The 56110-nt window shown below is 60.8% G+C and carries 58 protein-coding genes and 6 pseudogenes (2 of these 64 running past the window's edge); 36 read left to right on the plus strand and 28 right to left on the minus strand.

Going from position 1 to position 56110, the window contains the following annotated elements; translation table 11 throughout:
- Window positions 1-562: the 3' portion of an AprI/Inh family metalloprotease inhibitor gene (locus tag AYK65_RS24455; protein WP_081161508.1), read on the plus strand. The gene continues 152 nt to the left of window position 1, outside the view; 562 of the gene's 714 nt are visible here — the last part of the coding sequence; the start codon falls outside the window, past its left edge; the stop codon is at window positions 560-562.
- Between the two features lie 236 nt (window positions 563-798).
- Here AYK65_RS24455 and AYK65_RS24460 read toward each other — a convergent pair whose 3' ends face one another.
- Complete coding sequence (locus AYK65_RS24460) at window positions 799-1431, minus strand: outer membrane protein (RefSeq protein WP_026617206.1); 633 nt, start codon at window positions 1429-1431, stop codon at window positions 799-801.
- Window positions 1432-2065: 634 nt separating this feature from the next.
- Window positions 2066-2956 carry an NAD(P)/FAD-dependent oxidoreductase gene (locus AYK65_RS24465; protein ID WP_081161511.1) on the minus strand — a complete coding sequence of 297 codons (891 nt, stop codon included), beginning with the start codon at window positions 2954-2956 and terminating at the stop codon, window positions 2066-2068.
- Between the two features lie 1623 nt (window positions 2957-4579).
- Here AYK65_RS24465 and AYK65_RS33750 point away from each other — a divergent pair.
- Together AYK65_RS33750 and AYK65_RS24485 are read left to right on the plus strand one after the other, a co-directional pair.
- Window positions 4580-4751: pseudogene (locus AYK65_RS33750) on the plus strand (DUF3606 domain-containing protein); the annotation flags it as partial.
- A 419-nt stretch (window positions 4752-5170) separates the two neighbouring features.
- Window positions 5171-5353 carry a DUF3606 domain-containing protein gene (locus AYK65_RS24485; RefSeq protein ID WP_026617204.1) on the plus strand — a complete coding sequence of 61 codons (183 nt, stop codon included), beginning with the start codon at window positions 5171-5173 and terminating at the stop codon, window positions 5351-5353.
- Window positions 5354-5591: 238 nt separating this feature from the next.
- Here the strand turns inward: AYK65_RS24485 and AYK65_RS24490 are convergent.
- From AYK65_RS24490 to AYK65_RS24525, 8 genes and pseudogenes are all read right to left on the minus strand, one after another.
- Window positions 5592-6210: pseudogene (locus AYK65_RS24490) on the minus strand (transcription termination/antitermination NusG family protein).
- A pseudogene (locus tag AYK65_RS33320) lies at window positions 6207-6651 on the minus strand (GcrA family cell cycle regulator). The pseudogenes AYK65_RS24490 and AYK65_RS33320 overlap by 4 nt, the downstream one beginning before the upstream one ends.
- Window positions 6648-7172, minus strand: a complete 525-nt coding sequence (locus AYK65_RS24500) for a VUT family protein (protein WP_026617202.1) — start codon at window positions 7170-7172, stop codon at window positions 6648-6650. The pseudogene AYK65_RS33320 and the gene AYK65_RS24500 overlap by 4 nt, the downstream one beginning before the upstream one ends.
- Window positions 7162-7554, minus strand: coding sequence for a hypothetical protein (locus tag AYK65_RS24505; RefSeq protein ID WP_172402066.1), 393 nt, complete (start codon window positions 7552-7554; stop codon window positions 7162-7164). Before AYK65_RS24505 ends, AYK65_RS24500 begins: the two co-directional genes overlap by 11 nt.
- Window positions 7482-7844 carry a hypothetical protein gene (locus AYK65_RS24510; RefSeq protein ID WP_081161520.1) on the minus strand — a complete coding sequence of 121 codons (363 nt, stop codon included), beginning with the start codon at window positions 7842-7844 and terminating at the stop codon, window positions 7482-7484. The genes AYK65_RS24505 and AYK65_RS24510 overlap by 73 nt, the downstream gene beginning before the upstream one ends.
- Window positions 7841-8325 (minus strand): annotated as a pseudogene (locus AYK65_RS24515) (hypothetical protein). The gene AYK65_RS24510 and the pseudogene AYK65_RS24515 overlap by 4 nt, the downstream one beginning before the upstream one ends.
- Window positions 8326-8377: 52 nt before the next feature.
- The gene (locus AYK65_RS33990) at window positions 8378-8572 is read right to left on the minus strand and encodes an HNH endonuclease (protein ID WP_081161523.1); all 195 of its coding nucleotides are present in this window, start codon (window positions 8570-8572) and stop codon (window positions 8378-8380) included.
- A 5-nt stretch (window positions 8573-8577) separates the two neighbouring features.
- On the minus strand, window positions 8578-8760 hold the full coding sequence (locus AYK65_RS24525) for a hypothetical protein (protein WP_034885916.1): 183 nt from the start codon (window positions 8758-8760) through the stop codon (window positions 8578-8580).
- A gap of 92 nt (window positions 8761-8852) precedes the next feature.
- On the opposite strand from AYK65_RS24525, the pseudogene AYK65_RS24530 reads away from it, so the two are divergent.
- Window positions 8853-9099 (plus strand): annotated as a pseudogene (locus AYK65_RS24530) (DUF982 domain-containing protein).
- 68 nt (window positions 9100-9167) lie between these two features.
- Here AYK65_RS24530 and AYK65_RS33325 read toward each other — a convergent pair.
- Window positions 9168-9326 (minus strand): RusA family crossover junction endodeoxyribonuclease, encoded by a 159-nt coding sequence (locus AYK65_RS33325; RefSeq protein ID WP_244560105.1) that lies wholly within the window; start codon window positions 9324-9326, stop codon window positions 9168-9170.
- Window positions 9327-9592: 266 nt separating this feature from the next.
- On the opposite strand from AYK65_RS33325, the gene AYK65_RS24540 reads away from it, so the two are divergent.
- Together AYK65_RS24540 and AYK65_RS24545 are read left to right on the plus strand one after the other, a co-directional pair.
- On the plus strand, window positions 9593-9895 hold the full coding sequence (locus tag AYK65_RS24540; protein ID WP_081161660.1) for a DUF982 domain-containing protein: 303 nt from the start codon (window positions 9593-9595) through the stop codon (window positions 9893-9895).
- Window positions 9896-10057: 162 nt separating this feature from the next.
- Entirely contained in the window at window positions 10058-10303 is a 246-nt protein-coding gene (locus AYK65_RS24545; protein ID WP_026617198.1) for a DUF982 domain-containing protein, read from the plus strand.
- 2 nt (window positions 10304-10305) lie between these two features.
- Here the strand turns inward: AYK65_RS24545 and AYK65_RS24550 are convergent.
- From AYK65_RS24550 to AYK65_RS32610, 9 genes and pseudogenes are all read right to left on the minus strand, one after another.
- Window positions 10306-10788, minus strand: a pseudogene (locus tag AYK65_RS24550) (MT-A70 family methyltransferase).
- A 120-nt stretch (window positions 10789-10908) separates the two neighbouring features.
- Entirely contained in the window at window positions 10909-11622 is a 714-nt protein-coding gene (locus AYK65_RS24555) for an SOS response-associated peptidase (protein WP_046120143.1), read from the minus strand.
- Between the two features lie 553 nt (window positions 11623-12175).
- A complete protein-coding gene (locus tag AYK65_RS32605) occupies window positions 12176-12346 on the minus strand; it encodes a hypothetical protein (protein ID WP_167549732.1) in 171 nt (56 codons plus the stop codon).
- The gene (locus AYK65_RS24565) at window positions 12346-12576 is read right to left on the minus strand and encodes a hypothetical protein (RefSeq protein WP_034885914.1); all 231 of its coding nucleotides are present in this window, start codon (window positions 12574-12576) and stop codon (window positions 12346-12348) included. The genes AYK65_RS32605 and AYK65_RS24565 overlap by 1 nt, the downstream gene beginning before the upstream one ends.
- A 180-nt stretch (window positions 12577-12756) precedes the next feature.
- A complete protein-coding gene (gene ku / locus AYK65_RS24570; protein WP_081161526.1) occupies window positions 12757-13575 on the minus strand; it encodes a non-homologous end joining protein Ku in 819 nt (272 codons plus the stop codon).
- Between the two features lie 12 nt (window positions 13576-13587).
- On the minus strand, window positions 13588-14502 hold the full coding sequence (gene ku, locus AYK65_RS24575) for a non-homologous end joining protein Ku (RefSeq protein ID WP_081161529.1): 915 nt from the start codon (window positions 14500-14502) through the stop codon (window positions 13588-13590).
- 105 nt (window positions 14503-14607) lie between these two features.
- Window positions 14608-16374, minus strand: a complete 1767-nt coding sequence (gene ligD, locus AYK65_RS24580) for a DNA ligase D (protein WP_244560111.1) — start codon at window positions 16372-16374, stop codon at window positions 14608-14610.
- Window positions 16375-17506: 1132 nt separating this feature from the next.
- Window positions 17507-18247 (minus strand): hypothetical protein, encoded by a 741-nt coding sequence (locus AYK65_RS24590; RefSeq protein ID WP_081161539.1) that lies wholly within the window; start codon window positions 18245-18247, stop codon window positions 17507-17509.
- Window positions 18248-18953: 706 nt separating this feature from the next.
- Window positions 18954-19313 (minus strand): hypothetical protein, encoded by a 360-nt coding sequence (locus AYK65_RS32610; protein WP_172402067.1) that lies wholly within the window; start codon window positions 19311-19313, stop codon window positions 18954-18956.
- Between the two features lie 119 nt (window positions 19314-19432).
- Between AYK65_RS32610 and AYK65_RS32615 the strand changes: the two genes are divergently transcribed.
- From AYK65_RS32615 to AYK65_RS24615, 4 genes are all read left to right on the plus strand, one after another.
- Window positions 19433-19777: a hypothetical protein gene (locus AYK65_RS32615; RefSeq protein WP_167549683.1), complete on the plus strand. Its 345-nt coding sequence runs from the start codon at window positions 19433-19435 to the stop codon at window positions 19775-19777.
- 561 nt (window positions 19778-20338) lie between these two features.
- Window positions 20339-21736, plus strand: coding sequence for an endo-1,3-1,4-beta-glycanase EglC (eglC, locus tag AYK65_RS24605; protein WP_026615198.1), 1398 nt, complete (start codon window positions 20339-20341; stop codon window positions 21734-21736).
- A gap of 371 nt (window positions 21737-22107) precedes the next feature.
- Window positions 22108-22470, plus strand: a complete 363-nt coding sequence (locus AYK65_RS33330; protein ID WP_244560106.1) for a hypothetical protein — start codon at window positions 22108-22110, stop codon at window positions 22468-22470.
- Between the two features lie 125 nt (window positions 22471-22595).
- Complete coding sequence (locus AYK65_RS24615) at window positions 22596-23594, plus strand: YihY/virulence factor BrkB family protein (protein WP_081161545.1); 999 nt, start codon at window positions 22596-22598, stop codon at window positions 23592-23594.
- Window positions 23595-23838: 244 nt separating this feature from the next.
- Here the strand turns inward: AYK65_RS24615 and AYK65_RS24620 are convergent, their stop codons facing one another.
- Both AYK65_RS24620 and AYK65_RS24625 read right to left on the minus strand, forming a co-directional pair.
- Complete coding sequence (locus AYK65_RS24620) at window positions 23839-24021, minus strand: DUF2934 domain-containing protein (RefSeq protein ID WP_081161662.1); 183 nt, start codon at window positions 24019-24021, stop codon at window positions 23839-23841.
- A 124-nt stretch (window positions 24022-24145) separates the two neighbouring features.
- Window positions 24146-24595, minus strand: a complete 450-nt coding sequence (locus AYK65_RS24625) for a hypothetical protein (RefSeq protein ID WP_244560107.1) — start codon at window positions 24593-24595, stop codon at window positions 24146-24148.
- Between the two features lie 255 nt (window positions 24596-24850).
- Here AYK65_RS24625 and AYK65_RS24630 point away from each other — a divergent pair, with 255 nt between their 5' ends.
- From AYK65_RS24630 to AYK65_RS24660, 7 genes are all read left to right on the plus strand, one after another.
- Entirely contained in the window at window positions 24851-25354 is a 504-nt protein-coding gene (locus AYK65_RS24630; protein ID WP_081161551.1) for a ferritin-like domain-containing protein, read from the plus strand.
- A gap of 29 nt (window positions 25355-25383) precedes the next feature.
- On the plus strand, window positions 25384-25674 hold the full coding sequence (locus AYK65_RS24635) for a hypothetical protein (RefSeq protein WP_046118711.1): 291 nt from the start codon (window positions 25384-25386) through the stop codon (window positions 25672-25674).
- Window positions 25675-25790: 116 nt separating this feature from the next.
- Window positions 25791-26090 carry a DUF982 domain-containing protein gene (locus tag AYK65_RS24640; RefSeq protein ID WP_081161553.1) on the plus strand — a complete coding sequence of 100 codons (300 nt, stop codon included), beginning with the start codon at window positions 25791-25793 and terminating at the stop codon, window positions 26088-26090.
- Between the two features lie 196 nt (window positions 26091-26286).
- Entirely contained in the window at window positions 26287-26778 is a 492-nt protein-coding gene (locus AYK65_RS24645; protein ID WP_081161555.1) for a DUF4142 domain-containing protein, read from the plus strand.
- A gap of 134 nt (window positions 26779-26912) precedes the next feature.
- Window positions 26913-27326 (plus strand): DUF6766 family protein, encoded by a 414-nt coding sequence (locus tag AYK65_RS24650; RefSeq protein ID WP_081161558.1) that lies wholly within the window; start codon window positions 26913-26915, stop codon window positions 27324-27326.
- A gap of 101 nt (window positions 27327-27427) precedes the next feature.
- The gene (locus AYK65_RS24655) at window positions 27428-27889 is read left to right on the plus strand and encodes a hypothetical protein (RefSeq protein WP_139793340.1); all 462 of its coding nucleotides are present in this window, start codon (window positions 27428-27430) and stop codon (window positions 27887-27889) included.
- A 381-nt stretch (window positions 27890-28270) separates the two neighbouring features.
- Window positions 28271-29035 carry a DUF2243 domain-containing protein gene (locus tag AYK65_RS24660; protein WP_244560108.1) on the plus strand — a complete coding sequence of 255 codons (765 nt, stop codon included), beginning with the start codon at window positions 28271-28273 and terminating at the stop codon, window positions 29033-29035.
- A 553-nt stretch (window positions 29036-29588) separates the two neighbouring features.
- Here AYK65_RS24660 and AYK65_RS24665 read toward each other — a convergent pair.
- Window positions 29589-30899, minus strand: coding sequence for an NRAMP family divalent metal transporter (locus AYK65_RS24665; RefSeq protein WP_081161566.1), 1311 nt, complete (start codon window positions 30897-30899; stop codon window positions 29589-29591).
- Between the two features lie 915 nt (window positions 30900-31814).
- On the opposite strand from AYK65_RS24665, the gene ligD (AYK65_RS24670) reads away from it, so the two are divergent.
- The gene (gene ligD, locus AYK65_RS24670; protein ID WP_476700518.1) at window positions 31815-32777 is read left to right on the plus strand and encodes a non-homologous end-joining DNA ligase; all 963 of its coding nucleotides are present in this window, start codon (window positions 31815-31817) and stop codon (window positions 32775-32777) included.
- Here ligD (AYK65_RS24670) and AYK65_RS24675 read toward each other — a convergent pair.
- On the minus strand, window positions 32746-32997 hold the full coding sequence (locus tag AYK65_RS24675) for a hypothetical protein (protein ID WP_026615187.1): 252 nt from the start codon (window positions 32995-32997) through the stop codon (window positions 32746-32748). The genes ligD (AYK65_RS24670) and AYK65_RS24675 overlap by 32 nt on opposite strands.
- Window positions 32998-33347: 350 nt before the next feature.
- Between AYK65_RS24675 and AYK65_RS24685 the strand changes: the two genes are divergently transcribed.
- The gene (locus tag AYK65_RS24685) at window positions 33348-34244 is read left to right on the plus strand and encodes a hypothetical protein (RefSeq protein WP_046118705.1); all 897 of its coding nucleotides are present in this window, start codon (window positions 33348-33350) and stop codon (window positions 34242-34244) included.
- Between the two features lie 665 nt (window positions 34245-34909).
- On the opposite strand, the gene AYK65_RS24695 is transcribed toward AYK65_RS24685, so the two are convergent.
- Complete coding sequence (locus tag AYK65_RS24695) at window positions 34910-35524, minus strand: TetR/AcrR family transcriptional regulator (RefSeq protein ID WP_046118704.1); 615 nt, start codon at window positions 35522-35524, stop codon at window positions 34910-34912.
- Window positions 35525-35625: 101 nt separating this feature from the next.
- On the opposite strand from AYK65_RS24695, the gene AYK65_RS24700 reads away from it, so the two are divergent.
- The gene (locus AYK65_RS24700; protein WP_081161665.1) at window positions 35626-36372 is read left to right on the plus strand and encodes an SDR family NAD(P)-dependent oxidoreductase; all 747 of its coding nucleotides are present in this window, start codon (window positions 35626-35628) and stop codon (window positions 36370-36372) included.
- Window positions 36373-37537: 1165 nt separating this feature from the next.
- Here AYK65_RS24700 and AYK65_RS24705 read toward each other — a convergent pair.
- Entirely contained in the window at window positions 37538-37786 is a 249-nt protein-coding gene (locus AYK65_RS24705; RefSeq protein WP_046118703.1) for a hypothetical protein, read from the minus strand.
- Between the two features lie 279 nt (window positions 37787-38065).
- A complete protein-coding gene (locus AYK65_RS24710) occupies window positions 38066-38434 on the minus strand; it encodes a helix-turn-helix domain-containing protein (RefSeq protein WP_026615182.1) in 369 nt (122 codons plus the stop codon).
- A gap of 94 nt (window positions 38435-38528) precedes the next feature.
- On the opposite strand from AYK65_RS24710, the gene AYK65_RS24715 reads away from it, so the two are divergent.
- The 15 genes from AYK65_RS24715 to AYK65_RS24785 all read left to right on the plus strand — a co-directional run bounded on the left by AYK65_RS24715 (window position 38529) and on the right by AYK65_RS24785 (window position 52178).
- A complete protein-coding gene (locus AYK65_RS24715) occupies window positions 38529-39053 on the plus strand; it encodes a hypothetical protein (RefSeq protein ID WP_081161572.1) in 525 nt (174 codons plus the stop codon).
- 1 nt (window position 39054) lies between these two features.
- Window positions 39055-39723, plus strand: coding sequence for a lysozyme family protein (locus AYK65_RS24720; RefSeq protein ID WP_081161575.1), 669 nt, complete (start codon window positions 39055-39057; stop codon window positions 39721-39723).
- On the plus strand, window positions 39720-40019 hold the full coding sequence (locus tag AYK65_RS24725; RefSeq protein WP_026615179.1) for a TrbC/VirB2 family protein: 300 nt from the start codon (window positions 39720-39722) through the stop codon (window positions 40017-40019). The genes AYK65_RS24720 and AYK65_RS24725 overlap by 4 nt, the downstream gene beginning before the upstream one ends.
- Window positions 40020-40023: 4 nt before the next feature.
- Window positions 40024-40365, plus strand: a complete 342-nt coding sequence (locus AYK65_RS24730; RefSeq protein WP_081161577.1) for a VirB3 family type IV secretion system protein — start codon at window positions 40024-40026, stop codon at window positions 40363-40365.
- Window positions 40358-42742: a VirB4 family type IV secretion/conjugal transfer ATPase gene (locus tag AYK65_RS24735; protein WP_081161667.1), complete on the plus strand. Its 2385-nt coding sequence runs from the start codon at window positions 40358-40360 to the stop codon at window positions 42740-42742. The genes AYK65_RS24730 and AYK65_RS24735 overlap by 8 nt, the downstream gene beginning before the upstream one ends.
- Window positions 42742-43440 (plus strand): P-type DNA transfer protein VirB5, encoded by a 699-nt coding sequence (virB5, locus tag AYK65_RS24740; RefSeq protein WP_081161580.1) that lies wholly within the window; start codon window positions 42742-42744, stop codon window positions 43438-43440. The genes AYK65_RS24735 and virB5 overlap by 1 nt, the downstream gene beginning before the upstream one ends.
- Window positions 43437-43652, plus strand: coding sequence for an EexN family lipoprotein (locus tag AYK65_RS24745; protein ID WP_081161583.1), 216 nt, complete (start codon window positions 43437-43439; stop codon window positions 43650-43652). The genes virB5 and AYK65_RS24745 overlap by 4 nt, the downstream gene beginning before the upstream one ends.
- A gap of 20 nt (window positions 43653-43672) precedes the next feature.
- On the plus strand, window positions 43673-44608 hold the full coding sequence (locus tag AYK65_RS24750; protein WP_081161586.1) for a TrbL/VirB6 family protein: 936 nt from the start codon (window positions 43673-43675) through the stop codon (window positions 44606-44608).
- A gap of 36 nt (window positions 44609-44644) precedes the next feature.
- Window positions 44645-44920, plus strand: a complete 276-nt coding sequence (locus AYK65_RS24755; RefSeq protein ID WP_081161589.1) for a hypothetical protein — start codon at window positions 44645-44647, stop codon at window positions 44918-44920.
- A gap of 4 nt (window positions 44921-44924) precedes the next feature.
- The gene (locus tag AYK65_RS24760; RefSeq protein WP_026615172.1) at window positions 44925-45596 is read left to right on the plus strand and encodes a VirB8 family type IV secretion system protein; all 672 of its coding nucleotides are present in this window, start codon (window positions 44925-44927) and stop codon (window positions 45594-45596) included.
- Window positions 45596-46450: a P-type conjugative transfer protein VirB9 gene (virB9, locus tag AYK65_RS24765; RefSeq protein ID WP_081161590.1), complete on the plus strand. Its 855-nt coding sequence runs from the start codon at window positions 45596-45598 to the stop codon at window positions 46448-46450. The genes AYK65_RS24760 and virB9 overlap by 1 nt, the downstream gene beginning before the upstream one ends.
- A gap of 9 nt (window positions 46451-46459) precedes the next feature.
- Window positions 46460-47629 carry a type IV secretion system protein VirB10 gene (gene virB10, locus AYK65_RS24770; RefSeq protein WP_081161593.1) on the plus strand — a complete coding sequence of 390 codons (1170 nt, stop codon included), beginning with the start codon at window positions 46460-46462 and terminating at the stop codon, window positions 47627-47629.
- A gap of 9 nt (window positions 47630-47638) precedes the next feature.
- Window positions 47639-48649 carry a P-type DNA transfer ATPase VirB11 gene (gene virB11, locus AYK65_RS24775; protein WP_081161596.1) on the plus strand — a complete coding sequence of 337 codons (1011 nt, stop codon included), beginning with the start codon at window positions 47639-47641 and terminating at the stop codon, window positions 48647-48649.
- A 299-nt stretch (window positions 48650-48948) separates the two neighbouring features.
- Window positions 48949-51147 (plus strand): putative bifunctional diguanylate cyclase/phosphodiesterase, encoded by a 2199-nt coding sequence (locus AYK65_RS24780; protein WP_081161599.1) that lies wholly within the window; start codon window positions 48949-48951, stop codon window positions 51145-51147.
- A 167-nt stretch (window positions 51148-51314) separates the two neighbouring features.
- The gene (locus tag AYK65_RS24785; protein WP_081161602.1) at window positions 51315-52178 is read left to right on the plus strand and encodes an NmrA family NAD(P)-binding protein; all 864 of its coding nucleotides are present in this window, start codon (window positions 51315-51317) and stop codon (window positions 52176-52178) included.
- A gap of 373 nt (window positions 52179-52551) precedes the next feature.
- Here the strand turns inward: AYK65_RS24785 and AYK65_RS24790 are convergent, their stop codons facing one another.
- Window positions 52552-54390, minus strand: coding sequence for a cation:proton antiporter domain-containing protein (locus AYK65_RS24790; protein ID WP_046118693.1), 1839 nt, complete (start codon window positions 54388-54390; stop codon window positions 52552-52554).
- Window positions 54391-54816: 426 nt separating this feature from the next.
- Here AYK65_RS24790 and AYK65_RS24795 point away from each other — a divergent pair, with 426 nt between their 5' ends.
- On the plus strand, window positions 54817-56110 hold the 5' portion of the coding sequence (locus tag AYK65_RS24795; protein WP_081161605.1) for an SLC13 family permease. Its footprint extends 188 nt past the window's final position; only the first 1294 of its 1482 coding nucleotides appear in the window; its start codon is at window positions 54817-54819; its stop codon lies beyond the right edge, outside the window.

Consider the following 56110-nt stretch of genomic DNA (forward strand, 5'->3'; position numbering starts at 1 on the left):
CTTCGCGGGAAAGCTCATGGCCCGCAGCATGATGTGCATGGGACCCTTAGGCTTCCTCGGCGGCTGGGCTCCGAGTGGCAACGGCGTCGCGCTTCTTGACCCGGTTGGCCGCACGGTAGGCAACTTCGAGCCGTCCCGGCGTGAGCTTGTCGGACGCCTTGCTGACGGCAGCATCATCACGATGAAGCCGACAAGCGGCCAACGCTTCGGAGGAAGGTGGGGCGACGACCGTCGCCACACCGATCGGGACGGCGGCGCGCAGGCCGACTGCTATCTGCGTGAGGACACCGACCGATGCGCAGACCCCGCCGATATCCCGCCGCCACGCGATCGACTGCTGGTTCGCTCCATCGGACCCCTCAATGTTCGTAGCCAGGAAGACATGAGCAGCCCGGTGGTCACGCAAACCGTGGCGGGGCAGTGCTTTACCGTCTACGGCTGCCGCGACACCCGATGGGGTCCTCGTTGCGAAGTGCGTTGGGGCAACAACCAGGTCGGTTACACCATCAAGTATTACGAGCGGAGAGGGAATAACTACATCGCTTTCCTCAACCGCTGCTGACGCAAAGGCAGCCTGCACGGGCTACGGAATTTCGCCGGCGTCCATTTATAGCGCAAAGGAGCGCCCTCGAAGCCGCTACTGCATCCCGTGGAGTAATGGCGGGAAGCTGCGGCATGAATCATCGAAACGGATCAGCAGAGGGCGGCACATCGTCTCAGACGCTTCCGTCAAGCTTGCCAAAAAAATGCCCCGCCGGAGGCGAGGCATAAGAAATCTACGCAATGGCGTAGAAGTTCTTAGAACTTCACACCCACGCCAACGTTGATGACATGCTGATCGAAATCAACATCCACGTCAGACAGCGAAACGCCACCAAAATCGTTGTAACGATATTCGGCGCGAACGAACATGTTGTCCACCACCGCCCAATCAACGCCGGCGCCAATTGTCCAACCGTGCGTCGTTTCATCGTCGCCAAACACCGGGTCATTGACGTAGGCATTGGCTGCCGTCCATCCGCCCGCTGCGTAGATCAGCGTCCGGTCAAGAGCATAACCGACTCGGCCGCGGACGGAGCCGGACCAATCGGTTCCAATTTCGTCAGCGTCGCCGACCGAACGATCGTTCCAATCGTAATTCACATCTCCTTCAACGCCGACAACAAGGCCGTTGCTGAGATCCCAGTTATAGCCGACGAAGCCGCCAAACCGGCCGCCATCAAATCCGCTAAGATCGATGACGCCGCCGACTTCTGCGTCAGCCCAGCCATAACCACCGTGCACACCGAAATAGGGGCCCGACCAACTGAACGCAGGTGCCGCTACTTCCGCCACGGGTGCGGTAGGCGCTTGATCCACCACGTCGGCCGCGCTGGCCGCAGAAGAAGCAGTAATAGCCGCGGTAAGCGCCAGAAATACAATTGTTTTCACGTTTTTGCCCCCACTAAAATTTGCAGGGTCAATTAGCACCGAATCGTATGATTGGCTGTATCGGAGTTGCAACAGCTTTCGACGTTTACAACCGAGTTTGCACATTTAACACCGCGGCCACAGTAACAAGGATGGAGGTGGAGCGGCTGGATGCAATGGCGCCGGCAACGGTTCGGCCACATCGAGCTCAACGCCCGTGTCGCCGACATGCGGCGATATTGCAAACGGTCGAGACCCGCCAGCGCGACGGAGAACGGCTTCAGCGGTGATCGAGGATTGATCTGCCTGGGTGGCAGCGCCCCCCGGAGGTGACAGGGGCGCTGCCGAGTTGGTCGGCTCGGCGAGTGGGGAGGGGATGACGAGCCGACTTCGCGTTGAGCGTCGCCTAGGATAGGCGACGGCGTCTAACGTCTCGCGTCTCGAATAGTTCCGAGAAGCTCAAGCGAGCTCCAGTGCTTTCTTTCCCGGCGCGGGCCCCGGACCCGAGGTCCGAAGACGTCGGCTATTCTCGCGAACCGCTTCCTGAACCGCGGGAATCGCTTTATCGGCTGCAAGCAATCACCGATTGCTTTGCCGTACGTTTTCGGCCGAAACTGCCGCCGGCGCTCCCGTCGGTTCTCCCCAGACCAGGCCCTCATGGAGCGGCGTCCGCCAGCAGGTCATTATGAACAGCAACGGCGGCAATCTCTCCTTGCGCCATGGCTACGCCGAGTTGATTAAGGCCGGTTACGACATCTCCGGCCGCGTAGAACCGCTCGACATTGGTGCGCTGATGAGGATCGGTGGGGATCCGCCCTTCGTCGTCAAGTCTTACTCCGACGCCGGCGGCAATGTTGGAGCGTGGCCTGCAACCGAGCGCGGAATAAACTGCCACGGACTCCAGCCGCCTACCCTCAGTCAGTTTCAGCGAAAGGCGATCGCCGGCCATCGGCTTGTGAGAAAGCAGTGGGGACGTGGCGAGGCGCAAGGGTTGGCGAACCTCGGCGGCGCTGAACCCCTGCAACTCGACACCCAAAGTCGCTAGCGTCACATCATCCGTAAACGACAGGAGGAATTCTGCTTCCTTCAATGCCCGGCGGGTGTGACCGATGACGACGACAGCAGCGCCGTTGATCTCGTACCCATCGCAGATGGGGCAAATCCGCAGATTACCTTTTCGCACCAGCTCCGTTGCATCCCGCCACGGCGGGAGGATGTCCACGAGACCGGTCGCGCAGATCATGGCGCGGCTGTCGAGCGTTCGTTCCGCGACAATGCATTGGAAGCCAGCGCCCAGCTGCTCGACCCGATCCGCACAGCCAGCGATGTGCTCGACGCCTAGCTTTTGGATTTGCGCATGCATTCTAGTGAGCAGGTCTCGTCCCGGAATGCCGTCCGGGAATGCCGGATGATTGAATGATCGCGGTATGAGGGAAGCGCGGCTTTGTCCGCCGTCGGTTATGATCACCCGTCGATTGAGCCGCGCGAGGTAGATGCCCGCGACGAGCCCGGCGGGGCCTCCGCCCAGAATGACGCAATCGTACATCGGCGCTTCCGCTTGCTGGCTTCTGCGTGGGAATTCGGCTCCGGACGCGTCCGGATGCGGCCAAACCGGCGAACCGGCGAGGTGTTCCCGATAACGCGCAGCGTCGTCTTCTGCCCCATTGAAGAGCTGGACGAGGTGCTTACCGCCTCGAACGCGGACGAGTTTCTACAAACCCTGCGAAATGCCAGCTTTGCGAATTCGAGGGATGGCCGTTCAACAACATACGGGAGCCTCCAGATTCTGATCGCTTGGAGCGTAGACCTTATCCCTTTGCAATCGACGGAGCGTTACCCTAATGGGACGCCATTAGGGGCGGCATATGAAGGTACGCGCCTGCCGGTTGGAGCATAAGCCAAGAACGTGGTTGCAACACTCACCTCACCAATCGCTGGCTGAATTATTTTCTCGGCCCGAGCGGTCCTGTATCGGTCCTGCCGTGGTCAAAGCCGAGAGAAAATCTCGGATTCGTTCGGCCGGCCGCTTCGCTTCGCGGCGAGGGTGGTCAAGGGTCGCTCGGAGCGGGTGGGACGGCAGCGCCCCCCCGGAGGAGACAGGGGCGCTGCCAAATTGGTCGGCTCGGCGAGTGGTGAGGGGATTGACGAGCCGGCCTGCTTTCAGCCGTCGCTTCGGATAAGCGACGGCGTTTAACGTCCTGCTCATTGAATGGTTCCCAATCAGGCTGGCTCACGCTCAACAGCCTAGCTGCCGACATGCGGGTGACGCGCGAGATATTGCAACGGGTCGAAGCCAGCCGGCGCAACGGCGCTCAATTGCGGCGTTGACCCTTCGATCTTATCTAAAAACCGAACCCGCCGGGGGCACCTTGAGAAACACTCGGCAACCAAAGGCCTTCGGCACCACGCCAGCCGACAACCGGTATATCGCACTTGCGATCGAATTTCCCGACTGGCGCCTTGCGCTCGCAATTTTTTGCGGTCTTGAACTTGTGACCCGGAATTTGGACTGCGCTGTCCTCCGCAAGGTAGAACGCTCCCAGCGACGTGGCGAGCGCCGTTAAGGCCCACACTGTTCCCCTGGACATAGACCCGCCTCCCTCTCATTTAAGGGAATGCTGATTTTACATCAGGCGGAGGACGTTGGCCTCTAGCCAATCGGAACTAGCTCGGACGGAGCACATCGGGTTTAGACGAGCCAATAGCCCTTGAACTCGCTTGCGCTCTCACTATCTCTAAAGTCATAGGCGACGTTCGAAGCGGTTCCCTTGGATGGAACAGGGCGAAAGCCCGAGCAGGATGTATACGTCGCGATCGGAGCTGCAGCGGACCTGGCCAATCCACCTGCAGCTCTGTTGTTGTCAGGGGGATAGTCGCGGCGCCGAGTTCACGCCGGCTCCAGCTCCGGTTTGGGCGCGGGGCTATCGCCCCCTCGTCATTATCTTCCGGCCACCACCCCTGCCAATCCTCGCCGAGTGCATCCTTCGCCTGCCGGCCGTCAAGGCGCCTGATCAGCCGCTGCAGCAGCTCGTAATCCATAATGCCGCTTTCCGGCGGCAGGTACGCCGCAGTGTCCTGGACAGGTCAACACCTCATCCGGCCCGAGGTTCCGCCCCTTGTCGCGTTCCTAGCGGCTCCTACCCCTCCATGTTTGGATCATGGGGGAATAATGGGCGACGATCCGAAGAAGAGAGATTGCGAACCGCCCCCTCGGTTCCGAACAGGAGCACGAACTCGCTTATCTCGTGAGCACGGCGAAGGTCACCCGGCAGAAGGCGCTCGAGGCGATCTGCGACGCGGGACCGAGCCGCGAGACGGTGATGGCGTACCTGCGGAAGAAATATTCCCGGCCCCGGTCGTGCGGAGCATGTCCCTATCGCGCATGCCAGACTGAAATATCGAAAATAGTCTCCGGGCTAACACTTCAGCGGCTTCGCAATCGCGGGGGAGCCCTTTCTCAGCCAGAATTTCGGTGAAAACCTCGTCCAGCAAGTTGATGCCAGCAGGTAAGATCGCATCCGAATGCTCGTGCAACATGGAGCCTCCGATTCAGGGCGAAAGCGTCTGATCTTTCGGCCACCGGCGCCCGTGTCATGAGCCGATGATCACCAAAGTGTACGCCTTTGCGACGCGATAGCGACTCATATGACGCGCGAGAGCTCGCTCGGTACGGTAACTGACATACAGCCAAGCCAACCTTGCCGCCATCACAAATGGTCCTAGTTCATCAATGAACATGGAAACGAAGATGGAAAAGCAAATGGTAGACGATCCGAAGCGCGATTTCGTTCTCAGCGAGGAGTATGAGGTCGCTTACATCATGAGGACGGAGAACGTCACTCGGCAGAGGGCAGTTGAGGCAGTACGCGAAGCCGGGCCGAGCCGAATGAACATAAGGGATCATCTCAAGCGCAAGTGGAAGTGGTCCAAGAGCGCGGATTGATGGCTATGTGGCTCGAGGAGGATGATCGGGTAACTGCGCGAAGGAGAAGTTGCGCAGCAGACCCGCAAGTGTGCTCTTGATGTAGATGCGTCCGCACGTTGTCCTTCCCTCCACGGCGGCGAGAGTATCGCGGCGACGGTGGCGCCAATGGCGCCTGCCGCAGCTTGGCGGCAGCGGTCCGGCGAGTGTTCCCCACTTGAGGTCCGCAACTGAACAACCGCAAATCACTGCAGGAAACCTATACAGCTTTGCGCAGATTTTCAACCTCCGCGTCAGCGGTGAGCGCGTTCAATTCACTGATGATTTTCTGCACACGCTCTTTGATTTGCGGACTTAGCGAATCTATAGCCCTCTCGGCCTGATCGACCATTGAGACTCGCACCTTCCGGCCCTTCGGCAGGATCTTCCGGAGCTGGCCGCGGAGGTGGTGGATCTGCTCGTGGCGCTCGTTTTCCTTCCGGCAGTGCTGCTCATAGAGGAAGGCCTGCCGGCGCTCGTGCTCGGCGAAGTACAGGTCCTCGATTATGCCATCGGGAAACTCGAGCGGCCCATAGCCGGCGCCGCCGCGCAGAAAGCACACGACGCCTCGATACGGCGCAGCTCCTCGAAGTTCAGCCTCGGCAGGTTCACGAAGGCATAGCCCACGAGGAACGGGAAACGCTTCTGGATGATCGGGTTGGTCCGGTGGTGCCTCAGCTCTCGGTAAAACGAAGGCATGAAGATGTCGAAGCCATCCTTGCGGCAATTCCGCTCGATGATCGACTCCATCCGTCGGCTTTCCGGCAGGCGATCGTCGGCAGCCGCCATGCGCTGATAGCCGGCGCAACCCTGATCGCATACCAACGTGATCTCTTCATACTCGTCCCCTCTTCGTAATGCGGTGGCTTGCTAATGCGCTGGATTGATGGTGCTGGCAGTATTTCCCGGTGGCCTCAGCTGCGCAGAAAAGGTATGGGCTGCCGTTGTTGACCGGCCACTTGCATTCGCCGGGGAGCAGATTCTCCAGGCGCTTGGCAAAGGGTAGCCGCTTCACATCATAATCCGACGGGGTGACGGGTTCTCTCTCGTGCGGATGGAACGGCCTACGCGCTTCGTCCTTCCTCGGAGCCGGTGTGTCCTTTTTAGGCTGGCTTCTCCTAAACTGCTGTTTCTCCGGGAAAAACGCGCGATTTCGAAATGCGATCCCGACGATGACGTTGCGGGACGCCGAAGCGCTTTGCGACCTGCGAAGCGGAGAGGTCATCCCTCCAGAGCTTCGATCCTGCCTCTATGTCGACGGTTCGGTGCTGGATGGTCATGCCGCGGACCTCATCCGACCGATTGCGAGCACGACAGCGGCGATGAGTGTCATCCAAAGCTTGCCGACGATCTGCCCAGCGATGAAGTCGAGCGATCCGAAAGCCACCCAGAGGAAAACAGCGCTATCGACTGCGGCTCCAACAATGCCGCTTAAGAGGACTGCCAACCAAAGCCGCTTAGCCCTCAGAGGAGCATACACGGCGAGGTCTGCCAGCTCGGCGATGACGAACGCAAGGACCGAGGCGAGCACCAGGGCTGGCGGAGCGAAGAGCCAAGACACGAGCCCACCGATGCCGATTGCGGCCAATGCGGCTTTGGCGCCTCCCGCCTCGTGCACCCAGTCACGCAGCACGAGGGCGAGACCGACCAGGAGAACGCCTGACGGCGCGTCGAGGCCAAAGCCAACCGGGATGAGACAAGGTCCCTGCGGGATGCATTCTCCGACATTGCCGATCATCCAGTTTGCGGCCGGAATGGTGGCTGCGAATGCGGCAATGAGCAGGATCGTCTTAAGCTGCATCGAACATGTTCCTCTGTTCTGGGCGTACAGCCCATCTGATCGGGCATTGAATCACATCAATGCGCCGGGCCATGCGCTCGGGGCATGTGTTGCCGTCCTTGAAGTTGCGGGCGACATTGACACCGTCGGCCGAGGCAAACGGCCATCGGTCGCCGGAGAGAGCGAGTCCGCGCAACATGTGGATCCACGGAAGCGGGCCACGTTTGGCGAGTTCGTTGAAGACCTCGTCGGCGCGGCGCTCCCAAGCAGGGGACCCGACCTGCCAGTGAACGCCAGAGCTCCCGAAGCACACGCGCGGCCATTCGTCGATCAGTTCAAGCAGGTAGTCGATCGGAAGGCCATGTGCCACACCGGTGCGCCTAAGTGTTTCGGGAATGGCCACTGCGCCACCAGCTCGCGCTGCCGCTCGAGCGGGCCGTCGATAACGTCCGGAACGACCGCCCAATGTGGGTGGCCAAGGCGAGCCTCTAGCCACGCATAGAGCTTGATATCGTCAACCGATTTGCCCTGTGTAAAGGCAGTGTATCTGCCGTTGTTCCACATGACCGACTGACCGTGCATGAGGCACCAGTCGGCGTCCCTCGCGTCGGCGAACGAGACGCAGAAGTTCTTGCCGGCCATTTTCATCAGCTCGGTACGCGGGGTCAGCGGTGTGCCGTGGTAGTGGATCACGCCGCGCGCTCCTCTTGGGCCGGCTCGGCTGCTTCAATCTCGGACTGCACCTTGCGCCGATAGGCCATCTGCTCGGCGGTAACTTCGCTGGCATCGGGAAGCGCCAGCATGCGGGCGAGCTCGTCGGCGCGCTCAGGCGAGATGGGCTCGGGCTGGACGTTCAGCCTGGTGTGGATCCTTCTTCGGTTGACGCGGACGGCGATCGGCGACCACGCCTCATCAATCGCCCAGAGATGGACAGACCGAGGCGGCAGTTCCCTAGATCGGGCGAGACCAGATGGTCGACGCCCTGGGCGACGAGGAAGAACCCTTGGGCCGCCAATTCGTTGGCGCGCTCGCGCTGCTCAACCCGAAGGTCCATGAGGCCGTCAGCGCTTGGCAGCGTCCTGCTGACGCTGTCTTCGATCGCCCGCAGTGTTTCCTGCTTGCGAATCCGGTCCTCGCGGATGATGCGGCATTCGGCGTTCGCCATGGCCGCCATTCCCGCCGGCAGGGGGATGAAAGCCAGGTTGATGGCTTAACCGCCACAGAGATCACAGACATGCTTTTGCCCTCCATTCGTCGGGCGTCAGCGCTGCCTTCTCGAGGTTGCACGAACTGCAGGAAACGGTCAGATTCGACAGGTGGTTCGTACCGCCCCTGGAGAGCGGAATGATGTGGTCAATGTGGACTGGGTCCGCGATATTGCCGCAGTAGGCGCACGAACATCCATCACGGTCTATGACCATGAACCTTATTCATGCCAATTATTCGGGAGCTTCCGCTTCCGTTCACGATCCCACTCGCGCCGCTTCTCCGCAGCAAGGTCGACGGCCGGCGCTATTTCGCGCTCCATCCCCGCGACGGCGGCGACAATGGCGTCGGGGTCCGTGCCGGCGGCAAGCATGTGCTTCAGGGCGGTGGCGATCACACTCATATCGCAATCGGCCCTTTCGACCGGGGTACAGCGCAGCAGGAACCAACGCAGGCATATGCGGTTAGGGCCATATCGAAAGCAGAGAAGGACCCATGCCGGACCTCTGGGAAGATTGCGTAATCATCCAATTGCCCGGTGCGAACGGCGTCGAAATCGTATGGACGCCAGCGCACGCCGCACGATTGCTCAGTGAACAATGACCCGTCGAAAACGGTGTCGGCTTACACAAAGGCTCTTAATGTCTGCACCGACGCAATGATGGGCACCTTTCCGCGGGAGCAGGCTCGCGATGCCTTCGTCGCTGCAGTCAACGAGGCTAAAATCAAGAAGCTGCGCTGAGGTCATGCCGCCAACCCCGCTTCGCATTCCTGGATGATGACGACGCACTCGGCCGGCAGGTCGCTGTCTCAGCACATGGTCAAGCGCTCATACAGATTGTCGTTCTTGATGACGCCGTAGTGCTGAAGGCAGTCGAGGATCGCCTTGCTACGGTTGTCGAGGTCCTGGCGCATGTTCTGGCGACGCAGGCGCGACGTGCAGAGCGAACGGCTTATCGATTGGCGCATGGGGCGCCTTGATGAAATAGCCGGCGTCGTTCCGCCATTTCTGGTACGTGGACGACAGACGACGGGTTTTGCCCCAGCCGTTATAGAGGTCCCAGCCGCTCGGAGGATACGGCAGGTGGAGCTTGATCATGATGCCCCCCGGTGAGGAGCGGCAAAGATCGAGCGCGCAACCCCTTGAATCCGCAAATCAAAGGCAACAAATCAACAACCGGCGCTGGCCCACAGCGCCTTCCTTGTTGAGCACCACCGTATTCAGTGAGGCTGAAATGAATTCGATGATGTTTACTCGACCCCTCTACCTGAAGGAGAAAAAGGACCTGATCAGAGAGATCACGAATCTGTACGATGCTATCGACTTTCTTGAGGAGTGGCCGGAGCGCGATCGAGACATAGTGCACGACGCCACCCTGAAGACTTGCTACATGGCGCATGACGGCCATAAGCCCATTCAGGTAGCGCGGGATGCGATCCGATCCTTCGGAAAGAAGAAGGGCATCCTTGTCAAAGCACCTGCAGTTCTTCCCTGGATGATCAACAACAGCTCCGGCAGCGGACGCGTCTCTGCGTAAGTCATCATTCGAGGTGGGGAGGCTGTTTTCGCAGCCTCTCTGTCCCAGGCCTGGTGTCGAGTATGGAAGGTGGGACGTAATCATGCCGGCACCCCTCACCTCGCGCTTGGAACAATCGCGCCACTCCCGCGTTCCCGCGGATTCACCCGAAGGAATTTTGTAATGGGTACCGCGTGGGACGAGTGCGTCATCATTGATCTGCCTGATCTCGACGGCGTACAGATCGTCTGGCACCCCGGCTACGCTGCGCGCTTGCTCAGCGACAGTTGGCCGGTGGATCATGGACGTGCTTACGGTGCTGCAATCAATGCGTGCGCGGACGCCTTGGTCGGCACATGTAAGGGCGAGGATGCGAGGGCCGCGTTTATTGCGGCGATCAACGAGGCGAAGATCGAGATGTTGGCTTGAAATCATGCCGCCACCTCGGGATTGAACTTGGTGACCTCGTTGCCGAAGGCGTGCCCGCCTGGCCGCTGCTCTCGAGCGAACACATCGGCGCGCCGCGCGTGCGGCATGACGCGGTCGCAGAGGTCGTAGAATTCGTCAGGCTTGCGGCTGTGCTCGCGCGCGATTCCGTCGAAGATGGTCGGTGGAGCGAACGCCTGCTTCGGGTTCCCCAGCGTTGCCACGATGACGATTTCACCGGTGGTGCGGACGCGCTACCCAGGGCCCATGCGAACTTTGCCGCTCCGCGTCGTCTTGCGCCACACGAGATAGGACTTGTACTGAAAGCCCCATCTCCGGGCGGCTTCAAGGGCACGGTCGAGGCGTGGTGCTGTAGACCATGCCAGCAACAGTGAGTCCATGGAGGCGAGCTGACCAACCGGCAGATGGCGAGTCATGTCTCGCCGAGACAGAGCCACAGAGAGCCTCGAAAATGCGAGTGCCCGCACAGTGGGGGGCTGAAGCGGGCACTCCTGACAGGTTGGGGGACCTGAATGCCGAATTGCTCGGCATCAAGTTAACTTGCGCCGCGCGTTTTTGGTTCCGCGCGACCGTCCGTTTGGCGATGCTCATGCAACAGGTCCGGTCGGATCGAGGATGTCAGCGGTGTCGTTCTTCGGCGAGCCGACCTTGCGGTCGATTGGCCACATGGTCATCAGCTCGGCTGGGAACGGCTTCATCAGAGTGTATGGGTCCGGCTCGGGCGAAAGCCAGCGCTCATAGTCCGCCCGGTGCAGGATGACCGGCATGCGGTCATGGATCGTCGCCATCATCTCGTTCGGCGGACAGGTGATGACGCAGAAGGTGCGGATGTCCTCGCCGGTTTCCGGATTTCGCCAGCTTTCCCAGACGCCGGCGAGCGCGAACGGCTCGCCGGACTTCATGGCGATTGCGTAGGGTTGCTTGTCCTTGCCTGTGCCGAAAATGTCCTTCCACTCGAAAAAGCCGTCGATCGGCACCAGGCAACGCCTGTTGGCGTAGGCTTTCTTGAACATGCCGTTGCTGGCGATGCCCTCGCATCGGGCGTTGACCGGAGGCGGTCGGCCGAGCTTCTGCTCCTTGATCCAGCCTGGGATCAAGCCCCATCGGGCACTGACGAAGGTGGGGCCGAAGACATCCGGATCACGGACCACGTCGCGGATGATTATCGGATAGTAGAGCGACGGCGCGCCGTTATAGCGCGGGAACTGGTTCGCCAGCCCCTCGGCGCGCTCGCGCTGCGCGAAAGAGAAGTTGCGCAGCAGATCCGCAAGCGTGGTCTTGATGTAGATGCGTCCGCACATCGGCTTTCCTCTCCAGGCGGCAAGGGGATAGTGGCTGCCCGCGGCGTAAACTCGCAGATCAGCGTGTAACCTTTCCGACCTTGATTACGTTGCCATCCTTGTTCCTGCACTTCGAGCAGCGCAACTTCCGGGCCAGAGGCAGGATTGGTTGCTTCACCCCGAATTTCTTCATTAAGGCGCGCCGATCCAATCTGCTTTCGCGGCCGCAGGCGCGGCACTCGCAAAAGAGCTCGTACCATTCCGGCAGATTTGCGAAGGTGATTTCTTCTGGAGAGCCGGCCGGCGCCGTCGCACCGTCGGCCGGCTGGCTCGAGAGGGCAATCCCTCCTTCGCGAGCATGGTGTTTCCGTAACTCAACTTGCAGCGGTCATAGAACTTGTTCGTCGTTCTCTTACAGCCGTTCGCCAAGGCAAGTTCCGTGAGCAACCCTGGCATGCTTCGCTCACCGATCCGCTCCAGCATCGCCTTTGCATCGTAAATTCTGCTGACGCCGCATTCGCATTCAATCCGGATCTTCTCACCGGCGAATTCAGAGAGCCACCAGGATCCCGATCTAGGCATGTCGTGGCTTCCATTCCGGGCGGTGCTCGAAGCAGAACCAGGTCGGCTCGGACTTGCCGACGGCAAAGCCGAAGCCGCCCCATTTCTCACAGCCGGGATGTTCGCAATAGTGCTCGTACAGTGCGGTGTCGTTGCGCCGATCGGCGCCACCTTCGTCGCTCATCATGAGCTCCTTGCCGTCTCTCTGTCGTGTGCCGGTTTCCAGCCACGGGTGAAACCCAGACTCATCGCTATTTCGGCGAGCGCGAGTTGTTCGCGGAGGTACTTGCAGTCGGCAAGGAGAGTGCGGATCGTCGCTTCGGCATCGCCGCCATGCCAAGCCAGTGCTGCGGCGACATCACCCAACCAGTCGTCGTACTTCTCGACGTCGGATCGATCCTCTACGGCAGGCATAGCTTTTCCTCCCCCGCAGACACGAGGTTGTGGCTGTTTAGGAAATTGTCAGATGGCGGCGCGAGCGCCGACGGAATGTTCCTATTATGTTCTCATTCTGGCGGGAGTCAATGCGCATTTGGGCTGCATTGGTCCTAGGAAATCCTAGGGTAGAGCCGGGGCGGGGAGGCGCACCAGCCTCTACGATTTCTTGCGGCCCGACTGCTTTTTCTCGAGACTCTCCTTGAGAGCCGACATGAGGTCGATGACATTGCCGGTGTAGGCCGGCTCGTCACCTTTGCCTATCGGCTTGGCGCCCTTCTTCGCCGACTTCCGCTTGCTCTCAATGATCTCCTTGAGCTTTTCCTGCACCGGGTCGCGCACCATGTTCGGATTCCACGGTTTGCTGCGCTCCTCGATCAGTGTCGTCACGAGGCTCATCAGTTTGGGATCGTTGTCGCCATCGCCGATTTCGTCGAAGTAGTGCTCCGGCTTCCTGACCTCGTCGCCATACCGCAGCGTCCAAACGACGATCCCCTTTCCGCATGGTTCCAGCATAACGGCGCGCTCTCGGCGGCCGATGACGAGCCTCGATATGCCGACGACCTTTTCGGCCTCCATTGCGTCCCGAATGACGCTGAACGCCTCGTGCCCGACTTCATCGGACGGCGTCAGGTAGTGCGGCTTCTCGAGCCAGACCCACTCGATCGTGTTACGCGGCACGAACATTTCAATGTCGATGGTCCTCGCACTTTCGAGGGCGACGCTCTCCAGTTCCTCATCCTCGATCACCAGGAAGTCGTTTTCGCCGCGCTCATAGCCCTTCGCTTCGTCTTCTTCCCTGACTTCCTTGCTAGTTTCCGCGTCGACATATCTGGAGACGACCCGATTGTTCGTCTTGCGGTTCAGGGTATGGAAGCGGACCTTTTCCGATTCGCTGGTCGCCGGCATCATTGATACGGGGCAGGTGACGAGCGAGAGCTTGAGGTAGCCTTTCCAGTATGGACGTGGGGGCGCCATCGTTCACCTCCCTTAGCTTGCCCGACGCCGCTCGGCGGGCGCGCTCTTGGCGGCCGTCTTTGTCTTCCCCTTTGCTGCCGTCGAGCGGGTTGCTTTTGCTCTGCCCTTGGCCGCGGCCTTGCCTTCACGCCTCTTCGACTCCGCTGCTGGCTTGAAGCCGGCGCTCTGGCGCAAGGCCTCAAGCAGCTCGTTGGGTTTCGACACCTTCGGAGGCGCGCGCTTCGGCAGGGTCTTGCCTTCAAGCTTGGCCTTGATCAATTCAGCGAGCGCGGCTTCGTAGCGGTCGTCGAATTCCTCGGCCGAGAAGGTTCCCTTCTTCATGCCGATGATATGCTTGGCGAGGTCGAGCATCTCGCCCTTGATCTTGATGTCGGGGATTTCCTTGAAAGCCCCCTTGGCGCTCCTGACCTCATAATCGAAGTTGAGGGTGGTGGCGATCAGCCCTTTGTCGTGCGTGCGGAGCAAGACGGTGCGCATTCGCCGGAAAAGGACCGTCTGGGCGATGGCGGCGACCTCCTTCTTGCGCATGCCGTCGCGCAGCAACGCATAGGCCTCCGTGCCCATCTTGTCGGGCGTCAGGTAATAGGGCCGGTCGAAATAGACCTTGTCGATGTCATCGCAGGAAATGAACGCCTGGACATGCAGGGTCTTGTCGCTCTCCGGCACCGCGGCGGCAACTTCCTCCGGCTCAAGCACGACGTATCTGTCGGTATCGATTTCGTAGCCCTTGACCTGGTCTTCCTTCTCCACCGGCTTGCCGGTAACGCCATCGACGAATTCGCGGCGGACTCGGTTTCCGGTCTTTCGGTTGACGGTGTGGAAGGAGATTCGTTCGGAGGTCGACGTGGCGGTGTAAAGCGCCACTGGTGCGGTCACCTCGCCGAACCGAATGTAGCCCTTCCATTGGGCGCGTGCCGCGACTGCCATTGTCTCGCTCCTGACCGCAACATGCGGGCTCGCGAGTCAACCGAATGGCTTTCTTATTTGTTCCGGCTCAAAAACAAATCTTTCCAGGGATTTTCGGGTTGAAGCTCACATTCCGCGACGTCGCTTTGGCGGACGGCTTATTGTGAATGCATCCGGTTTTATCTCACGCTCGATGTCTTTCCAGGTCACAGGTGCCGCGACGGGAAAGCCCGGACGAGCTCTTGGCGAATAGGTGCCGACTGCGGTGGTGCCGCGGCCATTCCTGAGGTAATCGAGGAAAAGCTTGCCCGGCCGGTGCGAAAGCTGGGCGGACGTGACATAGCGGTCGGGATCGCTGCTGGCGAACTGCTGCGCCAGCCGTTTGGCGTAGGCATGCACCGCATTGTGGGTCATCTTCTGCGTCAGCGGTGCCATCAGATGAAGGCCCTTGCCGCCGGTAAGCTTCGGCCAGGCCTTGAAGCCCTCGCTCGCGAGCAGGTCTCGCAGCCGAAAAGCAGCGTCGACGACGAACTCCCACTCGATGCCTTCGCCGGGATCCAGGTCGAATATCAGCGTGTCGGCGTGTTCGATATCATCGACCGTCGCCGCCCAGGGATGCAGTTCCACCGCGCCGATTTCGACAAGGCCCAACAATCCGGCGAGGTCGTCGACCCACAGCCGCACGCCTTCGCCGCCCTCGCGTTTCTCGATGCGCAATTGATGAACCTCCGGCGGGATCGGTGGCAGCGACCCCTTGTGGTAGAACGTGGTGCCATGGACGTGCCGCACGAGCTTTAGCGGACGGCCGCCGAGGAAATGGAGGGCGCGGTCGGCCACGCGCGTCCAATAGGCCGCAAGCTCCTCTTTCGAAGGCACAACCGCGTCCGGCAGCAACTGGAGTATGTTTTCGCGGGGAATCCGGCCGGAGCTCGGGGTGACGCTCGCTGCCTTTTTCGGAGTATCCGTGGAGACTCTCTGCAGGCCCTTGAAGACCGGCTCGCGCAGCAGGCCGTCATCGGTCACGCCGCCGTAGTCGACCTCAGCGCAGACCTGCGGTTCGACCCAGGTCGCCTTCGGCTTGTTGATCGGATGGGAGAGGGGGCTCTTGCCGATGATCAGCGGATCGAGCCGCTCCCGCACGGCGCGCGCCGCCGCAAGCGTGTAGCCTGTTTGAGCCTTGCCGGCATAGACGAGGCGGGCGCCCTCCCAACGCCCAAGATAGAGCGAGGCGATCCTGCGTGGATGCGCGCCGAGCTTTTCGACGAAGGCGATGATCGGAAACGCCGCGCGCTTCGTGCACTTCGTCTTTGTCCAGATCTCCTGCCGGCCCGACCGGTAGGGCGAGTCCTTGCGCTTGGAGACGACCCCTTCCAGGCCCATCCTGCAGGCGTGCTCGTAGACCTCGTCTCCTTCATGGATATCGAGATGGTCGACATAGACGATGGCGCCGGGGCGGTCGCCTATGAGCTCGCGCAGCACACGCTTGCGCTCGACCAGGGGCACGCGTCTGAGGTCGTATCCGTCCAAATAGAGCAGGTCGAACGCCTGGAACGTCAGGTGCGGCGATGAGGGTTTCGCAAGTTCTCGTCGAAGTGCTTGAAAATCGGGAAGCCCGGTCTTGCCGAAGACGGTGACCTCGCCGTCCATCACCAGATGGTGGTCGGTGAGCGCCTCCGCCGCCAGCGCGATTGGATTGAACTCCTTGGTCCAGTCGAGACCGGTTCGTGAGTAGACGATGGCCTTGCCGCCGTGCAGATGGAGTTGCGCGCGATAGCCATCGAACTTGATCTCATGCAGCCAGTCCGCCCCGTCCGGGGGTCTTTTCTTCAGCGTTGGATGACAGGGTTCGATGAAGTTCGGAAAGGCCGCTTTCTCTGCGCCGAGTTTGGCCAGCCGAAGCGCCTGGGGAGCTGACCCTCGCCCGGAGCGGCCTAGCGTCTGGCTTCGACTTTTGACGCGGAGGTTCAAGACATGCCTCCATTTTTCTGAACAGGTACTCAATCCGCGGCGCTGGGATTCGTTCCTAGGTAGGGCTTCGGTGGTTGCAGCCCACGCAAGCGCGGTCCGGAATCGTTACGTCGCGACAGGCTGGAGAGCGGAATTAGTTGGCCAAGGTGCTGCTTCTATTCTGAAATCGATTTTCAACGTCACCACCAACCGATCGCTTTGGGCCTGCCTGCGAGCGGCAGCAGTCGGCAAGCATCGGCAGTCCGGAGGTCGTCGAGCAACGCTTACGGTCGATTCAGGCCTTCGCATATTCCCGCGCCTCTGCGATCCGGCGTTAACCCTTCACGTACCCCGCCCCCCCGACGATCTTTCCATCGCGGACGCGCTTGATGTTGACGCCCCGGTTCCAGTCGTTTTCGCCTTCGCCCCAGCGAAGCTGCCAGCGATGATCCCGCGGTCCTCGCTTGCCTGCTTTGAAGTGCGTTGAGGAACTCTCTGCGTCGCCCTATCTCATGCGCGGAAGTTGGTTCCCCGATCGCTGCGCGGCATGGCTTTAATCGGCGATGCGCTGGCGTCGTGGCTCGCCCACGAGCAGCCGATGGCCCACGCGGGTCCGAGGTGCGCTGGTTTGGGGCGAGGGTGGAGAGGAGCGGCTAAAAGGAATTGCAGCGCCTACGGAGGAGAGCGCTGCCATCCGGTCGACTCCGAAAATCGGGGAGGGTGTGGAGCCGATCCGTCATAAGGAGAACATCGGCTCGGATAAGAGCGGTGACCCCAACGCACGACCCGTGGAATGGTTCCGAGAAGATCAAGCCAGCGCTCTGTTGGGGCTGCGCCTCGATATCGTTTGCGCCGACTCTATCTCGACAGTGTACGCGACTTCGAAGCGGTTCCCTTGGATAGAACAGGGCGAGTGAGCCCCAGCTAGCTGAAGAACACATCGCGATCGGAGCTGCAGCGGATCTGGCCAATCCATCTGCAGCTCTGTGTTGTTTGATGCGATCGCGCTTAGAAGGAATCCCGATGACCACTCCTCACTTCGACCAAGACCATCGTGATCAAGCCACGGGACCGCGATTTAGTCGGCAATATCCTCATCGGTCGTGATCGTGCCCGCTGCCCTCGCGTCGAGATAGTCGCGGATCTGGTCGATCTTGCCAACGGACGGGCCGACACCCAAGGTTTCCTTGACGTCCTCCAGCGTCTCGTCCGTCACTTCGCCGCCATTCGTGAAGCCTGCGATCGCTTCGCGCAGCGCCTCATCGCTGAGGGCCGGATCGGTCGGGATTGCGTCGGGACGGTTTTCCGCCTCGAACGTGGCGTAGGCCATGACATAGGCCGAGATCGCCGCCATGCGCGGGTCGTTCGAGTTCATGTAGGCATGAAAGTTCCTGCGGAGCGAGCTCAGCTTCGCGGCCCCGGCTTCCTCGGCCTTCGGCTTCGGCGTCGGGACGGCCGCCGTTTTCACCTTCACCGACTTCGCGGTCCCCTTGCCGGAGCTCTTGCCGTGCGTCGCCTTGTCGGACTTTTTGCCGTGCTGGAAGAGCCGGTCAAGGAAGCTCCGCGTGCCGCGTTGGGAAGCGTTCGATTTTCCTGACCTGGATTGAGCTTTGCCCTGGCCTGTGCCGTTGGCGTGGCTGCCTCCGCCGCCCTTGCCATGATTTCCACCGTTGCCGCCGCCATTGCCGCCACCGTTGCCACCACCGTTTCCGCCCTTGGCGAACGCCGCCTCCGGAACGCCGGTCGCCATGCCGGTCAGCGGCGCCCCCGCAAGAGCCAATGCGACGAGACCTCGTCCGATGATCTTGGAAATAGTCACGATTAGCGCCTCCTCAAAATCGCGCAGCCGTTTGGCTGAACCCAGCCCGTGTGGCTGCTTAAGAGCGTGAATAGCGCCGAGGGGTGGTAGCTTCCACCATGGTTGGACCAATGCGCGGGCTCATTGGACTTAGGTCCTATCGGGGCCGGCACCAAACGTCCAAACTTCGCCGGGCCAAGGGGTCGGATGCCGCTGGCGAGCAGGCCAGCCTAAGTACCCAGCGTGAGGTTTCCGACCCAGAGCGGTGCAGAAGGCGGCAATGCCACTTTGGGACCCTCGCACGTCCAGCGGCCGCAGGGGTGGGGTATTCATGGCCGTAGGCGCTCACCCGCCGCACTATGGATGGGGAGCAACGTTGCGCAAAGGTATTAAGACCTATGGCGCGCTCGATCGGACTAAAGTCTTATGTATTAGTATACCTTGGTCCCATGTAAAGGAGTATATTTCATTCTCTATAACCCGATCGTGCTAAAAGAAAAACCGTACAATCGTTAATCCGCTCGGCTTAGTTAATTCTAAGGTGTCACTTTTTTGAGTTAATTCGCCGTACTAAACTAACCGTGAGCGCAAAAAACTGAAGGTCGACAACTCAAACTGAAAACAACGCGATTAGATAGTCTCATTCGCGCTCAAGTGCCGTTGCGTTGTACAAGTTTCGGATCTAAGGGAGGTAGCAGTGGCTAAGCTCACACGCATTCTGACTCTGTCAACAGCAATTGCGCTTTTGGCGGCGTACTCCGTGCCCTTTGTTATCGACGTTGCGCAAGCGAGTTACGACGCCGGTGACGGCGACGGCGGCGGCGACGATGGTGACAGCGGCGGCGACGGCGACGGCGACGGCGATGGTGACGGCGACGGCGACGGCGATGGCGACGGCGACGGCGACGGCGATGGTGACGGCGACGGCGACGGCGGTGGCGGTGGCAAGCACCCGAATAACGGTTTCGGTAATGGCGGCGGTGACGGAGTTCCCGGAAAGTCCGGCAAGAGCGATGTAAACCGTTAACTCGCGCGATGCCCGGAGGGCGGCTGTCGCTTTGGCCTGCCGCCCTTCGGCATGAGCCACTCGTGCCTCGTGGCGCTACCCCCAACCCGGCCGATGCTCGAGGCAAAACCAGTTCGGCGCGCCTTTCCGACGGCGAAAGCGAAGGCGCCCCACTCCCTGCAGCCCGGGTGCTCGCGATAGTGGACATAGAGCGCCGTACCTGGCGCGGCCTGGCCGCGGCGCTGGCTTTGTCGCTCATCGGGATCGCCTTCCGCCCGACCACGCACCCGGATCGACATCTCGATTGCGAGGAAGCGATCGAGGGTATGTTTCAGGCCGTTGCAGCCACGGCGGAGACCGTCGGATGGACGCGGCACGAAACCGCTGCGACCCTCATCAGCCTCGCGGAAAATCATGCGTTGGCGATCGCAGTGAACGATGCGATTGCTGAGTTTGGTGCCGGCGTTTTTTTGAAGGCTCCCAAACTGTACCGGCCGCACGATGCAAAAAGACCCCGAGCCGGGAGGAGGCGTCGGGGTCCTTGAACTTGATCGGTTCTTGGGAGGAGGAGTGGAACCGATCGACGTCTTGCGCAGTGGGAGGAGATCCTGCGCGTTGACCGTTCAGAAGATAAACCATCCGCCATCGTTGAGTAGTACCCTGGGTTACAGGGCAGCATTGCGCAAGCGCAGAGGCCATGGAGAGGTGTCGCGCTTGCTGGCGGCAGCAATCCAGTAAAATGCTTGGGTTACGGTGTGCCTGCGCGGCAAGTATAAGGAGGCGGGCGATTCGTCGCCCCGGAGCGAAGGCCCGGCAGCCCCACAGCCCAACCCCGCCGGGCCTTCGATCGGTTCAACAGCCCCACGATCGCACTTTTGCAGCACGGGGGCGACTTCCCTTAGATCCTTGCGGGCAACTCACCTGAGACAGAGGGAACTTTTGCCGCCGTGCACGGTTGCATAGGCCCTGAACCTTGACCCGGAAACGTTGCATACGCCTCCGGTGGCGAGCTTCGCGCTCGGCAACATTTCCGGGATCAAGCATGCTGCCGTTACGCCGGCGCTGGGGCTTGCGGAGCCAATCGACCAATCACTGGAGACATTTCGATGAGCAGAAGCGTATTGAATGCCGTGGGGCAGCCGCTTTATTACAGCGGAACTTCGACAGCTTGGTTTTCCGCAACCGGCTCCGGGCCGACCCTCTACGGCACTCCCGGCAACGATTCCATGTATGGCGACAGTTCCGTCAACGTGACGATGATCGGCGGAAAGGGCGACGACATCTATTATCTTTATTCGTCGATCAACCGCGCCTACGAGGCGCCGAGCGAGGGCGTGGACACGATAAATACCTGGATGAGCTACACGCTGCCGGCGAATTTCGAGAATCTGACGGTTACGGGAAATGGCCGATATGCTTTCGGCAATAGCGCGGACAATATCATCAAGGGCGGCTCCGGCAGCCAGACCATCGACGGCCGCGCGGGCAACGACGTCCTGATCGGGGCAGGCGGGGCCGATACCTTCGTGTTTGCGCGCGGCAACGGCAGCGATTTGATCACCGATTTCAACTTCGACGACATTGTTCGCCTCGACGGCTATGGGTTCACTTCGTTCCAGCAGGTCCTTGCGAACTCGGCCCAGGAAGGGGTCAATCTCCGGCTTCATCTCGCCGACGGTGAAAGTCTGGTCTTCGCCAACACGACCGCCGACCAGTTGCAGGCGAGCCAATTCCGATTGACCCTCGATCGTTCCGCTTTCACCCAGACTTTCTCGGACGATTTCAACACCCTTCAGCTGCGCAGTGGCACGAGCGGTGTCTGGGATGCGAAATTCTGGTGGGCGCCTCAGAAGGGGGCAACACTAGCCGAAAACGGTGAGCTGCAATGGTATATCAATCCGAGCTATCAGCCGACCGCTTCGGCCAATCCGTTTTCGGTCAAGGACGGCGTGCTGACCATCACCGCCGCGCCGGCGTCGGAAGCTATCCAGGCTGAGATCAACGGCTACGACTACACCTCAGGGATGCTGACGACGCACTCGTCCTTCGCCCAGACCTACGGCTATTTCGAAATGCGGGCCGACATGCCCAACGATCAGGGTGTCTGGCCTGCCTTCTGGCTGCTCCCCGCCGACGGCTCCTGGCCGCCGGAGCTCGACGTCGTGGAAATGCGCGGGCAGGACACGAATACCGTCATCGCCTCGGTGCATTCCAACGAAACCGGCTCGCAGACCAGTATCATAAATTCCGTTAAGGTCGCCGATACGAACGGCTTTCATAAATACGGCGTGCTTTGGACGGAAGACGAGATCGTCTGGTACTTCGACGACGCCGCGATCGCGCGCGCGGATACGCCATCGGACATGCACGAGCCGATGTATATGCTCGCCAATCTCGCGGTCGGAGGCATCGCTGGCACGCCGAGCGACGGCCTCGTCGACGGATCGGAGATGAGGATCGATTATATCAAGGCCTATTCGCTCGACGCCGATTGGCAGATTTGAGATCGATCGCCGGCAGCGCTGAAGCTGCCCTGCCGGTTATGCCGTTCAAAGCCCAGCTTTGAGAACGAGATGAACCCCGGGCGAGTTGTCCGCCTCTCGACAGATCCGGCTGGTTTCCTTACAGGCGCCAACGGCTGTCCGGCTGGCGATCATCAGTGAAGGATGCATCTAAGATTGGATCCATTACACATCTGAACGACCGGCGCCGCTTCGCATAGCCTCCGACGAAGAGGTGCTTACAGCGGCTGGCGAGATAATCGCACACGGTACCGATGCTCCCGCAGCCTTCCAGGTCGAAGCATTGGTGCGTTCGGGCCTGCTTGCCAGATCCATTCCGAGTTTTGGCGCGCTACCGACTCGACGAGGCCCATGTGCCCGCGGATGCGGCGCTTGCTTTGCGTGAAGATGCGCTGCCCCTTTCGCAGTCACTGGGGACGATCCTGCATGCTTCAACCATCCTGGGTGAGAAACGCCAGCGCCTCGCCGCAGATCTGGCGCTCTGGCGGGGCGGCGTCCGTTCCGGCGACCGCCCTTGGGACGAGCGGATCGGCAAGCTCCAGGTGGATATCGAAGTGGCCGCGCTCATCGAGCGAGCTGCGACCGCGCTCGATTTGGCACAAGTCAACCCACGCCGGCTGGCGTGTCGGACGTGTGCCGCAGACGCCAAGGCACACATGGTTCAGCCGGAACAAGGCCGCAGCTGGCTCGTTAATCGTGGGTCGCTTCAAACTTAGACCTGACAGGCCCCACGACCACTGGAATACGACGCCAACGTCGACTTCTTACACTCGTCACACGTGCTCGCGACAGCCGACAACCCGCGCCCGCTTCCCGGACGCTTGCGCTCGCAGGTGCTAATATGGATCCTCACAATAGCAATAATAGAGAGGCAGAGACCGCTGCTCGAGGGGAAGCGGGGAGGGGCAGGAATGCCGCCAACCCGAATGACATTCCGACGCGCGGACTGCGAGACGTTTTCTGGCGAGTAGTTTCCCAGGTGAGCGAAGATCGGGTGACGCTCGTCGCAGCCGGCGTCACGTTCTACGTGCTGCTCGCCCTCTTTCCGGCGCTGACCTCGCTTGTATCGATCTACGGCCTGATTTCCGATCCGGGCGCGATTGCCGAGCAGATAAACTCCCTTGCTGTCGTGATACCGTCGGAATCGCTGCAGCTGGTGACGGACCAGTTGCGGGCGATCACCTCGCAAAAGAGCGCCAGCCTCAGCATCGGCTTCATTGGCGGCTTGGTCGTGACTCTCTGGAGTGCTCGTCAAGGGATAGCGGCTCTGATCGAGGCGATGAACATCGCCTATGACGAAGACGAAAGGCGTGGTTTCGTCCGGCTGACAATGCTGAGCCTTGGCTTTACCGTCGGCGGCCTCCTGGTCACGGCCGTGCTGATCGCGGCCATCGGGGTGCTCCCGGCCGCCCTTGCCTTTCTGTCACTCGACCGCTGGGTGGAAATCCTGGCCAAGCTCCTGCGCTGGCCAGTGCTGCTTCTGTTGATTGGCGCGGGCATGACTCTGCTGTACCGGTATGGACCCGACCGAGATCCGCCGAAGCTTAGGTGGCTCACCTGGGGTGCGGCGCTGAGTACACTTTGCTGGCTGCCGGCGTCCCTCTTGTTCTCGTTCTACATCGACAATTTTGCGAACTATAACGCTACGTACGGCGCGATGGGGACATTGATCGGCTTCATGCTTTGGATTTGGGTATCGACGATGATCATCATCGTTGGCGCGGAACTCAATGCGGAATTGGAGCGCCAGACGGCGCGGGACACCACAACCGGCCCCCCGAAGAAAATGGGTGAGCGCGACGCCTACGCGGCTGACACGATAGGCGAGACAAGCGATTGAGTGCCCACCGCGGACCGCTCAACTTGATCTGATGACCGGTATCCATTCATCAGCTCCGAATAGCCGCATCTGCACTGCGTGTGGTTGGCCAGCAACCGTGAGTCGGGATATCGGACCGCGCTTCAGCCGATTGCCCGAGTTGTCCGCGCGAGTGCGAGCAGATACGTTCCAGCCAGCAGCAGGCTTGCAAGACGCCTTGGACCGATCGCTGAGCGCGATGACAAGGCCGAACTGGCGCCCCAACCTAGTGCGGCGACCCTGCTTTCCGGCGGTTGCCTGTTGGCAGTTCGGCCTGCTCTTCGTCTTCAATTTCCTTGGTGGCCCTGTGCCAGTGGCCCTCGTGATTTCCATAAGTCCGGCCTTCGCGCTCCCAGATCTCATGGGCGCGCCGACGGATACGCTCTTCTAATTCCTCGAGAGTCATCATGGTAGCCTCCTCGGTCTCCCGCTGATCGGTGAAACCCGGCAAAGAGGAAGATGTTCCGGCTGGTCGAAGCAACTTGGGCCTTGAGTGATCGTCCCGCCGAGAGACTTTGCCGCGTTAGCGCAGCTTAGCCTCGTCGGATGCCCATTTCCCGGTCAGGGGATTGTCGCGCGAGGACGTCACGCGCCGGACCTCGGGTGAATATGTCGTTGCGAGAGAACTCCAGTTCGCGAAAACCAGCCGCGAGCGCTGTGCCCCACACGACGTGTGCGGCGAGCATCAGCAGATTGCGCGGCACGCGATGCTTTGTTGCGGGAGTAAGAATACCCGCGGCCGGGATCCATCCCAGGTAACTCGCGGCCCAAATCGCGAAGCCGTAACCTGCCCCCCCCAGCTTGTTTCGGACGAGTGGGTAGATCGCGCCGGAAAGACTCCCGTAGAGAAAGTGGGCCAAAACTGTCCGGCTCGTATGTGCTCTGTCGTTCGTCGAACCGCACACGCTTGCCAGGATTTCCGCAGGCGGAAGCGGATAGCGCTCGCCGGGGGGCAGCAGGGGGTATAGCCGGCGCATCGCCATTGTCATCGCCATTGTGGCGCAAAGGCCGGCGACTGCTCCAAAGATAATGCGCATCATAACTCTCGAGGATATGGAGTCGGCGCTCGATTCGCCATTCTAACAATCAGTTCATTCGGAAGTTCCTGTGCATCGGACGGCGTGCAACGGCTCACGTCCCGCTTCTGCTGCGGAGCCGACCTCATCATATACTACGGAACCTTTCCGGAAGCCTCAGGTTCTACGTTGAAGATAAGAACGAGACGAAAGGAAGGGACAATGGGCACACCGGCCGACCATCTGCATGCCTGGCTCAGGGATGCACACGCCATGGAAGAGCAGGCAATCACAATGCTCACCAGCCAGTCGGCAAGGCTGGAGAACTATCCTGAACTGAAAGCCCAGATCGACAAGCACCTTCAAGAAACCCGCGACCAGGTTGCGATGCTCGACCGTTGCCTCGAGCGCACCGGCGGTTCGTCCAACATCAAGGACATCACCGGCAAATTTGTAGCCTTCGGCCAGGGCTTAAGCGGGTTGTTCGTCAGTGACGAGGTCGTCAAGGGCTCGCTCGCCAGCTACACCTTCGAGCAGATGGAAATCGCCAGCTACAAGATCCTCATCGCCGCCGCAGAGTATGCCGGCGACCAGGAGACCAAACGCGTTTGCGAAGCGATCCTGCAGCAGGAGCTGGCTATGGCGCAATGGCTCGACGAACACGCTGCCACTATCACCCGGAAGTTTCTCGAACGCGATCAGCAAGGGATGACCGCCAAACACTAACGGAGCCGTTGGGCTCCTCGAAGAGCCGCATGGAAGGCGTTGTGCTCATAGTTGTCATGGCCCTGCCGCTGGAGGCGGCACTGGTTCTGCTGTGGTTCGGGCCCCTGCGAAGCGATCACGCCAGGCCGCCTCGACAATCCGGTTTTTGGGGCTTCACGCCGCAAATTTCCGTGCACGAAAGCCGCGTGGAGGAGGCCGAGCCGCATACTATGTATTCGCCTCCTGACACAAGGTCGAACGAAACAGCGGCAGCGTTGCAGTTCGGGAAACGTTTGCGGCTCTTCTATGTCATCCAGTCGCGGAAGTATTTTGGGCGATAAGCGCCACTTTCGCTTAGACACGCAGGTTACATTTTCAGACCATGCGAAATGCGACCCGGGAGACGGAACGACACGCTTGTCCGCCGGTTGGGTAGCAGGACATTTGGGAGGTGCCTATGAAGGAGATCCCATGGCGCATACCCCTCTCGGTAAAACTCCAAAACGGCATGCAACGACGCTTCTGCGGCCCGTATGACGCGCTCGACTTCCTCGAACACGAGTGGCCGAACCATGGAAGGCGTTTCCACCGCGCAGTCCAAGATTGCCGCGCGGCGTTATCGAGGCTTCAGACAGCCGAGGTGGCAAAGCTGTCTTTCATCGACGCCTGCATCGAGGCGTCCATGTCTTTCGCGGAGGCTCCTCGCGGTCACACGCCGGCTTTGACCAAGAGCGCTACTGTGCGTCGGCGCCATTGATGCATCTTCTGTGCAGTCGAGCGGAAAAGCGGCTGGCCGGCGGATACACGTTCTCTGCGGAAAGCGGATCTCGGAAAGCACCTGTTGGCGCAGGCGCAGCTCCAGTGAATTTAAAGGAGGATGTCGGATGTGGGGAACATCAGACCCTCCTCGAGGTTGGGAGCATTCTTCGCAAGCAACCCGCCCGGAGGTAACGATGCGAGTGATCAACATCGCCATCGCCGCTGCACTGATAGCCGGCGCATCACACGTCTACGCGCAACAGATGTCGTCGGAGGAGTTCGTAACCATGGCTGCGAGTTCCGACATGTTCGAGGTGCAATCCGGTCAACTCGCAGCCAAGAACAGCAAAGCGGCAAGTATTCAGCAATTCGCTGAAATGATGGTCGCCGATCATACCAAGGCAAGTCAGGAACTGAAGGCTGCCGCCGGCGAAGCAAAAGTCACTGTTCCGACGCAGATGATCGATAAGCACGCCACGCAATTGGGCAAGCTCCAGAACGCGCAAGGGGAGGCTTTCGACAAGGCGTACATCGAAGCCCAGGTCGCCGCCCACCAGGAGGCACTGAAGCTCATGCAAAGCTACGCTCAAAACGGCGACAGTGAGCCACTGAAAGCGCACGCGACAAAGGCATCTCCAATCGTTCAGCGTCACCTTGAACATGTCCAGAAGCTGGCTGGGCAATAAAGGAATGCCTTGCGCGAAGTTGCCAGGCCGCTTGGCGCGGCGGCATCGTTGGATTTGCCAGGCAAGTTCCATCGGTTTGCATCCACGTCCGACGTGCGCAGGGTTGGACGTGCAAAGCACAAAGGCGCCCTTCCATGATCGAACCAAAATCACAATCCATCTGGCGAGCCTCTAGCTATGTCTGGATCACATTCGCGTTTTTCATGTTGTCCATCGTCGGCCATTGGATATTCGGCTGGTTCTCGTATGTCGACGAGCAGAGCGCTCTTGGGCAGCCGGCAGACTCCGGCGGCTACATCATTGAGATGTCGCGCGACACGCTCGAAAATTGGCAGTCGGAGTTCCTGCAATTACTCTGGCAGGTTGGTGGCCTGGCGTTTCTTCTTTTCGTCGGATCTCCCCAAGCAAAGGAGGGTTCCGATCGAATAGAAGCGCAGTTGGACGAGCTTCTTAAGCTCGCGAATCGCAAAAAGGGCGCTGCCCTGATCAAAGAACTCGACGAACAATACGGTGGGAGACACACAGACGAGCCTCACCAGCACAAGTGAGCTATAGAGTCTGGCTTGAGACGAATTTGGCCCCTGCGGCTAGCCAGTATCGCGAGAGCGCCGGCTTCCCCCGCGATACGGCTGGTCGGCTCTACATCGAGTTGACCATGGTGCAGAGCTGCGCGATAGTCATGGCGCCGCCGGTAGCGGAGGTGCCCGCCGTCGAACCGGATGACGCCGATCCAGTATCGGTGCTTGCAGTGGTCTCACCCGAAACCTTGGGCGTGGTTCCAGCCGCCGAACCGCTTGCGTCGCCTGATGCCGCTCCCGCTGCGGATGCGGTCTGCATCGTGTTGCAATCCTGCTTGATCTGGTTCTGCTGCTCGGCCGTCAGCTTCGACCAGTTCGCCTTGATTTCATCCTGGCTGCGCAGGGTTGATCCCGATGCATCGGAGAAAAGGGCATTGCGTACCGGCTCTGGCCATTTCGACGTGGTGCTCGTTTCCGCTTCGTTCATCTGCATCATTCCTGGCGTACCGGAACTGCTCCCGGAAGGAGCAGTGGACGTCGTGCCGGATGCGGAGCCGGATGTACCACCGGATGTTGAACCGGAACTGCTTTGAGCGATAGCGCCGGATGCCATTGCAAGCGAAATGGCCGCGGCCAAAAGATAGTGGTATGTCATCTGCCTTGTCCTTCTTATGAGCGCGCACAACGCGCAGCGCTCCGAACCGGCCGGCTTCGGTAAGGTTCCGCTTTCGATCGATGGTCAGCGCAATATTTCACATACCTGTGAAAGTGACCCGTCCTTGGACGTGACAGGAGGAAAAATCTCTGAACCGCCGGGTGGAAATCGGAAGGGGTTCGGAACGTTCGCACCTTGGCTACGTTAGTGCTCTCACGTGACTGAGAGGTTCAAGCAGCGTCTTGAACCCCTACCACCCCAAAGCCGGTTGGCCGGATTCATGGAGGGATGAATTTTGTCCCATGCGGAGGGATCACGGTTGATCGGCTGCTTTGCCCTCGGCCTGGCAATTGGCGGCTTTTTCGACGGGATTTTCCTGCACCAGATCTTGCAATGGCATCACCTGCTCTCCGGCATAGAGAATCGTGCGGATGACCTTCGGTTCCAGGTCATGGCTGATGGATTATTTCACCTCGCCATGTATGTCCTGCTGCTCTGCGGTCTGGGGCTCCTGTGGAGGCCGCGCCGCAATTCGGATATTTCTCCACTCCCCACCGCAAACGCCATAGCCTCGACTTTCATGGGCTTCGGCGCTTGGCACCTGGTCGATGCCCTCCTTTCGCATTGGCTCCTTGACCTTCACCGCATCAAGATGGACAGCCCAAATCCGCTCTTCTGGGACCTGCTTTGGCTGGCCGTGTTCGGCATTGGGCCGCTGTTACTTGGCTGGCAACTCCTCAAAAGACCGCCACCAGGAGCAGGGTCGCGTCCAGCCGTTCTGTTATTCGGCCTGCCGGCAGTCGCCATCGGCGGGGCCGCGGCGAGCTTGCTTCCGGCAGCGCGAGGGGCGCCCCAAGCGGTTCTGTTCGGCGGAGACACCTCGGCGAGCGAAATCATGCAAGCGATCGCCGTTGCCAACGGCTCTGTCGTCTCGACAGATGCCAGCGGAACCTTGTGGGTCGTCAGATTTGAGTCTCCTCTGTTGGCTTACCAGCTCTATCGAAGCGGCGCGATCATGGTCGGAGGCGTTCCTGCAGCCGGTTGCCTGACCTACAGTGTGCCGGCCTCGGCACGGCGGGTTTGACGGGACGCCGGAACAGTTGGGGCGGCTGCCATGGGCAGCGACTGCAGGCGAGAGATCGAAAGCCTGCTAACCGAACGGCATGACGACCTGTCAAGTAGGAGGATCGTGCCCGCTCCTCGGGTCATTCGGTCCCCGCCATATCTGTTCAGCTTTCGACCGTGGCCGGTATTGTTCGGCCCGCAGAACCGGGAACTCTGCAAAAGGTTCGGTGTGTTTCCGAGAGCGTGCTGGGAGGAACAGAGCTTGAGCTTTTACCAGCCTTGTCTTCGGCCGCCGTCTCGCCAACCGCGAGCACGAGACAAGAAGATTGGTTGGATCGAAGCGGTACCGGCAATGGGATTGGACGGCCTGGGATCGTCCTCTTACGGACCCGAGGCCGCGCGGTTGGGTGCAGAAGCTCCTGCACATGAACAAAGCGGGCCCTCTCGCATGGGGTCTTGACATGAGAAGCGGAGAGAAAAGGAGACTATCTCCACGTAGGGCCCTGCACATCGTACTTGCACTCGATCTCCTGATCGTGGCTCTACATGTCTGGCGCGCTCTAGGAGCCCACTTATCCGAACGAGGCGACGATCATGCCAAGGACGGACGCCGCCATTGCTGCCGTGGCCGCCCATCCGAGCCAGCGCAGCCAGCCGACGATTGGGAACTTTCCCATGACGCTCTCTTTTGCGGTCATCAACATCATCACAGTCATTACCGGCACGGCCACGACGCCGTTTATCACGGCGCTCCAATAGAGCGCTTGGATTGGGTTGACGGGCGTGAAGAGAATGCCCATGCCTAGGATGCACGCCAGGCCCAATGTCGAATAGAATGCCTTGGCGTGTTTCGGCTTTCTGGATAGCCCGACGGGCCATTTGCGGGCCTCGCCGATCCCGTAGGCCGCGGCGCCTGCGAGCACCGGAACGGCCAGGAGACCGGTGCCAATAATCCCCATAGCAAAGAGGAAAAATGCGAAATCGCCAGCGATCGGCCGCAAGGCTTCCGCTGCCTGCGCCGAGGATCCGATATCGGTGATGCCTGATTTGTTGAGCGTTGCCGCCGTGGTCGCGATGATTGCCAGCGCGATGACGTTCGAGAAGGCCATTCCGATCAGAGTGTCGGCGCGGATGCGCCGGAGCGCTGCAGGAGCCTGCTTGGGGGCTTCAACCAGCGGCTGCCTGTCGTCATCGACTCGGTCGTCTTCGACTTCCTGCGAAGCTTGCCAGAAGAACAAGTAGGGTGAAATCGTCGTGCCCAAGATCGCAACGACGGTCGTGAAAAACTCCGCGTTCCAATGAACGGTTGGTATGAACACGCCGGCCGCAGCCTCGGCCCAGGGCATTTCGATCGCAAACACGGCCGCGACATAGGCAAAGAGGCTCAACGTCATCCACTTCAGGACCGAGACGTAACGGTCGTACTCGATGAATATGCTGGCGATCGCGCATATACTTCCGAACGCAATCACGTAGAATGTGATCGGCCCGCCGACCAACAGCTTCAAGGCGTCGGCCATCGCGCTGAGATTAGCCCCGATGTTGATCGTGTTGGCCGTGAACAGCAGCGTCACGACCGAGTAGAGCAGCCAAGCGGGGTAGTGCCGGCGCAGATTGCCGGCGATACCGTGACCGGTGGTGCGCCCGATCCTTGCGCAGATCTCCTGTATTGCCGACATCAGCGGATAGGTGAGCAGCATTGTCCAGCCAATGCCGAACCCGAGTTGAGCCCCGGCCTGGCTGTATGTCCCTATTCCCGATGGATCGTCGTCTGATGCCCCCGTGATGAAGCCGGGGCCGAGCGTGCGCAGGAACCGCTGGACTGCGCCGCGGGCTGGGCCTTGCCTTTGTTGCTCGTGGGACTCGGTTTCAGGTTCAGACACGATTGCTCAACCAGACCGTATAAACTGTAGCCCCGGTGGCCGCGGCAAGCGGCCCCAGGAGCACCAGCGCCGGCCGATATCCAAAATATGCTTGCAGGATTAGAACGAGATCAGTGGAAGCGAGGGAAATCGCGGCGAGTACGCCAACAACTGACCACTTCGACCGGATTGTCACAACAACTTCCACCTCGCGTATTCGAACATCTCTCCCGGCCGAGCGGCTACGCTCGTCGACCAAGGGTGCCGCGACAACGTGGTAAATCCGCAAAAGGTTCCGCCCATCCGCCGGATGGGGCCAACTGGCGCGGCAAGCGGCCGAGTCTGCCGATTGGTTCGAGAAAGTCGCGACGAAGACAACACTGACACCGCGCCCTAGGGTGCGGGGCATTCACCACGGGCGCAGATATACGCATTAAAAGGTGTTGCCCTGCATGGCGCAAGGCTCGATGCGGAAGCGTTGACGACGGTTTCTCTCCCTCTGCATTGCCGGGGCACGTCGCCCCTGCGCAGCAAGGGTTACACGACGTCCGTCGGGTGCCGGTCATGTTGGCGGGGTTCAGATCAATCCAGGGGATTTGGTTGCAGTCAGTATCCGTGGCTTGGCTTGCCTTCCGGGGGAACTGGGTGAGGGAGGTACTCTCAAGGGCAGGTTTAATCCAGGCGGAGGAGCAAAAAAAGGGACGCCGCGCTTCATCAAGGCTTGACGCACTGCATTGAAGGTGGGCTTTGCGAAAAGCGCATCGCACCCGATAATTCGCGCGAGCCGCGCCCTCAACGATTTCCTGCCTCAAGTTGGTGGATCGGCGTGGCTTCATTGCCGTGAGTATCAATGCGGCGCTTTTGGTCCCTGTGCGTTATAAGCGCATGGTCAAAGCACCCTCAAATAAACCTCCGAGCGCCGCGTCTCCTGATCCGATGCCGGCGCGCATTGAGCCGTGCCTTGCGCTGCTCGTCGACGAGCCGCCAAAGGGATCGGATTGGGTCTTCGAGGTGAAGCTGGACGGCTATCGGCTTGCGGTCCATGTCGAGCCGGGACGGGTGCGGGTTATTACGCGCGGCGGCTACGACTGGACCGAACGCTTTCCCACGATAGCAGACGGCGCCCGGCTGCTCGCCGTGGAGACGGCCATCCTCGACGGCGAGGCCGTCGTGCTCGACGAGAAGGGCAGATCCGATTTCGGCATGCTGCAGCGCGCCCTGGGGCGGCTGCCCTCACCGTATGAAGCGAGCGCCGTCATCTTCTACGTCTTCGATCTCCTTTATCTCGACGGCCGAGACTTGCGTGGGCTGCCGCTGCGCCATCGCCGTCGCTTGCTGAAGCCGCTCGTCGCCGGCTGCGAAGGCGCAATCCGCCTATCGGAGGAAGTTGAGGCGAACGGGGAGGAGTTCCTCCGCATAGCTTGCGCGCATGGCCTCGAAGGCATCATCGCCAAGCATCGTGAGAAGCCCTACCGCAGCGGCAGGGGCGATTCGTGGCAAAAGATAACGTGCACCCGCCGCGACAGCTTTTTGATCGTCGGCTACGAGCCTTCAGTCGTGCCTGGCGCGATCGGCTCGGCGCTGCTGGCGGCAAGGAAGGGTAACGAACTGGTCTACGTCGGCGACTGCGGGACGGGCTGGAGTCGTCAGGAGGCGGTCAAACGGCGAGCTGCTCGAAGGGATCGTGACAAAGTCGCCGGGGGTGAGCGTCAGGCGGAAAAACGCGATCTTCACCGAGCCGGTTCTGGTCGCGGACGTCGAGTATCGCACCTGGACCGACGGCGGGAAGCTGCGGCGTCCGTCGCTCAAGGGCATCAGGGAGCGGGCAGACGGGGTGCAGATATTCGACCTCTCAGCAGGGTGAACCTCACTTTTCCTGGTGAGCCGCAGTGCTGTTAGAGATGCCGGTAGTCTTAGCATCTGCCACTGAGGCCATGAGCTCATGAGCGTCCCGCAGTCCTGCCTGATAGAGACTGATCAGCCTCGCAGCGAGCCGTTCTGCTTCTTCGCTGCAGCGGGAGAGCTTTCGTTTGCGTAACTCAGCCTGAAAGACCGAATCGATCACGTCGAGATCGTAAGGACTGATTGGATTGGCGCGGAAGTTTATGTCGGAGTGCATGGCGCAGTCTCCACCATTTGGGGCGAAAGCGCGATGATCTTCCAGCCATCGGTGCCCGTGAAATGAGCCGATGATGAAGCATCATACGCCCGATCCAGGAGGAGCGCGAGCCCGTGTACGCTATCGGACGGAGACGCTGCGGCATGCGCCGTCTAAAGGGAACAGCGAGCAGGAGGATGACGCGATGTTGTTTGAGATCGCCATTGCGTCCTCGCAGGCGATGAGACTTATACCCGGCATTCGCTGGACCAGCCTTTGAGGGCTTCCACGCTATGGTGGGTTGTCCTGGAACAGTTTCGCCGGCCCTTGGTTGGGATGCAGCCGTGTGAGCATACGGGAGGAATAAAACGATGAGCGAACCTGTTGGCGTTCATCCCGACATCTCCGATCTTGCGGCGAACGCCGCCGTCAACAAGATCTCTTGGGGAGCGGTGTTTGCCGGCGTGGCACTTGCGCTTGCGGTACAGTTCTTGCTGAACCTTTTGGGAGTCGGCATAGGAGCCGCAGTGGTTGATCCGGCAGCGACCGACAACCCAGACCCGAGTACGTTCTCGATCGCCGGAGGTATCTGGTTCGTTGTCTCGGGAATAATCGCGGCCTTCGTCGGCGGATATGTTGCGAGCAGAGTTTCCGGCCGCCCAAGCAGAACGACTGGAAGCTACCACGGGCTGACCAGTTGGGCCGTGACGACGTTGGTCGTTCTTTACCTGCTAACGACCTCGGTGGGCGCGCTGGTCGGTGGCGCCTTCAGTGGCCTGAGTAGCATCCTCGGGGGCGTCGGCAGGACTGCCGCTACAGTAACTACTGCCGCGGCACCCGCAGTCGCCTCGGCCGTCGATCCGATAGCCGATATCGAACGGCAGGTCAGAAGCGCGACCGGCGGCAACGATCCGGCCGCTCTTCGCGATGCTGCTGTCGCTGCCGTACGTGCACTGGTGACCGCCGACGAAGCCAGCGCAGAGGAAGCCAGAAATCGCGCTGCTGACGCCCTCGCGAGGGCGCAAAATATTCCAGTGGACCAAGCACGCACACAGGTTCAGCAGTATGAAGAAACGTACAGAGCCACGGTGGACCGCGCCAAGCAGCAGGCGACCGAAGCCGCAGACGCGGCCGCTACTGCAGTTTCCAGCGGAGCACTTTTGGGATTCCTCTCACTCGTGATAGGCGCTGTCGCTGCCTGGTTCGGTGGTGCATCCGGAACGACACGCACCATAGCAACGACTGACCCAACTCGCCGGGTCGGCTAGGCAGTGCGGACGAGTGGCCATGTGCGTGAGCTCGCGAAGCGGACAGAAAAAAACCCCGCACGGGCGGGGCAAGTTGCGCATCCAGTTGCCTTCGTCGGATGCGGGGGAAAATGTAGATCCGAAGGAAACTACAGTATGAACCTACTGGTCTAAGGCAGCCAAAGGGAAGGTCTGATTCCGCGATTCCGGTACGCGGGCGCGAAAAATCACAGCCGAGCAGAAGGCGGGAAAGCGCGTGCCACGCTCCAGGCACAATATTCGTCGGTCATCCGCGCGTCTCGATGCCGTTGGCGCATCTCTGCTCTCGTCAACCGGCCGAGCCTTCGCGTCGGGACGAAGCCGAGCCTCGAACGACGGGTGGCGGCGCGCTCTTGTTCGTTCATGCGCTTTGCATCGCGGCCGGCAATCCTGAGCGTGCCGCTGGTCGGCCGGTTAAGCAGTCCGAGCAGGTAAAGGAGGGAGGGCTTGTGGAGCCCCGAGGCCCGGTGATGGAGACGAACTCGCCGGGAAACGCCCCGGATCGGCACCTCGATTTTGCGATCGAGTACATGTTTTCAGGCCGAGGCAGCCGCGGCGGAACTTTCCAGAATATTCAAGCGGGAGAGAACTGCGAAGGCTTTCCGCCTCCCGCTCCTGGCTCGCTCGGCGACTTCTTCGAAGTCGCTTTAATGCTTTCCGTCTCGCGTCAGAACGTCCCAGGCCGCCATGGCGCCGTCGGCGACGTGTTTCAGCGATTCATAGCTGCCGTCATCCCGCGCGAGGATCGACATTCCATGTTGGACAGTCGCATAAAAGGTCGCGACAGCCTCGGTATTGACATTGGCCGGCAACTCGCCTGCCGCAATCGCAGCCTCCAAGCGGTCGCGCAGTTTTGCGATATTTTCCCCACGGTGACGGGACACTGCGTCGCAAACCGCTTGGGGAACCGCTGCCTGATGAAGTCCTCCGAGCGCGATGAGGCAGCCATGCGGGGTATCCGCCTGAGAGTAGGCCCGGGCTGTCGCGTCGAGAAAGCGGCTGATCGCCTCCCGCGCCTTCGGGGCTGTCTCCAGCGCTGCCCAAATCTCCGTGCCGACCGTTTGGGAGTAGAGCTCCATCGCCTCCAGGTAGAGGGATTCCTTGCAACCGAAAGCGGCATAAAGGCTCGGCGCGTTAATCCCCATGGCGGCAGTCAGAGCGGCCAGCGAGGCACCCTCATATCCCTTTTCCCAGAATACCTGCATGGCGCGCATGAGCGCATCGGCACGATCGAAACTTCGGGGACGGCCTTTCTCGGGCATCGGACTGCCTTTCTGTAATGATCAATAAATATATCTCTTGACAAGGGCTGGCAAGCGCGGGCAGAAAATATGTAGCATTCACTACAAAAATGGAGTTTCGTATGACACCAGGCACACTGACCGGAAAAGCCGCCTTCATCACTGGCGGCAGCAGGGGCATTGGCGCGGCGATCGCCAAGAAGCTTGCCCTCGAGGGGGCGGCGGTGGCGCTTACTTACGTGAAAAATGCCGATCAGGCGAAGGCGGTTGTTGAGGAGATCGAGCAGGCGGGCGGACGCGCGCTCGCCATCCATGCAGACAATCGCGATGCCGAAGCCATCAACGAGGCCGTTGGCAAGACAGTCGAAAGCCTCGGCAGGCTGGACATAGTGGTCAACAGCGCGGGTGTCTGGCACTCGGCTCCGCTGGAAGAGACGACGGTCGCAGATTTCGACGAGGTCATGGCAGTCAATTTCCGTGCGCCTTTCGTGGCCGTTCGTTCGGCGGCCAGGCACCTCAGCGATGGCGGCAGCATAATCACGATCGGCAGCAATCTGGCCGAAGTGGTTCCGTGGCCGGGGATCAGCCTCTATGCCGCCAGCAAGGCAGCGTTAATAGGTCTGACAAAGGGCCTCGCTCGTGACCTTGGGCCGCGGGGGATCACCGTCAACGTCGTTCATCCGGGCTCGACCAACACCGATATGAACCCGGCCGATGGCGACCATGCAGAAGCTCAACGCGAGCGTATCGCCACCGGCAGTTTCGGTGAGCCCGAAGACATTGCCGGTTTCGTCGCGTGGCTTGCCGGGCCGCAGGGGAGGTTCATCACGGGGGCATCGCTGACGATCGACGGCGGAGCCAATGCTTAACGGCAGATAGGAGCGGCGCCGAACTGGGCCATTTGGCCTTATAGACCGGACCCGCTCCTTTCGGATAAGCAACCCACCACACACACGGCGGCCTTGTGTCGGACGCGTCGCGGGCGCACTGAGCGGATTGCTACAAATTTGGCCGGCGAAGTGGGAGGAGGAAACGTTGAGACGCGCGGCCATTGGCTGGGCCGACTATTGCAGCGATAACGATGCAATTAGGTGACGATAGTCGCTGTGATGTCTACGGCCCGAAGATGACTATAGCCAACTAGCCCACCTGCTCGACGGTCAATGTGCGGGCCGGTTGCGGTTTTATGGGTGACTTCGCCGACACGCTTGGATCGATCCGGTGGCCCCCAAGCGTTGCTCGAAGATGACGACCTGGAGCATGTGGCACGGGCGGGGCAGCCATCAAACACGGCCGCGATATGCCGCCGCGGCACCACCTCTTGCCCGATAGCCGATCCACGTATAGGTAGCGGTGTCTGTGAATTCGAACGCTCAGACACGCCGGGCCCCTTCTTTCAATACGAGAGAAGGGGCCTTTCCGTTCAGGTAAAGACCGGTGATCGGAATGGAGGTCACGGGCCGTAGCCAGGTGTGAGGGTGGCAACGCGAGGACGACGCCGCTATTCGGAGTTCGCTTCGGTCTTATCATTCATCTCGGACGACGCGGACGCCTGCTCGAGGGGCCTTTCCGCCAGCGCCGCTGATTTCCTCGGCTAGCGCGACGAGCTGTGCCGCAATTTCTAAGAGGTCCGACGCCCGTTCTGTGTTGCCGACGCTTTTCTTATCGGACTCACCCATCTTCCCAGTCGCCGTTTCCGGGCCGGCATTCTTTACCGCCAGCCTAGGCAAGGCCAGTCGCAGTTATCGCCGGGCCTCTAACCGCCTCCTCCTTGTACGAAGCGGCTGACGCCAGCTGAACGCCGGACCGGCGCCTAGGGCGATTAGCCCAAATGACGTAATCCGACGCCCCGAAATCAATCACCAGAGTTCGATACGCACTGTCACCGCTCGGCATGCCCCCGCTGCAGCAATGGCAGATTGGACGAGGGCAACTCGCGTCGGATCTTCGCACTAGACACGCGCCAAGCTTCGCAGCACCGCGCACAAGACCTGCGGCGATTATCTCTATCGCGGCTTGAGCCGGATGCGGCTCTCATCCCGGCTGGGAGATCTCGTCGCTGTGATCCCCATGGGCTTTCAGCGAATGAAAGATATGCAGCCAGAAAGTGAATTCGCCTTCGCGCTTAAGAACCCAGGCCTCAATCCCGCGATGCGCGGCAGCGGTAACAGCGTCGCACCCGTAAAACTCCATGGCACGCTGCACAGCCGTCGCCACAGCGACGTCGTTCTCGGCATCCACCTCGCTCGAGGGATCCGAAATCTGGTTCGATAGCTTCGACATGTCGGCTCTCCTTTGAGAGTCCGGCTGAGAGTACTGTGGCCGGACGGTCTCGCAGCGAAGATCGGATCGCGTCGCCCGGAAGCACAAGCTCTGTTCATGTCGACCGAGCGACACCCTAATCGATTTCCCGCCGCCGCGAAAGGTTGAACTTTCTTCGCGGGCCGACCGAGCTCTCTTCAAGAGCGCCGGGCTCTCGGCTTATTCGCGGTTCACCTGCACAAACCCACGTCGCGACCCGCCGACTCAGCGCAAAGTACCTTGTTTGCTGCGATTTATTGCCTAGGATTCGCGCATGTGGTCGCGCTGAAAGCTTTGGATCTTCTCGAGTATCTGCGGTGCGATTTCGAACTGCCGGGCCTTGCCACGCCCCATCGAGTTCTTCACGAACTTTTCCGTCAACAGCCCGCGTTTCACCAAAGGATCTATCGTTTCCTTCACTCCCGTGCGCGTCAGGCCGGTGATTTCGACTATATTTGAAAGCGTTAGCTGCTGATGTCCCTGATGCATGATGTACAGCACGCTCATCATGCCGATCTGCTTAAGGCGCGACTGAGGCGTTTCACCTTCCAGGGGATTGTCGACGATCTCGTGAAAGATGAAGCCGGAGAAGGCGAGGCTGTGCCACTGGAGATTGAGTGCTCTTGTCATTTGTTTAACTGCATTGTATAAGTCGGTATATCGAGTTCGCGGCTCGAGTGGAAATAGGAACTGAATTGGCGTCGCGTCTGCGGAGGCTCATTCCATGAAAAACCTTCTGATCGGGGTCGCATTGGCTGCGTTTGGCGTCACCCCTTCATTCTACCTTATTTCAGGAAGTGATGCGCGGGCTGGCGAGTGGGGATGCCAGGTTATCCTATGCCTTTCCAGTGCGGGTGGCCCCACACAATATGCCGAGTGCCGACCTCCGATCCAAAAGCTCTGGCGCGAGCTTGCAAAAGGCCGTTCTTTCCCGAGCTGCAGTGGCGCCGGCTTCCAGGCCTCGCGGCCGGGATACGAGCCGTATTCCTGTAACAGCGGCTATCGCCTGACGAAACGCTATGGCGATCGCGGGCTCGAAGCGAGCTGCATTTCGACGACACCGCAGACTGTCTCAAACGATGAATGCTATTCCGAAAATCGTGGAGGCAGCACCTCGCCGCAATGGCGGCGAAGCGGAGGCCGCGTCGTTTGCCAACGCTATGTGACGACGCGGCCGAATGTCCGGCCGCAGCCCCACTATGTTGACGTCACGATCGACGGGGTCGGACGCCAACGGGTGTGGTACTAGCATGCCCGTTGACTTCGTAGATCTCGCGCAGACCTGCGCACCCCTTGTTGCGGCCGAGATGCTTGCCGGTGTGGTGAGCCTCGAAAGCCGCTTCTCCCCCCACAACATTCGCATCAACAGCGGAGCCCCGCTCGCCAAGCAGCCGGCAACGAAGGCTGAGGCAATCGAGGTCGCGTCGACACTCGCCGCAGAACGGCAGGACATTCAGCTCGGCCTCGGCGGGCTAGCGATAGAAGAACTGTCGAGGCTGAAGCTCTCGATCTCCGACGCCCTCGATCCGTGCCTTAATCTCCGAGCCACCGCCACCCTGCTCGATGGCTACTACCAGAATGCGATCAAGGCGGGCGCCGATACCCAAAAAGCCGAGCAGACGATGCTGCAATCATATTACGGGCGAGGGGACCCATTCGTCGGCGCGATCGTCAACTACGACGAGCAGGTTCGCCGCGAGATGAAGAAGCTCGCTCCTGTAATGGCGCAGCTGACGATCAGCGACCACCGGGAGGGGACCTTACCGGTTGACACTGCCGCTGGAGATCTTGTCGCCGGCACCAATGAAGATCTGATCAGGAACCCGCCGGCCCTCGTTCCTTCCTGGGACGTCTTCAGTTCCCGAAGGCGCTCTTCCGTCCTCGTGTTTCAGAACAATCAAGTGGAGCATAGCGAATGATTTCCACCATCAGAATTCGTCCGATCGCAGCGTCAACGCTCATGGCCGCCGCCACTGTGGCCATCCTGGTCGAACCGGCTTTCGCACAGGCCGCCGGCATCGAAACCGTGCTGCAGAACATTGTCGACATGCTGACCGGCAACATCGCCAAGTTGTTGGCCGTCATCGCCGTTATCGTGATCTGCATCGCCTGGATGTTCGGGTACATGGACCTCCGCCGAGCAGGGTTCTGGATCATCGGCATCGGCGGCATCTTCGGCGCCACCGAACTTGTGAACACCATTGTCGGGAGCTGAACGCATGCCGACCGCACGGCCAACGGTCGAGGAAGACACGCTGTTCATTGCCTGCACCCGGCCGGCGATGATCGCCGGCGTGACGATGGAAGCGATGGGGCTAAACATCATGCTCACGACGATCCTCTACATCGTCGCCGGATCGATCGCCTACTTGGCTGTCGGAGTCGTTTTCCATCTCGTCTTTCGCGCGCTCGTGAAGCACGACCATAACATGTTCCGCATCCTGCTTGCCTGGGTGGAAACACGCGGTCGGTCACGCAACACCTTCTATTGGTGTGGGGCGACGCTTTCGCCGCTGAGGCTCACGCGACGCTTTGACGAAAGGGACCTTGGATTTGCTTGAGCGTGCAACCCTGAGCTCCCGCGAGCTCAATCCGGAGACCTTCATCCCCTATGTCCGCCATGTCGACGAGTCGACAATTGCGCTCGATTCCCGCGCACTGATGGTGATGATCGCGCTTGAGGGCGTCTCCTTCGAGACCGCCGACGTTCTCGATCTGAACGCTCTCCATCGCGACCTCAACACGCTCTACCGGAACATCGCCGACGAGCGGCTCGCCCTGTGGACTCATCTCATCCGCCGCAGGGACAGCGACTATCCCGAGGGAACCTTCACGACCGCGTTTGCGGCCGCGCTCAATGACAAGTACCGCGAGCGCATGGTGGGCGAGGACCTGTTTCGGAACGACCTTTATCTGGCGCTTCTTTGGTCCCCGGCCCGCGATCCGGCTGAAAAGGCGGCGAGGCTCTTGTCGCGGTTGCGACGGGCGCGTCAGGCGGGTGCCGAGCTGGACGAGGAGTCCCTCAAGCAACTTCGGGATAAGGTCATCGACGTCACCGCCGCTTTGAAACGCTTCGAGCCGCGCGTACTGTCGCTCTACGAGCACGATGGCCTCCTGTTCTCGGAGCCGAGCGAAGTGCTGCATCAACTCGTCGGCGGCCGGCGGGAGCCGATCCCGCTGACAGAGGGGCGCATCGCCTCGGCGATCTATTCGGATCGCGTCATTGTCGGCCGGGAGACGATCGAGATCCGGCACGAGGCGACGAGCCGCTACGCCGGCATGCTGAGCTTCAAGGAATATCCGGCCCGTACCAGGACGGGCATGCTCGACAACGTGCTCACGAGTCCATTCGAGTTCATCCTGTCGCAATCCTTCTCTTTCCTCTCGAAAGCCGACGCACGCGTCATTGTGGGCCGCAAGCAGAACCAGATGGTCAGCAGCGGCGACAAGGCGGCCTCGCAGATCGAGGAGCTCGACGAGGCCATGGATGATCTGGAGTCCAACCGGTTCGTAGTCGGCGAGCATCACCTCTCGCTTTGCGTATTTGCCCCATCCGTGAAGGAACTGACCGACAGTCTCGCCAAGGCACGCGCCAGCCTGACGAGCGGCGGCGCCGTCGTCGCGCGCGAGGATCTCGGGCTTGAGGCTGCGTGGTGGGCACAGTTGCCCGGCAACTTCCGCTATCGCGCCCGCTCCGGCGCGATCACGTCGCGGAATTTCGCAGCCTTGTCGCCCTTCCATTCCTATCCCAGCGGCCAGAAAGACGGCAATGAATGGGGCCCCGCTGTCGCTCTGCTCAAAACCGCGTCCGGCTCGCCCTACTACTTCAATTTCCATCATGGCGATCTCGGCAACACCTTCGTCTGCGGACCGTCGGGCGCCGGCAAGACGGTACTGCTCAACTTCATGCTGTCACAGCTCGAAAAGCATGAGGCGCACGTGGTGTTCTTCGACAAGGACAGGGGCGCGGATCTCTACGTGCGCGCCGCCGGCGGCACCTATCTGCCCCTCAAGAACGGCATCCCGACCGGCTGCGCCCCCTTGAAGGCCCTCAAACTCACGCCGGAGAACAAGGTTTTCCTGACGCGCTGGATCGGCAAGCTCGTCGGCTCGTCGTCTCGGGAACTGACTGTGACCGAACTCCGCGATATCGCGTCCGCCATTGATGGTCTCGCCGATCTTCCGGTGGAGCGCCGAACCATCGGCGCGCTCAGGACTTTCCTCAATAACACCGATCCGGAAGGCATTGCCGCGCGGCTGCGGCGGTGGGAGAGCGGAGGGCCGCTCGGCTGGGTCTTCGACAACCTCATCGAGGACATCGGCTTTGGTGAATTCGGCGTCGGCGGCACGTTCGTCGGCTATGATATGACGGACTTCCTCGACAACGAGGAAATTTGCACGCCGCTCATGGCCTATCTGTTCCATAGAGTCGAACAGCTGATCGACGGCAGGCGCATCATCATCGTCATCGACGAGTTCTGGAAAGCGCTCCAGGACGAAGGCTTTCGCGATCTCGCGCAGAACAAGCTCAAGACGATCCGCAAGCAGAATGGCCTGATGCTGTTTGCCACGCAGAGCCCGCGCGATGCGATCGTCTCGCCGATCGCCCACACCATCATCGAGCAATGCCCGACACAGATCTTCCTGCCGAATTCCCGCGGCGACCGCGGCGACTATGTCGACGGCTTCAAGCTCACGGAGCGCGAATACGAGCTGATAGCGCGCGAGCTTTCCGTCGAGAGTCGGAAGTTCATATTGAAGCAGGGGCACAACAGCGTCGTCGCCGAGCTGAATCTCAGCGGTTTCGATGATGAACTCGCCATCCTCTCCGGCAGGACGGCGAATGTCGAACTCGCAGATGCGATCCGCGCGGAGGTCGGCGACGCTGCCAAGGACTGGCTCCCCGTTTTCCAGCAAAGAAGAAGGAGTGCGCTCTAATGGCTTCCTATCGACTTCAGGGAGCGGCGCTTGCGGCGGCGCTCATGCTTTCCACCGGCACTGCAGCAGGGCAGGGAATCCCGGTGATCGACCAGACAGCGATCGCCAAGCACATCGAGGCCATCGCTGAGCTCAAGTCACAGCTCGACGCGCTCAATCAGCAGATCGAACAGGCGCAGCAGCTCTACGGCTCGCTCAACAAGCTCACCGATATGGCGGATGTCGCAAGCATCCTGAACGATCCTGCCATCCGCAAGGCGCTGCCAGCAGAGTTCAATGCGATCGAGGGGTTATTCAAGGGTGACGGCAGTGGCGTCTTCGGCGACTCCGCCTCGAAGTTCCTGGAGGGCAATTCGACCTATCGGACCAATGCCAACGATTTCTATGCGCAGGAGCTTTCCCGCGCCCAAAACAAGAATGCCGGGCAGATGAGTCTTGGACAGCAGATCTACGATGCGGCGACCAAGCGCATAGATGGCATTGACCAATTGCGCGAAAAGATTTCCACGGCAAGCGACGCCAAGGACATCGCCGACCTTCAGGCCAGGCTTCAGGCGGAAACAGCTTTCCTCCAGACGGATCTGCTGCGCATGGAGGGTCTTCGCATGGTGCAGCAAGCGCAGGCCCAGGTCGACGAGCAACGCAAGGCCGAGGACTGGCGACGGCGCATGGACGCCATGGGAGCCGCACTGCAATGAGGCTGCGGTTTCTTTCTGTTTTTCCCGTCGTTCTGGCCGCTTGCTCGCAGGAAGCCGAGCGCGTCTATACCGTCGATGAACTGCTGGCCGACAAAGCGCTGCTTGCCGACGTGATCGACAAATGCCGCCGCAATCCGGGTGAGTTAGGCAACACTTCGAATTGCCAAAACGCTGCGGCCGCAGATTTCAGGACCCGTCTTGAACGATTGTAAGAAGCGCTCGAGGCAAAACCGTGTATCAAGTCTTCGCCTTTGTCGACGGGCAGTTCAAAGCACCGCTCGAGAACTTCATTGCCTCGGGAACCTCGAACGTCGCGAGCTGGGTCACCGGCCCGCTGACGGCGGCGGTCACCCTTTATGTAGTGCTCTACGGCTATCTCGTTCTCCGCGGTTCCGTCCAGGAGCCGATCCTCGATTTCGCCTTCCGTGCAATCAAGCTCGCCGTCATTGTGATGCTGGTGAAGAACGCCAGCGAATATCAGACCTATGTCACCAACGTCTTCTTCGATGTGTTCCCGCGCGAGATCTCGCAGGCGCTGAACACCGGCGCGGCGCCGAGCGCCTCGACCTTCGACAGCCTCCTTGATAAGGGGCAACAGTGCGCCAAAGAGATCTGGGCGGATGCCTCCTGGCCTATCGACATCGTCAGCGGCACCAGCGGCATGCTCGTGATCGGCGCGAGCTTCATTGTCGCTGCCATCGGCTACATCGTCTCGCTTTATGCTAGGCTGGCGCTTGCCATCGTGCTCGCCATCGGCCCGATTTTCGTGGCGCTCGCCATGTTCCAGTCGACGCGTCGCTTCACCGAGGCCTGGATCGGGCAGCTTGCGAATTTTGTGATCCTCCAGGTGCTCGTCGTCGCCATCGGTTCGCTGCTGATCACCTCAATCGACACGACGTTTTCAGCGATCGATGCCTATAAGGATGTGCTGATGCGGCCGATCGCGCTTTGCGCCATCTGCCTTGCCGCGCTCTACGTCTTCTACCAGCTTCCCAACATTGCCTCTGCTCTGGCTTCCGGCGGCGCATCGTTGACCTACGGCTACGGTGCGGCCCGAGACGCCCATGAGAGTACGCTTGCCTGGGCTGCATCACGCGGCTTCCGGGCAGCTGGGCGCGGGGTTCGCGCGGCCGGGCGGACATTCAGATCGAAAGGCGCCAGTTCATGACGGCGTTCGTACGAACAAGAAAAAGGCCATTCTGGAATGATCAGACCAATCCTGCCGCTGTGCATCGCAGCGATCTTAAGCGGTTGCGCGTCAATGACCTATTCGCTCCCGAAATGTGACGGCTATTCCCGCCGGCCTCTCAATCGCGCCATGTGGCAGTGGGAGGACAACAGCGAACTCAAACACGAGCACTCCGATGCGCGCCCGGCAACCTCGTCGCGGGTGGCCACGGCCTATGTCGACGCCGGGAGGGAGCCACTGGCCTTCGCCCATTTCGACGTCGGCGCATCCTATCGTCCTTGCGAGGCGTAGGGCGATGGTCTCGAGCGACGAACTGAAGACTTACTTCGAAAAGGCGCGACGCTTCGATCAGGACCGGATGACCCAGGTCGAACGCTCGGTGCGCATTGCCTGGTCGATCGCCATCGTGGCAGGCGTCCTTGCCGGCGCATCCATTTTCGCGGTCGCCGGCCTCACGCCGCTCAAAACGGTCGAGCCGTTTGTCGTGCGGGTAGACAATTCGACCGGCATTGTTGACGTCGTCTCGGCGCTGACATCGACGGCGGGAACCTATGATGAGGCCGTCACCAAATACTTCGCCGCAAAATATGTGCGCGCTCGCGAAGGCTATGTCTGGAGCGAGGCGGAAGAAAATTTCCGCACCGTTGCGCTCTTGTCCACTCAAGCAGAGCAAGCTCGGTTCGCCGCCTATTATGGCGGCAGCAATCCGGAATCGCCGCAGAATACTTTCGCGCGCAGTGCCACCGCCCGCATCAGCATCGCCTCGATCTCGCTGATTAACCCGAATGTCGTGTCCGTGCGCTACATGCGCACGATAACCCGTGGGGACGAGGTTCGGACGACCCATTGGGTCGCAACGCTCACCTTCGCTTACGTAAATACGCCGATGTCGTCGAGCGACCGGCTGGTGAACCCTCTTGGTTTTGCCGTTAGCGAATACCGGGCCGATCCGGAGGCAATCAACTGATGCGGATGGCAGCCATCTTCGCTCTGCTTCTCGCCGGCTCGCCATCCACGGCGCTCGCCCTCGAAATCCCGCGTGGGGCCTCGCAGGACAGTCGCGTGCGCTTCGTCGACTACCAGCCGTACAACATCACCCGGATTATCGGCTCTCTGCGGTCGTCGGTGCAGGTCGAGTTCGCGGCCGACGAGGAGATCGCACACGTCGCGCTCGGCAACAGCGTCGCCTGGGAAGTCGCGCCGGCCGGCAACATCCTCTTCCTGAAGCCGCGCGAGAACCAGCCGGTCACCAACATCTCCGTGGTGACCACCCGGCGCGACGGGTCCACACGCAGCTACCAGATGGAGCTGACGGTGCGTGACGGAACGGTGGAAGCTGGCCAGAACACCTATTTCTACGTCAAGTATCGCTATCCGGCCGACGAGGCCGAGCGTCGGCGCCAGGCGGCCGCAGCGCGTGCGATCGCAGCGCAGGCGAAGGAAGCCGACAATGTGCTGGCGATTCACGAAGCCTATGGGCCTCGGAACTGGCGTTACTCCGCACAAGGCGCCGAGGCGCTGGAGCCGCAATCGGTCTACGACAATGGCAAGGTCACGACCTTTGCCTTCGTCGGCAATCAGGAGATGCCTGCCATCTACATAGAGAACTCGGACGGCAGTGAGAGCCTGGTGCCGAAATCCGTCGACGGCAACCTGGTCCTCGTACACGCGATCAGCCGAAAGTTCATCCTGCGAAGGGGAGGGGATGTGCTCTGCATCTTCAATGAGGCCTATGACCGGGGCGGCATCAACCCTGACACCAACACGACTTCACCGTCGGTCGAGCGCGTCGTGCGGACCGACGGTGGCGGGGTGCAATAGGAGGCGGCCATGTCTCAAGAAGACGAAAGCCGCATACCCGGCGAGCGCGCCGAGACCCTCACGGCCAGGCGGATTGACAGCAATCCCTTCCTGAAGCGGGGCGCGGTGGCGCTGGCCGTAGTTGCCTTTGTCGCCTTCGCGCTCTGGTCCATGAGCGGCGAGAAAACGCCGGCGGACATCACGAGCCCGGAGCGGGTGGTCATTCGGCAGACAACGAACTTCGAACCAGCCAAGGAAAAGGTCGAACCGGTTCGGGCAGAGCCAGGGATCAAGCTGCCGACACCGGCCGTCAGCGCGGAGGTGCCGGAAGAAGATCCGCTGCTCGATTCCGCCCGCCGCGCACCCGTCATGGCCTATAGCGGTGGGCAGAAGAACACGACATCTCGCCGTGACGAAGATCCTGCTACCTCGGCGGATAGCAATTTCCTGCCGCTTGATGGCAACATGATGGGCCAGAACAGTGCCAGCAATGACGAACAACGATTCAACGGTTTCCTTCGGCCGACCCGGCTCGAGGGCTCGCGCGCCGGCACACTCGGTAATCGGAACTACATTGTCGCGATGGGCACCTCGATACCCTGCGTGTTGGAAACGGCGATGGCGTCGGATCAACCGGGCTTCACAAGCTGCGTGATCAACCGGGACGTTCTTTCCGACAATGGCCGTGTTGTGCTGATGGAAAAAGGCACACAGGTCGTTGGCGAATACCGCGGCGGTTTGCAGCGCGGTCAAAAGCGGCTTTTCGTCCTGTGGAATCGCGCGAAAACGCCCAAGGGGGTCATCGTCACGCTGGCGTCACCCGCGACCGATGCGCTCGGACGCGCCGGCGTCGACGGCTATGTCGATACGCACTGGTGGGAGCGTTTCGGAAGCGCGCTTCTCCTCTCCATCGTCGGTGACGCCACGAGCTATGCCAACAGCCGCCTGCAAGACAGCGACGTCGACGCGCAGGGCACGACGAGCGCTGGCCACCAGGCAGCAGCAATCGCTGTAGAACAGTCAATCAACATCCCGCCGACGCTCCTGAAGCATCAGGGCGAACTCGTCTCGATTTTCGTGGCCCGCGATCTCGACTTTTCCGGTGTCTACACGCTTCACATGACCGAGCCGAAGAGCCGCATTCTCGATCGCGCCATGTTGGGAGACTTCCGTCCACAGTCGCCATTGGTGACTAAGTAGGGTAAAGGCATGACGACCGAGGGTCCTGACGCAGCGGTCGTCCGCGAACTGCTCGCCCCGTTTTCCCCGTTCTTGAACGACAAGTCCCTCTACGAGGTGATCGTGAACCGGCCTGGGCAGGTGCTAACGGAAGGCCCCGGTGGGTGGCGGACCCATGATCTGCCGGAGCTTAGCTTCGAAAAACTGATGCGCCTTGCCCGGGCCGTGGCCAGTTTCTCCCAGCAGTCCATCGATGAAACGCGACCGATCCTGTCGGCGACCCTGCCCGGCGACGAAAGGATCCAGATCGTCGTTCCACCTGCGACAAGCAAGGGCACGGTCAGCATCACAATTCGGAAACCCTCGTCAGTGACACTGAGCCTCGAGGACCTGGAGGAGGACGGGCTGTTTGCTAACGTGACGCCCGCCAGCGACGGGATCAGCGCCGCGGACCGTAGACTTATCGATCTGCACCGGAATGGCGCTCATGCTGAGTTCCTGCGCGAGGCGGTGGTGGCGCGAAAGAACATCATAATTTCGGGAGCGACGGGGTCGGGTAAGACGACACTCTCCAAGGCGCTCATGCGCTATATTCCGATCCATGAGCGGATCATCTCTATCGAGGATACGGCGGAACTCATTATCCCGCAGCCGAACCATGTGCGGTTGTTCTATTCTAAAGGAGGACAGGGGCTTGCCAACATCGGCGCGAAGGAGCTCCTCGAGTCCTGCCTGCGCATGCGACCGGATCGAGTCCTGCTTCAGGAACTGCGTGATGAGACGGCATTCTATTACATTCGCAACGTCAATTCGGGGCATCCAGGATCGATCACGACGGTGCACTCCGATTCCGCAGCGCTGGCGTTCGAGCAACTAACGTTGCTCGTGAAGGAATCAGAGGGTGGCAGGAACCTCGACCGCGATGATATTCGTAAGCTCCTGAAGGTCGCGGTCGACATAATTGTCCAATGCAAGCGCATCGAAGGGCGGTTCCGCGTGACGGAGATTTATTTCGACCCAGGCTATGTCGAGGTGTGGTGACCCGCGTAATATCCGGAGCCTGCGCCCAAGTGGGATTTTGGGCGACTGCAGCAGGGGGACGCGTCCTATGCGGTTCTGCTGCATTTCTTGTGACTTTCTCCGCATGGTTGCGTTACAGATCTTGCTATCGCGCCCGCAAGCTGGACTGCGACGCCTGCACAAAGTCGCAGGATATTAAGGACCCATTAGGCTAGCTGCATATACCCTCCTATGGCAGCGCGCCGCGGGCATGATGCCTCCTGCGTCCTCGGTTCGAGTGGCCGAGGAATTTAATACAGCCATCCGCGCAGGTGTCATCCATGCATAGAAATACAGGTTCAGAAAGCCGCCGCACCCAGTTATTGGTTCTGCTCATCGCCGCCGTTTTCATCTTGGTCGCAGCCGCGCTCGCCGGATTGGTTGCGGGCTCGATCACTACCCTCACGACGACCGCAGATGACATCGATGACCAGAGAGCCCTGCAAGCAACGTCGGGCGCGGTGCAGGCACTTCGCAAGCAAATGGCGGCGACCTTGCGCGACAACGCGTACTGGGACGATGCCTATGCCGAGGTGAACGCCGACACGCGCGTCGACTGGATTATTGAAAACTGGGCGTCGACCTCTGCCGACTACCCTCTTTACGACACGGCCATCGTTGTCGACAGCCGAAATCTTCCGGTTGTCGCGTACCGCAAGGGCGTTCCGATGGACGTCACGCCGAACGAATTCTTTGAAGACTTCCAAGCGCTGATCGACGCGGCGAGACGCGTGAGGATGTCCGACGAAGTTCCTGTACATTTCGCGCGCTCCGCCGCGGGAACTGAGCTCATCGGGGCGGCCGCCATCCAGCCGTTCGAAAGTGACGAGTCGCTGGACTCCCAAGATTTCTACGTGCTCGTCTTTGCAAAGCTGATTACCACGGCCGTTGTGGCCGAGGTGTCCGACAGTTTTGCGATCGCCGGACTAGATCTCGACTCGAAGCCTGCTGCGGAACGCTTGGAGGTCGCGCTGAAAGGTGTGTCGTCCAAGGATGTCGCCTTCTTCACCTGGCCATCGATGGCGCCGGGAACAAAAAGCTACGAGCGGGTCGATGGCGATCTGCAAGCGGCAGGCGTCATCCTGATCCTGTTCCTTTGCTCCATTGGGGTCGCCGGTGGCATAACCATTCGCAATCTGCGAAACAGCGAACACGCATCGCGCCATCGTGCACTGCATGATCCTCTGACGGGCCTGTTGAACCGCGGCGGACTGCTCGAGAACGTGGCTGCCGCCTCCGAGCGGGCACGACACAGCGGTAAGCAGGTGAAGCTTCATTTCATCGATCTGGACGGCTTCAAGGCGGTTAATGATGCCTGGGGGCACGCGGTCGGAGACGCCCTCATTGTCGCCGTTGCCCACCGCCTGCGCGACGCCTTGCCGAATGACGCGTTTGCTGCTCGCCTGGGCGGCGACGAATTCGCCGTAGTGACGGTCGACGAACCCGATGCAGAGCTTGTCCCGAGCTTCGGTGGGCGGCTTCAAGATGCCCTCGCGAGCCTGTTCGAGATTGACGGACGGTCAATCGAGATCGGTTGCAGTATTGGCGTCGCGGTATCCGAGCACGGCGTCGTGCAGACCAGCGAACTCATGCGGCGCGCCGACATCGCCCTCTACCGGGCCAAGGACCTCGGCCGCGGCATCACCATTGAATTCGACGACAGCTTCGACGTTGACGCTTTGCAACAGGCTGAGCTGGAAAACGAGCTGCGCGCCACGCTGTTGACGGGCGGTATATCGGTTATGTTCCAGCCGCTGATCGATGCCCGCTCGGGCGCGGTCACCGGCGTGGAAGCTCTGGCACGCTGGCGAAAGGAGGATGGAGTTGCGATCCCCCCTGATATATTCATCCCGCTCGCAGAGCGCGCGGGCATGATCGATTTGCTGGGCATGCAGGTTCTGAGGACTTCGCTGAACGCCGCCGCGGCATGGCCGTCGCTCAGTCTAGGGGTCAATATTTCGCCGCTGCAGCTTAAGAACCCGCGCTTCGTCGAGCAGGTGGAGGAGGCGACCAAAGCTGCGGATTTTGATCCTCGGCGTTTGATCGTCGAGGTGACGGAAAGTGTTCTGATTTCCAATCCGGAACAGGCGCGCCGCGCGATTGACGGCTTGAAGAAAATCGGGGTTAAAGTCGCGTTGGACGATTTTGGCTCCGGATACGCGAGCATCGGATCGCTCAGGCGCTTCGGGTTCGACCGTATGAAAGTGGATCGCTCTCTGGTGGCAGCGCTGGAAGTAGATCAGAATGCCGGCGCGGTGCTGCAGGCAACCGTCGCTCTTGCCAATGCGCTGCAAATCCCGGTGACGGCCGAGGGCATCGAGACGGAACGGCAGGCAACCGTAGTGCGGCTGTCAGGCTGCGACGAACTTCAGGGATATCTATTCAGCAGACCAGTGAGTGCCGACGAAGTCACAGCTTTATATTGTGGAGCCGAGGCGGGCGGCCGCCAGCCCAGAGCGTTCGCTGACACCCATCATTAGCGGCTGGTCGATGGCCTCCGGCGGCAGGCCTCACGCCGAAATGAACCTGCCGGCCCGTCTGCTCGAAAAGCCCAATTCGCCACAGTCGGCTCGGCACACTAACGGGTTCTGACGCATTTCCTCGCTATACTCTCTGCGCTTCCTCATTCGGACCGAAGGAGAGACAGATGCATATCATCCTCGGGGGGACAGGCCAGGTCGGCTCGGCAACAGCGAACGCCCTGCTTAAGCGCGGTGAACCGGTCACGATCATCACGCGCGATGCCGATCACGGCTCAGACCTGAAGGCGGCAGGTGCCTGCATTGCTGTCGCCGACATTCGTGACGTCGCTGGACTGCGAGAGGTGTTCCGCGCTGGCACGTGCGCGTTCCTGCTGAATCCACCGGCGGCCCCCGCCGGCGACACCGACGCCGAAGAACGCGCAAATGTCGCGGCAATCGTAGAAGCCCTCGACGGTTCTGGTCTGGAGAAGGTGGTCGCAGTATCGACCTATGGTGCACGTCCTGGCAAGCGGTGCGGTGACCTTACCGTGCTGCACGAATTTGAACGGAGGCTGAATGCGCAATCTATCCCCACCGCGATTAATCGCGGAGCGTACTACATGAGCAACTGGGGCGGAATGCTCGATGTGGTTCGCGGTAGTGGCAAGCTGCCAAGCTTCTTTCCGGCCGACATGGCCCTTCCAATGGTCGCGCCTGAGGACTTGGGCGAGGCCGCCGCGCGCCGCCTGCTGGAGCCTGCGAGCGACACGGACCTGCGATACGTCGAAGGACCGGAGCACTACACGCCGCGCGACGTGGCCGACGCCTTCTCCGAAGCGCTCGAAATGACAGTTGAAGTCGCGGCGATCCCCCGCGAAGCGTGGGAGGAGACCTTCATACAGTTTGGCTTCTCGGAGGCGGCAGCACAGTCCTATGCCTGTATGACGAGAACGGTTGTGGATGGCGAGGCCGAGAAACCGGAGGATCCCGAACGGGGCCCGACGACTATGCGGGACTACATTAAAAATGTCGTGAGGGCGGCCAAGTGAGGGATGGTCCGCTTCCGATACCCTTTGCCGTTGGTCGATCCGCAGGCGGCTAGATGCCGCGGGAGGGGTACCGCGGGCCGTGCGGCGCCGCGGCTTTCAGCGGATGCCTACGCCTTGGTCAGGTCAATACCTGAGCTTGGAGAGGGCTCCAATCTGCCGCGATCGAACCAGGCCCCATTCTTCATGCTTGATCATGTAGGAAGGCATGGCAGTGCCCGCGCGGGGGACGCGCCCGGGCACTCATAACAGGCGGGGAACCTGAATGCGGATTGGGTCGGCATGGAACAAGTCGTTCGGGCGCCTTTGTTCCAGTTCCGATCCGCACGACAGCATGTTTGGCCTTAGCGCGTACGATTTCGAGCAGCTCATGTTTTTAACCCCGATCAACGGGCTCGGGCCCATCGGAGCCTGAGCGCGGCATTCGGGTCGGGTGAGTTTCCGCCTGCGGGGCCCGGATGGCTTGCCGTTCTCTGCCGGTTCGGTCCACGGGCTGCAGCAGCTTGCGAAACTCGTCCCGTTTCTCGTGAATTGACGCGATCACCAGACCCATCGGAATGCCGATGTCAACGAGTACTGCTTGCGAAAGCTGGAGGCTGGCTTCGATGGTCTCCGGCACTGCATCAGTCACGTTCAGCTCGTACAATTCCGTTGCGTGCATCGCATCCCGCGCGCGGGCGACAATGGTCAGATCCGGCCGCTCCGATCGCGCAGAGCGCACGATGGACTCAACCGCGTCGGCGTTGCCCAGGGTCACGACGAGTGCGCGGGCGTTCTGGATTCCGCAACGTCGAAGCAATTCGATCCGGGTGGCATCGCCATAAAAGATCGTATGATCGCCAGTTCGTTGTTTGGCGACTAGCGCGGGATCGGCGTCGATCGCCAGGAACCTCACCTCGTGTCGTGTGAGCATTTCGGCGACCAGTTGTCCGACACGCCCGTATCCCACGACGATCACGCGCTCGAGACCGTCGTCGTGCTGGGGCGTCAATCCTGCAAAAGCAGCTTCATCCATACGCGCATATGCGGCACCGCGGACGAGTATGCGGATCAGCAGCGGAATTCCAACCATCGTCAGAGTGGCCGCGACCGTGGCAGTGGCGGCGGCATCACCAGGGACGACGTTACCCGCCACAGCCGCGCCGATCAGGATCAATGCGAACTCGCCGCCGGGGCCCAAAACAACTGCCAGCTCGCCGGCACTCCGGTTCGGCAAGCCCATCAGGCGCGCGATCGGGAACAGGACAACCGCCTTGATGAGAAAGAAGCCGATCGCGGCACCCGCTGTGGCGATCGGGTTGGCAGTGATCTCCGAAAGATCCAGACGGGCTCCAACCGAGACGAAGAAAAGGCCAAGCAGAAGTCCCTGGAAGGGCTGGATCGTGACCTCGATCTGCCGGCGATACTCGGTTTCAGCCAGCAGCAGGCCCGCAATGAAGGCGCCGAGAGCCATCGATTGACCGCTGAGCGCTGTGACAAGGCCGGAGCCGATCACGACCAAAAGGCATGCAGCGACGAACAACTCGGTGCTCTTTGTCGCCGTGACCAGCCTAAACAAGGGACGAAGAATCAAACGGCCCAGCCCGGCCAATACGATTAGCGCAAGTGCGGCAGGAGCGAGCGCATATAACAAGCCGGCGCCGAGCTCTGTCCCTCCACGTGCACCCAACATCGTCACCATGAACAGGAGCGGCGCCACAGCAAGGTCCTGGAAGAGCAGTACGGCGAAGCTTGCGCGGCCGACCGTGGTGTTCAGCAGTTTGCGCTCCACCAGTGACGGTAGAATGATAGCCGTCGACGACAGAGCAAGTGCGCTGCCGAGCACCACCGCTGAAGCCGGGCTCTGACCCAGCAAGTCCGCGACGGTCGCGAGAACCGCTGTCGATGCGAGAAGCTGCAATCCTCCTAGCCCGAAGACGAGTCTGCGCATGAGCAGAAGGCGGTTCCACGACAGCTCGAGCGCGATCATGAAGAGAAGGAATGCGACGCCGAATTCCGCCAGATAAGTGATCTGTCCAACATCCGTTATGGATATTGCAGAGAGCCACGGTAGCTCTCTCGCGAGAGCTCCGAGACCGAAGGGGCCAAGTATTATGCCTGCCGCCAGAAATCCAAAGACGGGGCTCAATTTCAACCGGCCGAACAGAGGCACAATGACGCCGGCGGTCGCTAGAAACAGAAGAAGCTCCTTGTAATTTTCCGGTCCTGGCGTCATCGACAGCTCACAGATTCCGCGCAGAGGGCGAAGCCCGCATCAGCTTGTTGCTCGGAGCCGATGCGCTTCACCGCTCACGGGATCGCACTTCGTCTCCTCCGTTGGATCCTACTCTTATTTCCAGTGATAGTGTCGCCGCCGCGACTCCCAGATGCGCATGCAAGGTGACGATGCGATGATGGGCGGCCCTCGCCAGGAAGGGGGACGCCGTGCGGGACGTCGCGTCCATGCCCGCGAGCACGCGCCTGACCAGTCGGATACGAGTACACCGGACCATGGAATGTCCTGCCGCGTCCAACGCAGCGCAGTTGCTGTCCTGAGGCTCCCGCTACGAAGGACTGTCAAAAAAGTGTCACACGGGCTGGAATAGGGCGCAGGGTTGCCCGTTTGCCCTCCATCTCAACCAATGATGGAGGGGCAAAACCGATGATGCACAGCGTTCCCTCGACGGCACAGGTCGTGCCGATCACCGCGAACGTCAACGAAAAAGCTCGTTGGTCGCTTGGGTCATCCGTTTCGACTCGCTCGCTAGCCGGATTACCGCTTCTTGTGACCTGCGTGCTGGCAATCCTCTCCGGCATGGATGGCCTGTCGCTGGAAGGGCGCCTGTCACTTTCGGTTTTCGTCGGCGCATTGATCGCCTGGGTCGTGCTGAGACTGCCCGACATGCCGGTGGCGCTTGCCGGCGCGCTCGCCCTTGTTGTTTTCGGAGCCGTCGATGAGAATGCGCTCTTTGCGACGCTTGGCAGCGAAATCGTCTGGCTCCTGATTGCGGCGTTCATCATCGCCGCGGTCCTGCGCAGCAACGGTACGGCCGAGCGCCTGGCGGGCATCGCACTGTCCCGCTGCGGAACGGTTTCGCGGGTCTTCTGGGGCGCTACGCTTGTGATCGCCTCGAGCGCGTTCGTGATTCCCTCCACGTCGGCGCGCGCGGCGATCCTGATGCCGCTGTTCGTCGGGCTTTCGGGCGCGATCGACAGGCCCTCCGTGACCAGGGGGCTCGCCCTGCTGTTTCCCTCCGTCATCCTGCTTTCGGCCTGCGCATCGCTGACCGGAGCCGGTGCACACCTGATTGCCGCGGATCTCATGAAGCGCCTCGGAGGGATCGACATCGGCTTCGCTCAATGGGCGCTTCTCGGTGCGCCGTTCGGCCTCATAACCAGCCTGCTTGCCTGCGGCTTGATCCAGCTTCTGTTTCTATCCGCCGAGGACTGCAGGGCCGCCGTCGGCGCACTGCCGGTCAGCCCGCGGGCCGATGGAGGCAGCGAGATCGCCGTGCTGACGATCGTCGGCGCTGCGGTACTCCTGTGGGTGACGAGCGGGCTGCATCGACAGAACATTGCGATCATCGCGCTGGTCGCCGCCCTGCTGGCGGCCTCGAGGCCCGTCTCGGGGATCTCGCTCAAGGAAGCGCTCAAGGGCGTCGAGTGGAACCTCATCCTGTTCCTGGCCGCCACGCTGCTGATTGGCGAAGCGCTGCTGACCTCAGGGGCCGCGCGCTACCTCGTCGATCAGACGCTGAGCGCGATCAACGGGACATTGTCGCCGGCCCCATGGATGGTCGTCGTCATTGCGGCCCTGGTTTCGAGCCTTGCCCATGTCGTCATTACCTCCCGCACGGCGCGCGCAAGCGTCCTCCTTCCTGCGGTCGCCTTGCCGCTGGCCGGATTCGGCGCCGATCCATCCGCCCTGATCTTCGTGACGACGGTCGGCAGCGGCT

This window comes from Ensifer aridi (assembly GCF_002078505.1).
Classification (GTDB): Bacteria; Pseudomonadota; Alphaproteobacteria; order Rhizobiales; family Rhizobiaceae; genus Sinorhizobium; species Sinorhizobium aridi.

Coding starts and splice junctions, on each gene's coding strand:
- AYK65_RS24685 (WP_046118705.1), top strand. CDS start 33,348: ATGAGCGAACCTGTTGGCGTTCATCCCGACATCTCCGATCTTGCGGCG.
- AYK65_RS24675 (WP_026615187.1), bottom strand. CDS start 32,997: ATGCACTCCGACATAAACTTCCGCGCCAATCCAATCAGTCCTTACGAT.
- AYK65_RS24725 (WP_026615179.1), top strand. CDS start 39,720: ATGATTTCCACCATCAGAATTCGTCCGATCGCAGCGTCAACGCTCATG.
- AYK65_RS24715 (WP_081161572.1), top strand. CDS start 38,529: ATGAAAAACCTTCTGATCGGGGTCGCATTGGCTGCGTTTGGCGTCACC.
- AYK65_RS24760 (WP_026615172.1), top strand. CDS start 44,925: ATGGTCTCGAGCGACGAACTGAAGACTTACTTCGAAAAGGCGCGACGC.
- AYK65_RS24705 (WP_046118703.1), bottom strand. CDS start 37,786: ATGTCGAAGCTATCGAACCAGATTTCGGATCCCTCGAGCGAGGTGGAT.
- AYK65_RS24485 (WP_026617204.1), top strand. CDS start 5,171: ATGGTAGACGATCCGAAGCGCGATTTCGTTCTCAGCGAGGAGTATGAG.
- virB10 (WP_081161593.1), top strand. CDS start 46,460: ATGTCTCAAGAAGACGAAAGCCGCATACCCGGCGAGCGCGCCGAGACC.
- AYK65_RS24525 (WP_034885916.1), bottom strand. CDS start 8,760: ATGAGTGTGATCGCCACCGCCCTGAAGCACATGCTTGCCGCCGGCACG.
- AYK65_RS24790 (WP_046118693.1), bottom strand. CDS start 54,390: ATGACGCCAGGACCGGAAAATTACAAGGAGCTTCTTCTGTTTCTAGCG.
- AYK65_RS24500 (WP_026617202.1), bottom strand. CDS start 7,172: ATGCAGCTTAAGACGATCCTGCTCATTGCCGCATTCGCAGCCACCATT.
- AYK65_RS33990 (WP_081161523.1), bottom strand. CDS start 8,572: ATGGTCATAGACCGTGATGGATGTTCGTGCGCCTACTGCGGCAATATC.
- AYK65_RS24695 (WP_046118704.1), bottom strand. CDS start 35,524: ATGCCCGAGAAAGGCCGTCCCCGAAGTTTCGATCGTGCCGATGCGCTC.
- AYK65_RS24545 (WP_026617198.1), top strand. CDS start 10,058: ATGGGTACCGCGTGGGACGAGTGCGTCATCATTGATCTGCCTGATCTC.
- AYK65_RS24710 (WP_026615182.1), bottom strand. CDS start 38,434: ATGACAAGAGCACTCAATCTCCAGTGGCACAGCCTCGCCTTCTCCGGC.
- AYK65_RS33325 (WP_244560105.1), bottom strand. CDS start 9,326: ATGCGCCAATCGATAAGCCGTTCGCTCTGCACGTCGCGCCTGCGTCGC.
- AYK65_RS24650 (WP_081161558.1), top strand. CDS start 26,913: ATGATCGAACCAAAATCACAATCCATCTGGCGAGCCTCTAGCTATGTC.
- AYK65_RS24745 (WP_081161583.1), top strand. CDS start 43,437: ATGAGGCTGCGGTTTCTTTCTGTTTTTCCCGTCGTTCTGGCCGCTTGC.
- AYK65_RS24565 (WP_034885914.1), bottom strand. CDS start 12,576: ATGCCTGCCGTAGAGGATCGATCCGACGTCGAGAAGTACGACGACTGG.
- virB11 (WP_081161596.1), top strand. CDS start 47,639: ATGACGACCGAGGGTCCTGACGCAGCGGTCGTCCGCGAACTGCTCGCC.
- AYK65_RS24615 (WP_081161545.1), top strand. CDS start 22,596: ATGGATCCTCACAATAGCAATAATAGAGAGGCAGAGACCGCTGCTCGA.
- AYK65_RS24730 (WP_081161577.1), top strand. CDS start 40,024: ATGCCGACCGCACGGCCAACGGTCGAGGAAGACACGCTGTTCATTGCC.
- AYK65_RS24640 (WP_081161553.1), top strand. CDS start 25,791: ATGAAGGAGATCCCATGGCGCATACCCCTCTCGGTAAAACTCCAAAAC.
- virB5 (WP_081161580.1), top strand. CDS start 42,742: ATGGCTTCCTATCGACTTCAGGGAGCGGCGCTTGCGGCGGCGCTCATG.
- virB9 (WP_081161590.1), top strand. CDS start 45,596: ATGCGGATGGCAGCCATCTTCGCTCTGCTTCTCGCCGGCTCGCCATCC.
- AYK65_RS24630 (WP_081161551.1), top strand. CDS start 24,851: ATGGGCACACCGGCCGACCATCTGCATGCCTGGCTCAGGGATGCACAC.
- ku (WP_081161529.1), bottom strand. CDS start 14,502: ATGGCAGTCGCGGCACGCGCCCAATGGAAGGGCTACATTCGGTTCGGC.
- eglC (WP_026615198.1), top strand. CDS start 20,339: ATGAGCAGAAGCGTATTGAATGCCGTGGGGCAGCCGCTTTATTACAGC.
- AYK65_RS24780 (WP_081161599.1), top strand. CDS start 48,949: ATGCATAGAAATACAGGTTCAGAAAGCCGCCGCACCCAGTTATTGGTT.
- AYK65_RS24785 (WP_081161602.1), top strand. CDS start 51,315: ATGCATATCATCCTCGGGGGGACAGGCCAGGTCGGCTCGGCAACAGCG.
- AYK65_RS24720 (WP_081161575.1), top strand. CDS start 39,055: ATGCCCGTTGACTTCGTAGATCTCGCGCAGACCTGCGCACCCCTTGTT.
- AYK65_RS24645 (WP_081161555.1), top strand. CDS start 26,287: ATGCGAGTGATCAACATCGCCATCGCCGCTGCACTGATAGCCGGCGCA.
- AYK65_RS24755 (WP_081161589.1), top strand. CDS start 44,645: ATGATCAGACCAATCCTGCCGCTGTGCATCGCAGCGATCTTAAGCGGT.
- AYK65_RS24465 (WP_081161511.1), bottom strand. CDS start 2,956: ATGTACGATTGCGTCATTCTGGGCGGAGGCCCCGCCGGGCTCGTCGCG.
- AYK65_RS24555 (WP_046120143.1), bottom strand. CDS start 11,622: ATGTGCGGACGCATCTACATCAAGACCACGCTTGCGGATCTGCTGCGC.
- AYK65_RS24635 (WP_046118711.1), top strand. CDS start 25,384: ATGGAAGGCGTTGTGCTCATAGTTGTCATGGCCCTGCCGCTGGAGGCG.
- AYK65_RS24700 (WP_081161665.1), top strand. CDS start 35,626: ATGACACCAGGCACACTGACCGGAAAAGCCGCCTTCATCACTGGCGGC.
- AYK65_RS24620 (WP_081161662.1), bottom strand. CDS start 24,021: ATGATGACTCTCGAGGAATTAGAAGAGCGTATCCGTCGGCGCGCCCAT.
- ligD (WP_476700518.1), top strand. CDS start 31,815: ATGCCGGCGCGCATTGAGCCGTGCCTTGCGCTGCTCGTCGACGAGCCG.
- AYK65_RS32605 (WP_167549732.1), bottom strand. CDS start 12,346: ATGAGCGACGAAGGTGGCGCCGATCGGCGCAACGACACCGCACTGTAC.
- AYK65_RS24540 (WP_081161660.1), top strand. CDS start 9,593: ATGAATTCGATGATGTTTACTCGACCCCTCTACCTGAAGGAGAAAAAG.
- ku (WP_081161526.1), bottom strand. CDS start 13,575: ATGGCGCCCCCACGTCCATACTGGAAAGGCTACCTCAAGCTCTCGCTC.
- AYK65_RS24625 (WP_244560107.1), bottom strand. CDS start 24,595: ATGGCGATGCGCCGGCTATACCCCCTGCTGCCCCCCGGCGAGCGCTAT.